Source organism: Stieleria mannarensis (genome assembly GCF_014154935.1).
In the GTDB taxonomy this organism is placed as follows: Bacteria; Planctomycetota; Planctomycetia; order Pirellulales; family Pirellulaceae; genus Stieleria; species Stieleria mannarensis.
In genome coordinates this window covers 1-57671 of the sequence record NZ_JACEHH010000055.1, presented here as the reverse complement: position 1 = coordinate 57671, position 57671 = coordinate 1, and the positions used below count along the sequence as shown (strand labels likewise).

The 57671-nt window shown below is 60.4% G+C and carries 36 protein-coding genes and 1 tRNA gene (1 of these 37 running past the window's edge); 20 read left to right on the top strand and 17 right to left on the bottom strand.

Annotated elements, in window-relative coordinates:
- From H1B37_RS27370 to H1B37_RS27355, 4 genes are all read left to right on the top strand, one after another.
- Positions 1 to 6876, top strand: the 3' portion of a protein-coding gene (locus tag H1B37_RS27370) for a DUF4347 domain-containing protein (RefSeq protein ID WP_182870462.1). Its footprint begins 939 nt before the window's first position; 6876 of the gene's 7815 nt are visible here — the last part of the coding sequence; the start codon falls outside the window, past its left edge; its stop codon occupies positions 6874 to 6876.
- A 243-nt stretch (positions 6877 to 7119) separates the two neighbouring features.
- A complete protein-coding gene (locus H1B37_RS27365) occupies positions 7120 to 17562 on the top strand; it encodes a DUF2341 domain-containing protein (RefSeq protein ID WP_182870461.1) in 10443 nt (3480 codons plus the stop codon).
- A gap of 103 nt (positions 17563 to 17665) precedes the next feature.
- Positions 17666 to 17863, top strand: coding sequence for a hypothetical protein (locus H1B37_RS27360; RefSeq protein WP_182870469.1), 198 nt, complete (start codon positions 17666 to 17668; stop codon positions 17861 to 17863).
- A 30-nt stretch (positions 17864 to 17893) separates the two neighbouring features.
- Positions 17894 to 18865 (top strand): MDR/zinc-dependent alcohol dehydrogenase-like family protein, encoded by a 972-nt coding sequence (locus H1B37_RS27355; protein WP_182870460.1) that lies wholly within the window; start codon positions 17894 to 17896, stop codon positions 18863 to 18865.
- Positions 18866 to 18885: 20 nt separating this feature from the next.
- Here the strand turns inward: H1B37_RS27355 and H1B37_RS27350 are convergent, their stop codons facing one another.
- The gene (locus H1B37_RS27350) at positions 18886 to 19674 is read right to left on the bottom strand and encodes a class I SAM-dependent methyltransferase (RefSeq protein ID WP_182870459.1); all 789 of its coding nucleotides are present in this window, start codon (positions 19672 to 19674) and stop codon (positions 18886 to 18888) included.
- A gap of 186 nt (positions 19675 to 19860) precedes the next feature.
- Here H1B37_RS27350 and yaaA point away from each other — a divergent pair, with 186 nt between their 5' ends.
- Positions 19861 to 20628, top strand: coding sequence for a peroxide stress protein YaaA (gene yaaA / locus H1B37_RS27345; protein ID WP_182870458.1), 768 nt, complete (start codon positions 19861 to 19863; stop codon positions 20626 to 20628).
- Here the strand turns inward: yaaA and H1B37_RS27340 are convergent.
- Positions 20625 to 21146: a GrpB family protein gene (locus H1B37_RS27340; protein ID WP_182870457.1), complete on the bottom strand. Its 522-nt coding sequence runs from the start codon at positions 21144 to 21146 to the stop codon at positions 20625 to 20627. The two genes, yaaA and H1B37_RS27340, sit on opposite strands and share 4 nt — an antisense overlap.
- 104 nt (positions 21147 to 21250) lie before the next feature.
- On the bottom strand, positions 21251 to 21511 hold the full coding sequence (locus tag H1B37_RS34580) for an SHD1 domain-containing protein (protein WP_353620937.1): 261 nt from the start codon (positions 21509 to 21511) through the stop codon (positions 21251 to 21253).
- On the opposite strand from H1B37_RS34580, the gene H1B37_RS34575 reads away from it, so the two are divergent.
- The 4 genes from H1B37_RS34575 to H1B37_RS27320 all read left to right on the top strand — a co-directional run bounded on the left by H1B37_RS34575 (position 21512) and on the right by H1B37_RS27320 (position 26375).
- A complete protein-coding gene (locus tag H1B37_RS34575) occupies positions 21512 to 22816 on the top strand; it encodes a pentapeptide repeat-containing protein (protein WP_353620936.1) in 1305 nt (434 codons plus the stop codon).
- 583 nt (positions 22817 to 23399) lie between these two features.
- Positions 23400 to 25256, top strand: coding sequence for a sensor histidine kinase (locus tag H1B37_RS27330; RefSeq protein WP_182870455.1), 1857 nt, complete (start codon positions 23400 to 23402; stop codon positions 25254 to 25256).
- Between the two features lie 120 nt (positions 25257 to 25376).
- On the top strand, positions 25377 to 25835 hold the full coding sequence (gene rnhA / locus H1B37_RS27325; RefSeq protein ID WP_182870454.1) for a ribonuclease HI: 459 nt from the start codon (positions 25377 to 25379) through the stop codon (positions 25833 to 25835).
- Between the two features lie 9 nt (positions 25836 to 25844).
- Entirely contained in the window at positions 25845 to 26375 is a 531-nt protein-coding gene (locus H1B37_RS27320; protein WP_182870453.1) for a type 1 glutamine amidotransferase domain-containing protein, read from the top strand.
- Between the two features lie 87 nt (positions 26376 to 26462).
- On the opposite strand, the gene H1B37_RS27315 is transcribed toward H1B37_RS27320, so the two are convergent.
- Complete coding sequence (locus tag H1B37_RS27315; protein ID WP_182870452.1) at positions 26463 to 26891, bottom strand: hypothetical protein; 429 nt, start codon at positions 26889 to 26891, stop codon at positions 26463 to 26465.
- Positions 26892 to 27917: 1026 nt separating this feature from the next.
- On the opposite strand from H1B37_RS27315, the gene H1B37_RS27310 reads away from it, so the two are divergent.
- The 4 genes from H1B37_RS27310 to H1B37_RS27295 all read left to right on the top strand — a co-directional run bounded on the left by H1B37_RS27310 (position 27918) and on the right by H1B37_RS27295 (position 32741).
- Positions 27918 to 29465: a sigma-70 family RNA polymerase sigma factor gene (locus H1B37_RS27310; protein WP_286178250.1), complete on the top strand. Its 1548-nt coding sequence runs from the start codon at positions 27918 to 27920 to the stop codon at positions 29463 to 29465.
- Positions 29466 to 29581: 116 nt separating this feature from the next.
- Complete coding sequence (locus H1B37_RS27305; RefSeq protein ID WP_182870450.1) at positions 29582 to 30973, top strand: tetratricopeptide repeat protein; 1392 nt, start codon at positions 29582 to 29584, stop codon at positions 30971 to 30973.
- Between the two features lie 160 nt (positions 30974 to 31133).
- A complete protein-coding gene (locus H1B37_RS27300; RefSeq protein ID WP_182870449.1) occupies positions 31134 to 31673 on the top strand; it encodes a Uma2 family endonuclease in 540 nt (179 codons plus the stop codon).
- Positions 31674 to 31736: 63 nt separating this feature from the next.
- Positions 31737 to 32741, top strand: a complete 1005-nt coding sequence (locus H1B37_RS27295) for a BPSS1187 family protein (protein ID WP_436298922.1) — start codon at positions 31737 to 31739, stop codon at positions 32739 to 32741.
- On the opposite strand, the gene H1B37_RS27290 is transcribed toward H1B37_RS27295, so the two are convergent.
- Together H1B37_RS27290 and H1B37_RS27285 are read right to left on the bottom strand one after the other, a co-directional pair.
- Complete coding sequence (locus tag H1B37_RS27290) at positions 32738 to 34324, bottom strand: sodium:solute symporter family protein (RefSeq protein WP_353620935.1); 1587 nt, start codon at positions 34322 to 34324, stop codon at positions 32738 to 32740. The two genes, H1B37_RS27295 and H1B37_RS27290, sit on opposite strands and share 4 nt — an antisense overlap.
- A complete protein-coding gene (locus H1B37_RS27285; RefSeq protein WP_182870447.1) occupies positions 34321 to 34587 on the bottom strand; it encodes a DUF3311 domain-containing protein in 267 nt (88 codons plus the stop codon). The genes H1B37_RS27290 and H1B37_RS27285 overlap by 4 nt, the downstream gene beginning before the upstream one ends.
- 406 nt (positions 34588 to 34993) lie before the next feature.
- Between H1B37_RS27285 and rlmKL the strand changes: the two genes are divergently transcribed.
- Complete coding sequence (rlmKL, locus tag H1B37_RS27280) at positions 34994 to 37225, top strand: bifunctional 23S rRNA (guanine(2069)-N(7))-methyltransferase RlmK/23S rRNA (guanine(2445)-N(2))-methyltransferase RlmL (RefSeq protein WP_182870446.1); 2232 nt, start codon at positions 34994 to 34996, stop codon at positions 37223 to 37225.
- A 21-nt stretch (positions 37226 to 37246) separates the two neighbouring features.
- Positions 37247 to 37657, top strand: coding sequence for an NAD(P)H-dependent oxidoreductase (locus H1B37_RS27275; RefSeq protein ID WP_286178249.1), 411 nt, complete (start codon positions 37247 to 37249; stop codon positions 37655 to 37657).
- Between the two features lie 22 nt (positions 37658 to 37679).
- Here H1B37_RS27275 and H1B37_RS27270 read toward each other — a convergent pair whose 3' ends face one another.
- Positions 37680 to 38378: a hypothetical protein gene (locus H1B37_RS27270; RefSeq protein WP_182870445.1), complete on the bottom strand. Its 699-nt coding sequence runs from the start codon at positions 38376 to 38378 to the stop codon at positions 37680 to 37682.
- 33 nt (positions 38379 to 38411) lie between these two features.
- Positions 38412 to 39071 (bottom strand): pyridoxamine 5'-phosphate oxidase, encoded by a 660-nt coding sequence (gene pdxH, locus H1B37_RS27265; protein WP_182870444.1) that lies wholly within the window; start codon positions 39069 to 39071, stop codon positions 38412 to 38414.
- A gap of 77 nt (positions 39072 to 39148) precedes the next feature.
- Here pdxH and H1B37_RS27260 point away from each other — a divergent pair, with 77 nt between their 5' ends.
- Together H1B37_RS27260 and H1B37_RS27255 are read left to right on the top strand one after the other, a co-directional pair.
- Positions 39149 to 39955: a YqgE/AlgH family protein gene (locus tag H1B37_RS27260; protein ID WP_182870443.1), complete on the top strand. Its 807-nt coding sequence runs from the start codon at positions 39149 to 39151 to the stop codon at positions 39953 to 39955.
- Positions 39956 to 40089: 134 nt separating this feature from the next.
- Complete coding sequence (locus H1B37_RS27255) at positions 40090 to 40527, top strand: S1 domain-containing protein (RefSeq protein ID WP_182870442.1); 438 nt, start codon at positions 40090 to 40092, stop codon at positions 40525 to 40527.
- 96 nt (positions 40528 to 40623) lie between these two features.
- On the opposite strand, the gene H1B37_RS27250 is transcribed toward H1B37_RS27255, so the two are convergent.
- The 9 genes from H1B37_RS27250 to H1B37_RS27210 all read right to left on the bottom strand — a co-directional run bounded on the left by H1B37_RS27250 (position 40624) and on the right by H1B37_RS27210 (position 53570).
- A complete protein-coding gene (locus H1B37_RS27250; RefSeq protein ID WP_182870441.1) occupies positions 40624 to 42177 on the bottom strand; it encodes a redoxin family protein in 1554 nt (517 codons plus the stop codon).
- A 249-nt stretch (positions 42178 to 42426) separates the two neighbouring features.
- Positions 42427 to 44292: a hypothetical protein gene (locus H1B37_RS27245; RefSeq protein ID WP_286178248.1), complete on the bottom strand. Its 1866-nt coding sequence runs from the start codon at positions 44290 to 44292 to the stop codon at positions 42427 to 42429.
- Positions 44289 to 46643 carry an ABC transporter substrate-binding protein gene (locus H1B37_RS27240; RefSeq protein WP_182870440.1) on the bottom strand — a complete coding sequence of 785 codons (2355 nt, stop codon included), beginning with the start codon at positions 46641 to 46643 and terminating at the stop codon, positions 44289 to 44291. Before H1B37_RS27240 ends, H1B37_RS27245 begins: the two co-directional genes overlap by 4 nt.
- On the bottom strand, positions 46640 to 50014 hold the full coding sequence (locus H1B37_RS27235) for an outer membrane protein assembly factor BamB family protein (protein WP_182870439.1): 3375 nt from the start codon (positions 50012 to 50014) through the stop codon (positions 46640 to 46642). The genes H1B37_RS27240 and H1B37_RS27235 overlap by 4 nt, the downstream gene beginning before the upstream one ends.
- A 165-nt stretch (positions 50015 to 50179) precedes the next feature.
- Positions 50180 to 50977, bottom strand: a complete 798-nt coding sequence (locus H1B37_RS27230; RefSeq protein ID WP_182870438.1) for a biopolymer transporter ExbD — start codon at positions 50975 to 50977, stop codon at positions 50180 to 50182.
- 29 nt (positions 50978 to 51006) lie between these two features.
- Positions 51007 to 51432, bottom strand: coding sequence for an ExbD/TolR family protein (locus tag H1B37_RS27225; protein WP_182870437.1), 426 nt, complete (start codon positions 51430 to 51432; stop codon positions 51007 to 51009).
- Complete coding sequence (locus H1B37_RS27220) at positions 51429 to 51917, bottom strand: ExbD/TolR family protein (protein ID WP_182870436.1); 489 nt, start codon at positions 51915 to 51917, stop codon at positions 51429 to 51431. The genes H1B37_RS27225 and H1B37_RS27220 overlap by 4 nt, the downstream gene beginning before the upstream one ends.
- Before the next feature lie 6 nt (positions 51918 to 51923).
- Positions 51924 to 52574 carry a MotA/TolQ/ExbB proton channel family protein gene (locus tag H1B37_RS27215; RefSeq protein ID WP_182870465.1) on the bottom strand — a complete coding sequence of 217 codons (651 nt, stop codon included), beginning with the start codon at positions 52572 to 52574 and terminating at the stop codon, positions 51924 to 51926.
- Positions 52575 to 52643: 69 nt separating this feature from the next.
- Positions 52644 to 53570: a hypothetical protein gene (locus H1B37_RS27210; RefSeq protein WP_182870435.1), complete on the bottom strand. Its 927-nt coding sequence runs from the start codon at positions 53568 to 53570 to the stop codon at positions 52644 to 52646.
- Positions 53571 to 53899: 329 nt separating this feature from the next.
- Between H1B37_RS27210 and H1B37_RS27205 the strand changes: the two genes are divergently transcribed.
- The 3 genes from H1B37_RS27205 to H1B37_RS27195 all read left to right on the top strand — a co-directional run bounded on the left by H1B37_RS27205 (position 53900) and on the right by H1B37_RS27195 (position 57670).
- Positions 53900 to 53972 (top strand) — tRNA-Phe (locus H1B37_RS27205).
- A 438-nt stretch (positions 53973 to 54410) separates the two neighbouring features.
- Complete coding sequence (locus H1B37_RS27200) at positions 54411 to 56033, top strand: sodium-dependent transporter (protein WP_182870434.1); 1623 nt, start codon at positions 54411 to 54413, stop codon at positions 56031 to 56033.
- A 302-nt stretch (positions 56034 to 56335) separates the two neighbouring features.
- A complete protein-coding gene (locus tag H1B37_RS27195; RefSeq protein WP_286178246.1) occupies positions 56336 to 57670 on the top strand; it encodes an alkaline phosphatase family protein in 1335 nt (444 codons plus the stop codon).
- Position 57671: the final 1 nt, after the last annotated feature.

The window sequence follows — 57671 nt, the reverse complement described above, 5'->3', positions numbered from 1 at the left end:
ATCACCGACGCGGTGATCATCGATGGATATTCACAATCGGGATCCTCGGCCAACACCCTGACCGTCGGCGATGATGCGGCGCTCAACATCCAGCTCGATGGCTCTGGCGCAGGCACCACCTTCGGGATCAATCTGGGCGCCGGAAGCGATGGCAGCACCATCAAGGGGCTGGTCATCAACCAATTCGAACTCGGCGGGATCCGCATCGCCAGCACCGGCAACTCGATCCTGGGCAACTTCATCGGGACCGACGCCAGCGGCACGTCCGACCTGGGCAACTTGACCGACGGGATCGCGGTCGTTGCCAACAACAATACCATCGGCAGTTCCGCCCTGGCCGATCGCAACCTGATCGCGGGCAACGATGACGACGGGATCGACATCGCCACGGGGGTCAGCGGCACGGTGATTCAAGGCAACTTGATCGGTACCGACGCAACCGGAATCGCGGCCTTGGCCAACCAAGACGACGGGATCGTCGTCGCCGGCGACAACAACACGATCGGCGGGACCGGCGCCGGCCAGGGCAACGTCATCGGCTTCAACACCGACGACGGGGTTCACGTCGAAGCCTCGGGAACCGGCAACGCCATCCTTGGCAACTCGATTCATTCCAACGGAGGTCTGGGAATCGATTTGGGTGGGGATGGAGTGACGGCCAACGACGGCGAATTGACTCCGACGCCGGACACGGATTCGGGTGCCAACGATCTGCAAAACTTCGCCACCTTAGACGCGGCCACCCCGGGGGCTTCAACCACCATCGCCGGTTCGCTCGCTTCGACGCCGGGACGCTCGTTCCGCATCGAGTTCTTTGCCAGTGCCAGCGGTGATGCCAGCGGGCACGGCCAAGGCCAACGCTACCTGGGGTTTGTCAACGTCACGGCCGATGGCACGGGCGATGCGTCGTTCAGCACCACGCTGGCGACCGCGGTGTCCGCCGGCGAGGCCGTCTCGGCGACCGCGACCGACTTGACGACCAACGCGACCTCTGAGTTTTCGGCCAACATCACCGCCGGCAACAGCGCTCCGGTGCTGGACAACACCGGCACGATGACACTCAACACGATCAACGAAGACGAATCGTCCAACTCCGGACACTCCGTCGCTTGGATCATTGCCAGCGCCGGCGGTGACCGGATCACCGACCTGGGCGCGGGAGCCCAGGAAGGGATCGCGATCACGGCGACCGCCGATGGCAACGGGCACTGGGAATACTCGACCGACGGCAGCAGCACCTGGCTGGACGTCGGCAGCGTGTCGGACAGTGCCGCGCTGCTGCTGCGCGACACGGACCTGATTCGATTCGTCCCCAACGGCCGCAACGCCACCTCGGCGAGTTTTGATTTCCGGGCCTGGGACCAGACCAGTGGCACGTTCGGAACCAAAGTCGATGCGTCAACCGGTGGCGGCAACTCGGCATTCAGCACTGCGATTGAAACCGCCGACATCAGCGTCACGAGTGTGAACGATGCGCCGGTGCTGAACAGTTCCGCCGACCCGGAATTGGCCCCCGTGCAAGAGAATTCGCCCGCGCCGGTCGGTGCGGTGGGCACGTTGATCACGGCGCTGGTCGATGACGCTACGCCCCCGGGTGAACTCGACAACGTCACCGACGTCGATGGCGGTTCGGTGTTGGGGATCGCGGTGACCGCCGTCGACAGCAGCAACGGTAGCTGGTTCTATTCGCTGGACGATGGGGCCAACTGGATCGCCATGGGATCGGTCAGTGACGCGTCGGCTCGCTTGCTGGCCGCCGACGCCACCACACGCGTCTATTTCCAGCCCAACCCGGGCTTTACGGGCGAAGTCGCCGGCGCCATGACATTCCGCGCCTGGGACCAAACGACGGGTGCCAACGGCGCCTTCGCCGACACGTCAACCAACGGTACCACGACCGCCTTTTCCGCTGCCACCGACACGGCATCTCAATTGGTCAACAACGCACCGGTGCTGGACGATTCCGGAGCGATGACGCTGACGACGATTGATGAAGATCAAATCACAAGCGTGGGCGACACGGTGGCATCGATCATCGCCAGCGCCGGCGGCGACCGGATTACCGATGTGAACCCCGGTGCGGTCGAAGGCATCGCGCTGGTCGCGACGGACAATGGAAACGGAAGCTGGCAATTCTCGCTCGACGGCGGCACGAATTGGTCATCCGTCCCGAGCGTGTCGGACACTTCGGCGCTGTTGCTTCGTGACAGCGACCTGCTCCGCTTCGTCCCCGACACCGAAAACGGCACCACGCCGACAGTCACGTTTCGGGCCTGGGACCAGGCAAGCGGAACCGCCGGGACCACCGTCGACGCGTCCGAGAACGGGGGTGCAACACCGTTCAGCACCGCAACCGAAACCGCATCGATGACGGTCACCGATGTGAACGACGCGCCCGTGTTGGATGTGACCGAAAGCCCGCAATTAGACGGCCAGTACGAAGACGCACCGGCACCGGCCGGAGCCGTGGGCACGTTGATCACCTCACTGGTCGATTTTGCCTCTCCGTCCGGTCAAGTCGACAACGTCACCGACGTCGACATCGGGGCGGTGCTGGGGATCGCGGTGACGGCTGCCGACACGACCAACGGAACATGGTTTTATTCGATTGATAACGGCGCGAATTGGAATGCGCTCGGTGCGGTCAGCGACGGCTCGGCACGGTTGCTAGCCGCCGACACCAACACCCGCCTGTACTTTCAACCGGTCGCGGATTTCAACGGCCAGGTCGCCTCGGCCATCACGTTTCGCGCCTGGGACCAGACCTCCGGAGCCAACGGAGCTTTGGCCGATACGACCGTCAACGGAACCACCACCGCCTTTTCGACCGACAGCGACACGGCATCGCTGCTGGTCAACGATGCCCCGGTGTTGGACAACGCGGGATCGATGACGTTGAGCACGATCAACGAGGACCAGGTCGCCAACACGGGTGATACCGTGGCTTCGATCATCGCCAGTGCCGGTGGCGATCGCATCACCGATGTCAATTTTGGACCGGTCGAAGGCATCGCGGTCACCGCCACCGACGACGGCAACGGCCACTGGGAGTATTCAATCGACGGCGGATCGAGTTGGTCCGACGTCGCGTCGGTGTCGAACACTTCGGCGCTGTTGTTGCGGGAATCCGACCTGCTGCGGTTTGTTCCTGACGCAAAGAACGGCACGGCGCCGACGGTAACGTTCCGGGCTTGGGACCAAGCGACCGGAACCGAGGGCACGTACGTCGACACCTCCGTCAACGGTGCCACCACCCCGTACAGCGTCGCGACCGAGATCGCTTCGATCACGGTGACGGATGTTAACGACGCACCGGTGTTGGACAACAGCGGCACGATGACACTTTCATCGATCACCGAAGACGAAGTCAATAATTCAGGCGACACGATCGCGTCGGTTTTGGCCAGCGCCGGCGGCAACCGCGTCAGCGACGTGGACATCGGGGCCGTCGAAGGCGTCGCGATCACGACGCTCGCCAGCGGCAACGGCTCGTGGGAGTACTCGACCGATGGCGGATCGTCCTGGTCCGGCGTGGGCGCCGTCTCCAACGCATCGGCACTGCTGCTGCGATCGACCGATCTGGTTCGCTTCATCCCCAACGGCGAAACCGGAACGACGGCCAGCTTTGATTTCTACGCTTGGGACCAGTCCAGCGGATCGGAGGGCACCAAAGTCGACGTTTCGACGCGTGGCGGCACCACGGGGCTGAGCATCAATGCTGAAACGGCCAGTGTCACCGTGAGCGATGTCAACGACGCGCCGGTCCTCGGCACCTCCGCCGGCACGACGGCCTTCAGCGAAAACGATGCCGCGACCGTCGTGGATTCGCTACTGACGTTGACCGATGTGGATTCGGTCGATTTTGCCAGCGGACAATTGACCGCCTCGATTTCGGCCAACGGGACCGCCAACGACCGATTGATCATCAAGCCCGGCGGCGCGATCACATTGCAGGGAACGGGCGTCTATCACAGCGGCACACAGGTCGGGACGTTCAGCGGCGGCAGGGGCGCGACGCCACTGGTGATCACGTTCAACAACAACGCCACGCAGTCGATCGCCGAAGAAGTCGGTCGACAGATCAGCTATTTCAATGTCTCGGAAAATCCTTCGACCGCGGTCCGCGTCGTCGACTTTGTCGCGTCCGACGGCGACGGTGGCACCAGCAACACGTCACAGAAGTCGTTGTCGGTGGCTGCCGTCGATGATGTGCCCTTTGCCGTGGACGACCATCACGGATTGAAGTTCGATGGCATCGATGATGCGGTGAACATGGGCAGCAGCGGCACGTTGGAAGTCAGCGACTACCTGACGATGGAGGCGCGGATTCGCCCCGATGTGTATCCCGCGTCGTCCAGCGTGATTCTGAACAAAGAAGGTGAATACGAAATCGGGATCACTTCGACCGGCAACCTGCGTTGGGCGGTCACCAACAGCGATCCCGGCTGGACGTGGTACGACACCGGCTACGTCGTTCCGCTGAACGAGTGGACTCACGTCGCCGTCGTGTACGACAACGGCACGATGAACACTTACGTCAACGGCAACCTGGTCGACACCTACTACGGATCGGGCAGCATCGGCGACGCCCATGCCACGTTGGATGACTTCACCGTCGGCGGACGCCAGAACAACCCGGCCGGACAATACTTCAGCGGAGACATCGACGACGTGCGACTTTGGAACGTCGCCCGCACAGGAAACGAGATTCGCAGCGATTTCGATGCGGCGCTGACCGGATCGGAACCGGGGTTGATCGGTTACTGGAATTTTAATGATGGAACCGGCAGCAGCGCCGCCGACTTGTCGGCCAATGGCAACACGGCATCGCTCGTCGACGGCGGCGGGGGCGCTGCCGGTCCGCAGTGGATCGGCTACCAGACCAACCAGGACGCGACGCTGGTCATCAACGCCGCCGACGGTGTCCTGGATAACGATCTTGACGGCGACGGCGATCCGCTGACCGTCACCGGGGTCAACGGCAGCGGGGCGAACGTCGGTTCGATGTTCACGCTGCCTTCGGGGGCCTTGTTGACCGTCGGCGCGGGCGGCGACTTTCAATACGACCCGAACGGTGTTTTTGATTATCTGGCGCCGGGGCAAACCGCAGTCGACACGTTCACCTACCAGGTCGATGACGGCAACGACGGCACGGACACCGCGACCGTCAACATCACAATCACGGCGCTCAACGATGCCCCGCTGGGGACGAATCTGGCCGCCGCAGAAACTTACGTCGAAGACACCCCATTGGATTTGACGGACATCGTGGTCAGTGACATCGATGACACGGATTTAACGGTCACGCTGACTCTCTCCGATGCCGCTGCGGGAATGCTCAGCACCGCGACGTCCGGGGCGGTCACGTCGTCCTTCGCCGCGGGGGTCTGGTCCGCCAGCGGTGCGGTGGCCGACGTCAATGCGTTGCTGGCCGGCGTCGTGTTTTCACCGACCGCTGATTACGCCAACGACTTCACCATCTATACCAGCGTGGACGATGGGATGGCAACTCCGGTGACGGGTGTCAAAACGATGACCGCCACGCCGGTCAACGATGCCCCGGTTCTGACCACCGGCAGTGTGAACAATCTCACGGTCGCCGAAGACTCTGGATTCACTTCGCTCGGATTGGCTGCGGTCAATTATGGGCCCGGCGGCGGAACGGACGAGTCGTCTCAAACGCTGTCGTACCAGATCACCCAGTTGCCCGACGCATCATTCGGGCAAGTCTACTTGGCCGATGGAGTGACGACCGTGACGGCGTCGACGTACACGTTGACCGAAATTCAAGGAATGCGATTCAAGCCCACTGACGATGCCAACGGCGGGCCGGAGACCTTTTCCTACCAAGTCGTCGATAACGGCGGGGGCAATGACACGCTCTCTCAATCGGTTCAATTGAACATCACACCGGTCAATGATGCCCCGATTGCCCAACCGGATGCTTACACGCTCGGCGCGACGGCGACGTTCGCATCAGACACGCCGGGCGTGATCTTCAACGACATCGACATCGACGGTGACACCCTGTCGACGATCCTGGTCACTCCGCCGAATCACGGAACGTTGTCGCTGCATCCCGGTGGCGCATTGATCTACACGCCCGATTCCGGTTTCTTCGGACAAGATTCGTTTTTCTATTCGGTCACCGACGGTGCCCTGGTCAGCGGAACGGTCGAAGTGACCCTTGAAGTGGTCGCGGTGCCGTCGTCACCGTTGTTTACCGAGGCGGCTTCGGCTTCGGCATCGCAGTCAACGACACCCGAGAGCACCGCACGGGACAGCGATTCGGCGAACAGCGAGGACCCGCTGTCGGAAAGTGATGCGTCGCAGGAGTCGACGACCGGCTCGTCCACCCTCGGCGATGCCGCGGCAACCCGATCGGCACTGGATCCCTCGGGGAATCAGCGAACCGGTGATGCTCAGGTGCTTCGGACGGGAGGCGTTGGCATCGGTTCGGCCGTTCCAGGCGAATTGCACAGCGATTCGACGACGCGACTGTTGAATGTGTACGGCGTCTCGGACAACCCCGTGTCTGCCAGAAGTTCGTCGTCACTCGAAACGACCGAGCTGGAAAGGTTGCTTCAGCAGGACATCCGGCAAGCCATCCTCTGGACGCAGTGGGACGATCTTGAGCAACAGCAGCAAGAAACCCCGATCATGGTGTACGTGGGCGCGGCCGGCGCGGGGATGAGCGTCTTTTCGATCGGCTACGTCTTCTGGGCTCTCCGTGGCGGAGCCTTGATCACCGTTTTTGCGTCCAGTTTACCGGCATGGCGATTCATCGATCCGATCGCGATGCTCTCGGCCTACCGGAATGCCGCAGCGGCTCCTGACGACGGGCTGGATGCGATGATCGGCCCGGGGCAACGATGATCGCTCGGGCAGTAGTCGGCGCATCTCTATCAACGGTCGTGCAGGCATCACAGCCGGACCCTGCGTTAGGATCGATCCACTCCCATCAATCCGCCATGGCGTTTGTCCGACATTGCGGCTCTGCATGTCCCCACGTCGTCGCACGCATTTGCCCGTGGCATAAGTTTGGGCAGTGGACGTCGGCTGCAACGGGGACGGAAAACCGTGTGCGTTGACCCGAGTATGTCACGTGGAATCACGACCTTGCCTGGCTCAACCAACGAACGCGTTTTCGACTTCTATCTGTTGGAAGACCGCATTCTGCTCAGTGCGGACGGGTTCGATGTTGCGCAATCGGAAGGACACGCCGACGTGGAACTCCTCGATGCGTTGCTGGCGCAGTTGCTCGAATCGGGTGCGGGGAGTGCAGCCGACGAATTGTTTGGTGCTCATCCTGACGAGCCGGACGGTGCATCAGATCAAGCCGAATCGAACGACGCGGCGGACATGCCGGCGCCTGATGCATCCCGTCGTTTGGAAGTCGTGTTCGTGGACGCCGGTGTGGAAGATGCGGAAGTCTTGCTGGCCGGGTTGCGAAACGATTCTGCCGAGGAAACCCGGTGGTCGATCGTGCGATTGACGTCGGCGGAAGACGGCATCGCCCAGATCACCCGGACGCTCGACCAGATGTCCGGTGTCAATGCGATCCATTTGCTCAGCCATGGCGATGGCACGGGTGTTCAACTCGGCAGTACGCGATTGGACCTGAACTCGGCGACGGCACATGCCGGTTCGATCGCGCGTTGGGGTCACGCCATGGATGTCGATGCCGATCTGTTGATCTATGGTTGTGATCTCGCCGCCTCCGACTCGGGCCGCGAGCTGATCGAAATGCTGGCGGTGCTCAGTGACAGCGACGTGGCGGCGAGTGATGACTTGACAGGCCATCAGTCACTCGGCGGCGACTGGGACCTTGAACATGCGGTGGGAACGATCGAAACGCAGATCGCGTTTGATTCGGATGCGATTCATTCCTGGCAGCACGCCTTCGCGGCGGCGGTGGATGTAACGTTCCAAGAGGGCGTCAACGGTTACACCGGAACGCAGGACACAGATTTCAACGGCGACTCACCCGATACATCCTATGGCAATAACGCTTCGATCGCCGTCGACGCCGACCACAACAACGGATTTGAAAGTGTCGGTTTGATTCGTTTCGACAGCATCTTCGGTAACGGTCCCGGGCAAATTCCGCTCGGATCGACCATCGTTTCGGCCAGTCTGACGATCAACGGGGTCGGTGCGAGTGATCCCGCAGCAACCCTGTCGCTTCACGAAATCTTGACCTCCTGGAGCGAATCGTCGACCTATAACTCGCTCGGCAGCGGACTGCAGTCGGGCACCGAATACGTCGCCACCGCGGACGGTTCGGTCACCGACCTAAGCAGTTTCGGAACGTACACGATCACGGGGTTGGAGGACGCGTTGCAAACGTGGTCCGACGGAGACACCAACTACGGCTGGGCACTGTTCAACGACAACGCGAACGGGTTTGACTTTGATAGTTCCGAAGAAGCGAATACTTCGCTGCGACCTGAATTATCAATTCAGTACATCGCGCCAAACAGTGCTCCAGTTCTAACCGCATCATCACCCAACGGGCTGTTCACCGAGAACGGTGCTCCGATTTATGATGCGTACGCGACGGTCACGGATTCAGATTCAGCCGACTTTGACGGCGGGGATCTCACGGTCACGATCACGACCAATGCGACCGCCAATGACCGGCTGGAAATTCGCAACGTCGGTACGGGCCCAGGTCAGATCAGCACCTCCGGGTCCAATGTCTACTACGAAGGCAACTTGATCGGAACCTTCAGCGGCGGCGTGGGGACGACCGCGTTGACAGTCAACCTGAATGCCAACGCCGATGTCACCGCCGTCCAGGGGCTGGCCAGGGCGATCGCTTTCAACAATGTTTCGGAAGACCCTTCGACGGCGACACGAATCATCAGCGCCGTACTTTCCGATGGCGACGGCGGAACTAGCGCCGCGTCGAACATCAATATGTACATCTCGGCCGTCAATGATGAACAGGTCCTCGCGACCAACGTCGGCGCCACAGTGCTGGAAGGCTCCGCCGGCAACGTCATCAGCACGGCCATGCTGCAGACCACCGATGTGGACAACCAAGCATCGGAACTGGTTTACGTGGTTGATAGTACCGCTTCCAATGGGACTCTGTATCGAGATGGTGTGGCGCTCGGTGCCACCGACACGTTCACGCAGTCCGATATCGATGCCGGACTGATCACCTATGATCACGACGGAGGGGAAACGACCAGCGACGGTTTCGCCTTTACCGTCGATGATGGCGCGGGTGCAACCAGCTCGTCGAGCTTCAATTGGGTCGTGACCGCAGTCAACGATGCTCCGGTCCTCGATAATTCCGGCGACATGACGTTGACACCGATCTTTGAAAACGATGATCGCAGCAACGGTACGCTGGTCTCGGACATCATCGGCAGCGCGGGCGGCGACCGAATCACCGATGCCGATATCGGCGCCGTCGAAGGCATCGCGATCACCGCGGTCGATGATTCCAATGGTCAATGGCAGTTTTCGATCGACGGCGGAGCGACATGGCAGCCGATCGCCACGGCGGCGGACAATTCGGCCATTTTGCTGACATCAACGGCCAACGACCGGTTGCGTTTTTTGCCGGACCGGAACTTCAGCGGCGTCGCACAGTTCACGTTTCGTGCTTGGGACACCAGCGACGGCAATCTTAGCGGTGCGATCGGGGTGGACGTTTCAACCAATGGCGGGACAACGGCTTACAGTTCGGCCACCGAGACCGCGACGATCCAGATGCTGCCGGTCGATATCAAGATCCTGTTGTCGACCGCGGGCGACGCTTCCAATTCCAGCACCGTCGGGCTCAACGGCTGGCAATCCGAAGACATCGTTTCGATCGGTGACCCTGATTTCAATATCGAACCCGGGACCAGTTCGGGGACATTCGGTCTGGTCACCGACTTTTTGGGGGCCGCCGGGGATGTCGGCTTCAGCCTGAATGCCCTTCACTATGTCGGTCAGAACATCACGCTCGGTCAAGGAGGATTCACGTTTGATCTGTTGGTCGGCGACATTTTGCTTACCGTCGACCGAAACGTGACCTTCACCGGTGACGGCACAAGCATCTCGGTCACCAATGAAGACATTTTCGTCTTTCGCCCCGTTGACCCCGCAAAAAACGACTACCGGACGGGTGACTTCTTTGAACTGTTGCACAATCCCTTCGGCGTCGGCAACGAGATTCTGGGCGTTTCGTTGGTGCAGGCCGACGTCGACGTCGGGGGGACGATTCTGACGTCCGGCAGTTTCATCCTGTCCAGCGCTGATCTGTCTGCCAATAACATTTACCACTTCACGCCCGATCAAGTTGGCGCCGGAGCCGCATCGGCGTCCGGTACCTTGCAGACGTTGATCTATGGTGACGACCTGGGGCTCGGGGGCGCCACCAACGCGGTCCAGTCGTTGGATCTGGTTCAGTCTGAGATCACGATCAACGGACGGCAGTTCTTGGCCGGAGATATCTTTGTCAGCCTGGAAAAGAGCGACAACGACGTCTCGGGGCTCCGCGTCACGAAAGACGATGTCGCATTTTTAAGGCTGACCCAAGCAGGATCCGGCGTCACGACCCAGGGATCGGTTGGTTTGTTCTTCGAGGGCGGCGACACCGGTCTGAATTCGTCTAACGATGAAATCACCACGCTGGGAACCATCATTACCGGAGGGGTCGCCGACCCGGTGATCGGGATCGCCTCCGGTCCGATCGCTTATACCGAAGGCGACGGCCAAGTCGCGATCGACAGCGGCGCGACGCTTACCGATTCGGACTCACTGAACTTTTACAACGGCCAACTGCGTGTCCAAATCACCACCGGTGGAACCGCCGATGACCGTCTCGCCGTGCAGGACCAGGGACTTGGCGTCGGACAGGTGGGCGTCTCTGGTAACCTGATCTCCTACAACGACGGTGGTGGAGCGGTCACGATCGGTACGTTCACCGGCGGCACCAGTGGAACCGACCCCTTGGCGATCACGTTCAACAGCCAGGCGGATCTTGCCGCGGTGCAGGCGGTCATGCAAGCGGTCACCTTCGAAAACGTCTCTGACTCCCCGGACACACAGGACCGCGCCGTGGAAATGGTCTTGTCCGACGGCGACGGTGGCACCAGTAATGTCGCGGGCAGGTCGATCTCGGTGTCCGCGGTAAATGACCCGGTCGTGGCGAGCGACGAAAGCTACAGCATTTCCGAAAGCGGGCAGCTGAGCACCGGGACGGCCTGGTGGGACAACAGTTGGGTGGCACGCCGGTCATTGACGTTCGATAATCTTGGGCGCACCGAAAATTTGACGGACTTCGCCGTCCTGATTCAGCTCGATGCCTCACGCATCGACTACGGCTTGACTCAAAATGCAGGGCAGGATCTTCGCTTTATTGATGCGGACGGAGTCACCGTGCTGGATCATGAAATCGAGCAATGGAACGAGGGAGGCATTTCCTACGTCTGGGTTCGTATTCCACAAATCGACGCCGTCTCGGACAGTGACGGCATTTGGATGTACTACGGCAATGCCGCAGCCGCAGATGGACAGAGCGTTGACGGAACGTGGAACGCGGATTTCGTCGGTGTGTACCATCTGAACGACGACTTCCTCGATTCCAGCGGCACAGGCAATCATGCAAACAACCTCGGATCGACCGATGCCGTCGGTCAGTTTGCGGACGGTCAAGTCTTTGATGGAGTGAGCGACGACATCAATGCCGGCTCCGATGCCTCGTTGGACAACCTGTTCGTCGGCGGCGGCACGTTGTCAGCCTGGATCAATCCGACGGGTTGGGGAGGTGGCAATTATGGCAACATCCTGGATAAGTCCTCTGCCACGAACGCCGACGGAGGCTGGGGCTTTCAAGTCAATGCGGGAAACCAATCCATCGACCTTGAAGTCGGTTTTTCCGGTGGTGGTCGCGGGGTCTGGAGCACGGCGACCGGTTCGGTCACGCTTGGGCAGTGGCAACACGTCGTCGTCGTTTATGACAGCAGTTCGGCCGCGAACATACCGGTCATCTACATCAACGGGGTCGCCCAGGATTTGACTCAGGTCCAAACGCCCACGGGGACCGCAGATGACGACTCCTCCAAAGACTTTCATATCGGAAACTTTGCCGGCGCGACGACGCGGTCCTTTGATGGGACGATTGACGAAGTGCGGGTCGCGCGTATCGTACAGTCGGCCGATTGGACGTCCGCCCAATACGCTTCAATGACGGATCGATTTGTCCGGTTCGCCGACGAAGGAATTTTGACCAATGATCTGGACGCTGACCAAGACACCCTGACCGTCACGGCGATCAATCCGGGAACGGGATCGGCGGTGACCGACACGGTGCAAATCGCAAGCGGTGTGACGCTTCCGTCAGGGGCGATCGTTGCCGTCAGCCCCAACGGCAGGATCAGCTACGATCCCAACGGGCAATTTGAGTACCTGGCTGCCGGTGAGAGCGCGACCGAAACATTCACTTATCAAGTCAGTGATGGCAACGGTTCCACCGACATCGCAACGGTAACGATCACAATCAACGGGGAAAACGACGCCCCCGGTCTCGCAACCAATAGCGGGTTGACCATCAACGAAGGATCGGTCGCCAATGCACTCAATAGTTCAGTGCTGAACGAAGGGGATGTCGACGACGACGGAAACGAATTAACGTACACGATCACGTCGACGGTCGCCGCCGGAAGTTTACGAAATCATGGCACCCTACTCGGAGTCAACGATACGTTTACACAGGCGGATGTCGATGCTGGTTTGATCACCTACGACCATGACGGATCGGAGTCCACGTCGGACAGCTTCGCCTTTTCCCTTGCCGACGGCGGCGAAGACGGCGCGTCCCCAGTGACGGGAACCTTTGTATTTACCGTGAACGCGGTCAACGATATGCCGGTGGAATCGTCGATCGAAGGCTCGACGTTGTCGTACACCGAAAACGACGGCGCGGTGGCGATCACGTCGACGTTGGCACTATCCGACAGCGACGACACGAATCTGGAATCGGCCGTCGTCCAGATTACCGGCAACTACGCAAACGGGCAGGACGTGCTGACCTTCGTCGACCAGAACGGCATCAGCGGCGTCTGGAACTCCGGCAGCGGAACGCTGACATTGACCGGGACCGCGACCGTCGCCCAGTACCAGGCGGCGCTGCGGAGCATCACCTACACCAACACCAGCGACACCCCCTCCACCGCGACACGCACCGTTTCGTTCACGGTCAACGACGGCGACGTGGACTCCAACACGCAAACCCGCGACATCTCGATCGCCGCGACCAACGATGATCCGACCGGCGCCGGACTGCCCACCGACATCGCGGTCACCGAAGACGTCAGTAGCAATGTCGACCTGTCGGCGCTGAACCTGAGCGACGTCGACGAAAACGGCGGTAACCTGACGGTCACGCTGTCCACATCGACCGGAGGCAACCTGTCGGCCAGCACGGGCGGCGGCGTTACTGTGGGTGGCTCTGGCACTGGAACGCTAACCTTGACCGGGACGCTGACCGACTTGAACACGTTCCTGGACACTCCGGCCAACGTCCAGTACCTGCACGGCACGCCGCACACCTTCGGCAACGACGCCGACACGATCCAAGTCGTCGTCAACGACGGCGGCAATACGGGTTCCGGCGGCGGAACCGATCAAACCATCGGCACCGTCAACGTCGACATCACCGCAGTCAACGACGAACAAGTGCTGGCGACCAACGCGGGCGATACGGTTGCCGAAGGATCGACCGGCAACACCGTGACGACCGCGATGCTGGAAACCACCGATGTCGACAACACCGATTCACAGCTGGTGTACACCGTCGACGCGGTCCCGACCAACGGAACGCTGTACCGAAACGGGGTGGCCTTGAACGTCAGTGACACGTTTACCCAAGCCGATATCGACTCGGGATTGATCACCTACGACCACGACGGCAGCAATACGACCAGCGATTCGTTCGACTTCACGGTCGACGACGGTGCGGGAACGACGACCAGCAGCACCTTCAACTGGACCGTGACGGCTGCGAACGATGCCCCGGTCGAAGCATCCATCGAGGGATCGACACTTGCCTACACCGAAAACGATGGTGCCGTGGCGATCACGTCGACGTTGGCCTTGAGCGACAGTGACGACACGAATCTGGAATCGGCCGTCGTTCAGATCACCGGCAACTACGCCAGCGGCCAGGACGTGCTGACGTTCGTCGACCAGAACGGGATCAGCGGCATTTGGAACGCCGGCAGCGGAACGCTGACCTTGACCGGAACCGCAACCGTCGCCCAGTACCAGGCGGCGCTGCGGAGCATCACCTACACCAACACCAGCGACACCCCCTCCACCGCGACACGCACCGTTTCGTTCACGGTCAACGACGGCGACGTGAATTCCAACACGCAAACCCGCGACATCTCGATCGCCGCGACCAACGATGATCCGACCGGCGCCGGACTGCCCACCGACATCGCGGTCACCGAAGACGTCAGCAGCAACGTCGATCTGTCGGCGCTCAACCTGAGTGACGTTGATGAAAACGGCGGCAACTTGACCGTCACGTTGTCCACGTCGACCGGCGGAAACCTGTCGGCATCGTCCGGCGGCGGGGTAACGGTGGGTGGCTCTGGCACAGGCACGCTGACGTTAACCGGGACATTGACCGACTTGAACACGTTCCTGGACACGCCGGCCAACGTCCAGTACCTGCATGGCACACCGCACACGTTCGGCAACGATGCCGACACGATTCAAGTTGTCGTCAACGACGGTGGCAATACGGGCTCCGGCGGCGGAACGGACCAAACCGTCGGCACCGTCAACGTCGACATCACCGCGGTCAACGACGAACAGGTCCTGGCGACTAACACGGGTGATACGGTTGCCGAGGGTTCCACCGGCAACACGGTGACCACGGCGATGCTTGAAACCACCGACGTCGACAACACGGATTCACAACTCGTTTACACCGTCGATGCGGTGCCGACCAACGGAACCCTGTACCGAAACGGTTTCGTTCTAAATGTCAGCGACACGTTCACGCAAGCCGACATCGACGCCGGATTGATCAGCTACGACCGTGACGGCAGCAACACCACCAGCGATTCGTTCGACTTCACCGTCGACGACGAAGCCGGAACAACGACCAGCAGCACCTTCAACTGGACGATCACCAACGTGAACGATGCGCCGGTGGAGGCCTCGATCGAAGGCAGCACGCTGGCCTACACCGAAAACGATGGTGCGGTGGCGATCACGTCGACATTGGCATTGAGCGACAGCGACGACACGAATCTGGAATCGGCCGTCGTCCAGATTACCGGCAACTACGCAAACGGGCAGGACGTGCTGACCTTCGTCGACCAGAACGGCATCAGCGGCGTCTGGAACTCCGGCAGCGGAACGCTGACATTGACCGGGACCGCGACCGTCGCCCAGTACCAGGCGGCGCTGCGGAGCATCACCTACACCAACACCAGCGACACCCCCTCCACCGCGACACGCACCGTTTCGTTCACGGTCAACGACGGCGACGTGGACTCCAACACGCAAACCCGCGACATCTCGATCGCCGCGACCAACGATGATCCGACCGGCGCCGGACTGCCCACCGACATCGCGGTCACCGAAGACGTCAGTAGCAATGTCGACCTGTCGGCGCTGAACCTGAGCGACGTCGACGCGAACGGCGGTAACTTGACCGTTACGTTGTCGACGTCGACCGGCGGGGATCTTTCGGCCAGTTCCGGCGGCGGGATCACCGTGGGCGGATCAGGCACTGGCACGTTGACGTTGACGGGCTCGCTAGCCGATTTAAACACCTTCCTGGACACGCCGGCCAACATCCAATACCTGCACGGCACGCCGCACACCTTCGGCAACGACGCCGACACGATCCAGGTCGTCGTCAACGACGGCGGCAATACCGGATTGGGCGGCGGAACGGATCAAACCATCGGCACCGTCAACGTCGACATCACGGCGGTCAACGATTCACCGACATTGCCGACCAACACTGGTGTGACGGTGGCGGAAGGATCGACGGGCACGGTGATCACTTCGGCGATGCTTGGCGGTTTGGACGTGGATGACAGCGGTGCGGGATTGGCCTACACGATCACCGATGCGACCGACAACGGGACGCTGTCGTTGGCCGGTTTCGGCGCGTTGGGACTGGGCGACACGTTCACGCAAGCGGACTTGGATAACGGCGACGTGATGTACAGCCATGACGACAGCGAGACGACCGGCGACGCCTTGGGTTTCTCGCTGGCCGATGGTGGTGAAGACGGGTCGTCCGCGGTCACCGCGACGTTCAACATCTCCGTCACCCCCGTCAATGACAACTCGATTTCGGCACTGAGCGATTCCGATGCGACGGCAGACGCTGTCGCAGAAAACGCGGTGATCGGAACCAGCGTTGGCATCACGGGTTTTGCCCAAGACGCGGACTCCGGTGACATCGTCACGTATTCCCTGGACGATGATGCCGGCGGGAAATTCACGATCGATGCCCGAACAGGGGTCGTTCGTGTCGCCGCGGCACTGGACTATGAAACGTCGGCCATGGAGTCGATCACCGTTCGCGGAACAAGCAGCGACGGATCGACGGCAACGATGGTCAGCGCGGTCAATGTCACCAATGTCAATGAAGCTCCGACGGCGACCGGAGAATCGTTCACGGTGACCATCGGTGAAACCTTGTCCGTCGGCGTGTCGGGTGTGATCTTCAACGACACCGATATCGATGGGGATTCACTGGCGATCGTGTTGGTCACGGCACCGTCGAACGGTTCATTCACCTTGAATCCAGGCGGCAATTTCACTTACACGCCCAACCCGGGCTTCTTCGGCCAAGATTCGTTCTTTTATCAGGTGACCGACGGCACGTTGTCGAGCAATGTCGCGGAGGTGGTGCTGGAGGTACCTCTTGCCCTGCTGGCGACGAGTGGGGCCACGGAAGCGTCGTCTGAGCCCGAAACAGAAGATTACACCGAGCCGGGTAGTGATCCGCCATCGGAAGTCGAGTCGCAGGCCGATGAATCGACCGAACCAGCCGACGCGTCGGAAACGACCAGCCCCGCGGGCGACGTCGTGCCGGCGGCCGTGAGGGACGATTCCGACGCCAAACCCAGTGGGGACGCGAATCGGAGTCAGGATGCAGGCAACAGCGGAGACGCCGCCGGATTGCGGGACGAAGTGATGGCCCTTGAACTCGAGCGACAGTTGTTCGGCATCTATGCGGCGTCGAAAGAAGCATCGAGTCTGACGATGGGTTACTCCCCCGAACTGCAGCAGCTTGAGCGTCTGCTGAGACAGGATTTGCAACAAGCGATCGTTTGGACGCAGTGGGACGAGGCGCCCCAGGACGATGAAAATCAGATGACGGTGATGGTCGGCGCCGCGGGCGCGGGCATGAGCGTCTTTTCAATCGGTTACGTTTTTTGGGCCTTGCGTGGCGGCACGTTGATGACCGTATTTGCATCGAGCTTGCCGGCATGGCGATTCATCGATCCGATCGCGATGCTGTCCGCCTATCGAAGTTCCAAGCCCGGGCTCGACGAGGGACTCGACGGGCTGCTCAAGTAGCGTTCCCGATCCCCGCTGACCGTTGAACACGCTCTACCCTAGCGGATAGACTGCAAGCTGCTTGTTAGATCCACGACTCGAACGCGCGAAGGATACCGCATTGATGGACGTTCCGAACACCACTCCATTGGCCCCGACAGACGATGCGTTGCCAAGAACATGCGAAGTCACCCGTGGCGCCAGCGGCCACGGGGTTTGTCCGGTCTGTCGCGGCAAGACGCTGATCGAAATCCGTGGCAAACTGCAATGTTCACGCTGCCATTCGATCTGTGAAACCTGTTGCGAAGGCGGCCGCGGATAGTCGCGAATTTAGAAACACGGAAACGGTCCCATGAAAGCGATCACCCTGGATGCCGGCGGGCTTCACTTCCAACCTTCGCATGCCGATCCGACACCGGCCGACGGTGAAGTGCTGGTCCAGGTTCTCAAGGCCGGCATCTGCGAAACCGATCTGCAACTCGCCCGTGGTTACATGGGATTCCACGGTATTCTGGGCCATGAGTTTGTCGGCGTCGCACAATCCGGTGCCCATGCCGGTCGGCGTGTGGTCGGCGAGATCAATTGCAATTGCCGAACGTGCCCGACCTGCTTGGCCGGTCGACCGACGCATTGCCCCAACCGGACGGTCATCGGGATCGACCGGCACGACGGCGCGTTTGCAGACAGTGTCGCGATTCCGGAACACAACCTCCACGTGGTTCCCGACAACGTCAGCGATGACCAAGCGTTATTCACCGAACCCCTGGCCGCCGCCTTTGAAATTCTGGAACAGGTCGCGATCGGAGCCGACGACCAGATCGCGATTTTGGGCGACGGCCGATTGGGCTACCTGACGGCTCAAGTGCTTTCTCTGGTCACCAATCGGATCACCGTGTTTGGCAAACACGGCGTCAAACTGTTGCGGTTCGGGCACCGCGGGTACGAAACGGTCCAGGTCCCCTCGGCCGATCCCGCCGAGCTTCCCCAACACAAATTCGACGTGGTGGTCGATTGCAGCGGATCGACAACGGGATTGCCGATGGCGATTCACATGGTTCGGCCGCGCGGGACGGTGGTCCTGAAGACAACGGTGGCCGCCCCGCATGAACTCTCGCTCGCCGCGATCGTGATCGATGAAGTCAGTGTGGTCGGATCGCGTTGCGGGCCGTTTGCGAAAGCGCTCGATGCGTTGGCCGAAGCCAGAATCGACGTGACCGGGCTGATCACCGACCGTTACTCGCTGGACCAGTTCGGTCGCGCATTCGAATCGGCCGCCAGCCCGAATTCATTCAAGGTCGTGTTTGAGATCGGTTCGGCACCCTAACGGCCGGTCCGATCGACCGCCTATTTCGATCGGCGGCGACGAAGCACATAGACCACGTCTTCGCTGCTGGGATTGACGACGATCGGATCGGCAAGGTCATATCCGAAGTCGAACGTTTCGACGATCTCCCAGCGGCCGCTGTGATCGATCAACGCCTTCATCTGACGCATCGTGTAACTGCGGAGCACCAACTCGTCGACGATCCGCACCGATCCGGACGGACGGTGGATGTCGAATCGGATGCCGAATTTTTCGACGCGACGTTTGGGGTCACGCGAGTTGGTCCACATGTGCGTGTTGACCGTCAGATGCCCGCGTCGGGCGGACCAGGACTCCCCTTCGCTCGGCGTCGCATCGGTCGGAGTCAGGTGGACGCCCAGCAGATACAGCCCGCCGACGCGGACGGCATCGGCCATCGAATCAAAGTGCCCACGGGCGGCCGCTTCAGTCGACAGGTGACGAAAACTGTTGATCGTATTGAACGCGACGTCCGCCTTTTTTCGCAGCCGAAAGTCCGACATGTCGGCCACGAACGCACGGTACGGCATCTCGTGACGCTCGAATCGAGCGTTGCAGAACTCGATCGCCTTGGGATTTAAATCCAATCCATCGACGTCGTGACCGTGTCGAGCGAGTGAATACAGCAACCGCCCGGTGCCGCACGCCGGTTCGAAAAAGCGTTTCGCCGGACGGCTTGAGTACCGCTCCGCACAGCCCAGAATGAACTTGGTTTCCGCGGCACAGTCCGCCCCGAATACCAGGTCATAGTATTTCGGGTGGTCGTAGATGGATTCGTTGAGTTCTTGCACAGTTCTGATTGGCGAAGGGGGCTGATTGGCGATCGGGGCGAAGCAGACCAGCAGGCATCGGTCATTGGCAAGGCTTTTAACCGTTCTACAATACCCCGTCTACCACCGCGCTGGAGCACGTCCCCCACCGCACTTGATCACGACACCACGATTCCACCCGTCCAACCCGCTCCCCCAATCGACATCATGCTGATCGTCCTCTCGCCGGCCAAAACGCTCGATTATGAATCCGAACCGAAGATCGCGTCGCAAACCACGCCGGAGTGGATCGCCGAAAGCGAGACGCTGGTCGGGGGGCTGAAAAAGAAGACGCTCAAACAGATCCAGGCCTTGATGGGGGTGAGCGACAAATTGGCCGAATTGAATTATCAGCGTTACCAGGACTGGCAGCTGCCGATGCCGCCGGAAGCCACGCGGCCGGCGGTTTTGGCCTTCAAAGGCGACGTCTACCTGGGGCTGCAGGCGGACCGGATGACCGAAAAACAACTGTTGTTTGCCCAAGACCATCTGCGGATTCTCTCGGGGCTTTACGGAGTGCTGCGACCGCTCGACGCCATGCTGCCCTACCGGCTTGAAATGGGCACCGCGCTGAAGACACGTCGGGGAAAAGATCTGTACGCGTTTTGGGGATCACGAATCACACAATCGATCAACGAACAACTCGCCGCGACCGACTGCGGGTTCCTGGTGAACCTGGCATCCAACGAGTATTTCCGCAGCATCCAGAAGAAGGACGTCCAGGCACAAATTATCGCGCCGGTGTTCAAGGACCAGAGCAACGGCAAGTACCGCGTGATCAGTTACTTTGCCAAAAAGGCTCGCGGCACGATGGCGTCGTGGGTGATTCGAAACAAAGTCAAAACGATCGGCAAGCTGGTTAAGTTTGCCGAAGACGGGTACCGATACGACCCGGAATCGTCGACCGAATCGGCACCGGTGTTCTTGCGTGGTTAGCCCCCATGGTGTTCGATCAGGTGCGCAAAGAACACGGATTTGTCATCGGCGTATCGCTGCGGCTGGCCTGCCCCCTGGCGCCATCGCGCGACCTTGGTTTCCTCGAACCGCAACGACAGTTCTCGATCCCGTCGCAGCGCATCGCGGACGGCGATCGAGCTGCGATAGAACGGGCTGTCCAGATAGGTCAAAAAAACCCGATGGGTCGGTTCTCCGCTGCGAGGTTTGCAAAGTACGATCGCCTCGGCAGCCCACATCGGCGTGGCGACGCGGCGAAAATTCAGCCCCTCGATCATGTCGATTGATTCGGCGATCGCCTGTTGAGCATCATCGTCGTCGCGAACCGCCGCGACCACGTCCAGCACGGGACGGGAGATCATGCCGCCGATCGCGGTGCTGCCGATGTGCTGCACATCGATCACCCACCCGAGACAACTGTGCAGAATCCCGCTCCGAGTCTGCTCGAACTCCTGCGGCCAGCGCGGGTCGTAGTGCATCAGTCGAACGGTGTCGGCCATGGTTGGATTGAAACCTGTGGCGGGGCGGCCATCGATAAAAAAAACGAGCCTATCGCAGCTGCGATAGGCTCGCCGTATCGTTTCACCCTGTCAAGCTTTGGACGCTACTTGCTGCTCAACAACGGCAGTCGCGATTGCTTGACCGCATCGCGGATCGATTCGACGTACGAGGCATCCGCCGGGCACAGCCGCTGGAAGGGAACGGTGCAGGTTCGACCGTTGGACTTGAACAGCCGAACGTTGTCGCGGTTGATCTCGATCAAGCGACCTTCGACCTGGTACTTGCCCGTGTTGTCGATCCAAGTTCGGATGTGGGTCTCGTCCAGCGGGTTGATCGCCGGAGCTGCGGGAGCGACGGTGACCACATGAACGTTGACGGTGTCGTCGGCAGCGGGGGCTTGGCCGAACAAGTCATCCAGATTGTCCGTCGCCTCTTCGGCCGGTGCGGCATCGGTGGCCGGAGCGTCGTCGGCCGGATCGCCGAACAGATCGTCCAACGCATCGGTTGCGGGGGCCTCGCCAGAAGCATCGTCGGCCGGTTCGCTCGGGTCGCCGAACAGGTCATCCAGTCCGCCGTCGGCAGGTGCCGCATCGGCAGGGGCAGCGTCGGCAGGTGCCGGATCGCCGAACAGGTCATCCATCGCGTCGTCAGCCGGTGCAGCGTCGGCGGGGGCAGCTTCGGCGGGTGCCGGGTCGCCGAACAGATCATCCATGGCGTCATCGGCCGCTGCGGCTTCTGCGGGGGCTGCTTCAGCGGGGGCATCACCGAACAAGTCGTCCAGGCCACCGTCGGCGGGTGCAGCGTCAGCCGGTGCAGCGTCAGCCGGTGCAGCGTCGGCGGGGGCAGCATCGGCAGGGGCCGGATCGCCGAACAGGTCGTCCATCGCGTCATCAGCCGGTGCGGCTTCAGCGGGAGCGGCTTCGGCCGGTGCATCGCCGAACAGATCGTCCAGGCCGCCGTCGGCGGGTGCAGCATCGGCGGGTGCCGCGTCGGCCGGTGCAGCATCGGCAGGGGCCGGATCGCCGAACAGGTCGTCCATCGCGTCATCAGCCGGTGCGGCTTCAGCGGGAGCAGCTTCGGCCGGTGCATCGCCGAACAAATCGTCCTGGCCGCCGTCAGCAGGTGCCGCGTCAGCAGGTGCCGCGTCAGCGGGTTCGGGATCACCGAACAGGTCGTCCATTGCGTCATCGGTCGGTGCGGCTTCAGCGGGTGCGGCTTCAGCGGGTGCGTCGCCGAACAGATCGTCAGCAGGGGCCGGTTCAGCGGGCGCTGGCTCAGCAGGAGCCGGTTCAGCGGGAGCCGGTTCAGCGGGAGCCGGTTCAGCGGGAGCCGGTTCAGCAGGGGCCGGTTCAGCGGGAGCCGGTTCAGCGGGGGCCGGTTCGGCAGTCTTGTCAAACGGATTCGGTTCGGCGGCGGCCGGTTCGCTTTCGACCGGCGGCTTGGCCGCCTCGGTGGTTTCCGCTTCGGTAGTCTCGGGGGCTTCGGCGACGGGCGGTTCCGGCTCGCTGGCGGCCGGCTGTGGCGGAGCGGGCTCAGATTCGGCCGGTGTCTCAGATTCGGCCGGTGTTTCGGGGGCGGGGGGGGCCGCGTCGGTCGATTCCGGCGTCTGCGGTGCGGCATCGGCGGCCGGAGCTTCGGAGGCGACGTCGCTGCTACAGCAATCGACTGAAACGACCGGCGGGCAGGGGATGACTTCGCAGGCCGGGGCGGGATCGCAGCAAACCGGCGCGGGGTCACAAACCGGCACCGGGTCACAGCAGATGACCACCGGCGCGGGGCAGACGGGCTGGGAAACGCAAACGGGTTCCGGGCAACAGACGTCTGCGCAGGAATCAGACGAGTTACCACGGAGACGGTTTAGCAGCCCGCCGGCTGACGCGGGGCCGATGCCCAGCATCACGGTCAAGCAGACAACCAGGGTCCACTGAAAAGCGTTTCGGACCTTTCGATTCATGGTTTTAGGCTCCTGAGCGGCCGATCTGCCGCACGATACACGCGGTTAAGGGGGGAGATTCGGAAAGCGGCGAATGTTAGAACCGACTATGCTAATTCGCCCAAAATCGGGTCACAAGCAGATAAACTGGGCAAATTGGTCTTGTTCTCCGCCGGCCAGAACCCCGGAATCACTCTGTCACCGGCGGCGGTCAACGCGATAAAACCAACGCTGCGTCGATTGCGGATCGACACCGTCGCAGCGTTTCATCACCACCAGTTTACCAGACTCGTCCTCTCCCTACGGTTCAATCAGCCTCATGTTTCGCGTGGTTCAAGGACTGTTTTCGTCGATGAGCCTGGAGCGAAAGTGCCTGCTTTTCTTCGGGTCGGCGTTCACGCTGCTAATGTGCGGCGCGTTTTTGGTGGTGCAAACGCTCGGCAACCGTCTGGTTCAGCGGACCACGCAGCAACGCGCCCAGGATTTGGCCGATGCCCAGCTGATGCTGCTGCACAGTGACGCCAAGTGGGCCCAGACCAGCAGCCCTGAAGCGATTGCGGCCAACCAGCCGATCCTGGCCGGTTTGCGGGCCGAGATGTTGGCCAAGGACATCGAGTTCGAAATCCTGGGGCTGGAAGACGAGGTGACGTACACCAATTTGCCGCCGCTCGCGCCGCCCAAGGATCCCGCCGAGCGGCAGCGGCTGAAAAAGCTGGAACCCCAATTCCGCACCCAATTGGCCCGCCGAATCGCCCAACAACAACCCGACATCTCCGAGTCGATCGACTTGGGGGAAAACGAATCGATGAGCATGATCGGGCTCGGCACGATGCCGGTTCATCAACAACTCGGGCCGGTCGACGGTCGCTACATCTACTACCGCCCCGTCTTTCCCAAACTGACGTGCATCACCTGTCACGCACCCGAAGGCGACAAGGCGACGTTGGCCACGTCGGGCACGCCGATCGAGCAAGCCAGTTTGGCGCCGTTCCGTGTCATCCGTGTCAGCATGCCGTACAAAGACACGGAGAACCAAACCACTTGGATCAGTTCGATCGTCGTCGCGTTGGCATTGTTCATCGTCGCAGCCACGCTGTACATGTTGCACGCGTTGATCCGCTACCTGGTGCTCGAGCCGTTGTATCACTTACGCGACGTCAGTGACTCGATCACCCACGGTGACGTGACGCAGCGTGCGGAGATCGAATCGGAGGACGAGTTTCGCGAGCTGGCCGATGCCTTCAACCGGATGTTGCGCGGGATGCTGGAAAGCCAGGAGAAGGAGCGGATCATCAACGCCGAACTCGACGGCCGGGTCGACCAGTTGGCCCAGCTGAACTGGCAACTCTACGAAGCCAACCGCGTCAAAAGCGATTTCATGGCCAACATGAGCCACGAGTTGCGGACGCCGCTGAACAGCATCATCGGGTTTTCCGATGTGTTGCAAGGCATCGACTCGCTGACCGACAAACAACGGCGTTACGCCCAGAACATTCAAAAGAGCGGTCGTCTGTTGCTGGAAATGATCAACGACATCTTGGACCTGGCCAAAGTCGAAGCGGGAAAGATGGAAGTCCGCCGCAATGAATTCGACCTCGGACGCCTGGTCACCGCGCAGTGCGACATGATCGGTTCGCTGTCCGAGGAGAAAGACATTTCGTTGACCGTCGACGTGCCCGACGATCTGCCGACGGCCTATCAAGACCCCAACAAGCTCGGCCAGATCGTCAACAACCTGCTCTCCAACGCGATCAAGTTCACGCCCGAAGGCGGCATGGTGACGGTGCGGGTGATCGATCTGTCTGGTGGTCTCTCGACCGGCCGGTTCCGGTTGCTGATCATCGACACCGGCGTGGGGATTGCCGAAGAAGACCAATCGGTGATCTTTCAAAAGTTTCGCCAGAGCCGCAAAGTGCTCGACGGCGAGGGGCTGACGCGTGAATTCGCCGGCACCGGTTTGGGGCTTTCGATCGTCAAGGAACTGGCCAAACTGCTCGGCGGCGAAGTCGGTTTCGAAAGCGAACTCGGACGCGGCAGCACGTTTTGGGTGGAGTTGCCGTGGCGATTGAGCGATGAAACATTGCAATCGGCCACCGAGTTGTCTCAGCCGCGCGGATTACCCACCCCGACCAATGGAACCGTCGGGGACGTGCCCGGTGACATGGTCGCCAAGTGAGCGCCCCCCCTGGCCGGTTGCCCCCCCCGGGGTTCACCGAAAGACTCGCCGCCGATTCCACCCGATGCCGATCATCGACACATCACTCCGCCCGACCAAGTCACCCAACCCGCCCAGGCGATGAAACCAGTTCAACTTTTTACCGACGGCGCGTGCAGCGGAAACCCCGGCCCGGGAGGCTGGGCGTTTATCCTCCGCTGCGGCAAAACCGCCAAGGAACTCGAACGCTCCGCCGGTGATCCCCAGACGACCAACAACAAGATGGAACTGCAGGCGGTGATCGAAGGCTTGAAAGCCCTCAAGGAGCCCTGCGAGGTCACGTTGTATGCCGACAGCAGCTACGTGTTGCAAGGCATGCAAAGCTGGATGAAGGGCTGGAAGAGCCGTGGTTGGAAACGCAAAGACGGCTCGAAACTGGTGCCCGTCAAGAACGTCGAACTGTGGAAAGAGTTGGACCGGCTGATGCAAACGCACCAAATCAAATTCGAACATGTCAAAGGCCATAGCGGCCACTTGGAAAACGAACGCTGCGACCAGTTGGCCGTCGCCGCATACCAACGCTACCTGGTCAAGAAATAGGAACCCACAATGAACGAGACCCCGCTGACGGGAAAACGCGTGCTGATCCTGGTCGGAGACATCTACGAGGACCTGGAACTGTGGTACCCGAAACTGCGTTTGATCGAAGCCGGTGCGGCGGTCACCGTGGCCGGCCCCGAAGCGGAACGGTGCTATGCAGGAAAAAACGGCTACCCCTGCGTCTCCGATGCGCGGATCGACGCGATGGATGAAGCGTCCTTTGACGCGCTGGTGGTCCCCGGCGGATTCATGCCAGACAAACTGCGGCGCGACCCGGTCGTGCTGCGATTGGTCCAGGCCTTCAATGAAGCCGGCAAACCGATCGCCGCGATTTGTCATGGCGGTTGGATCCCGATCTCCGCGGGCGTCTATCGGGGCATCAACGTCACCGGATCACCGGGGATCAAAGACGACCTGATCAACGCCGGGGCCACCTACCAGGACGCCGCCGTTGTGGTCGACCGCAACCACGTGACCAGTCGCCGGCCGGATGACCTGCCGGATTTCTGTCGCGAGCTGATCAAGCTCTGTTGCGATTGAGAATCAACGAACGGTTGGCCCGTTCCTTTTGCACGACTTAAGATCGGACACCGCCACCCAAGTGTCCTTGTGGCCGGGCGCGATTGATCAATCCTTGCGCCCCAACGACGCAGCGCCGAATGCCGCGATGCCGCAACCGAGCGCCAAGCCGGCAGTGATCACCGCATTCCAGCCCCACCGCGCCTTCTCGGTGACAACCGCGTGGTAGGTGTAGGGCGACACCAGATCCAGTGAGCGGACCTCCATGTCCTCGAAATCCAGCACGACCGACGCCGGTTCCACCTGCGCGTAACTCTCCTCAACTTCCTGCAAATGCGACTCGGTTGTGGTCGTGGTTTCGATCATTGCCCAACGAACAGCGTTGTATCCGGCCCCCAAGAGCAGCGCGACGGCGATCAAGGCGAGCGCGACAAAGGCGATCGCCCCGCCCCCGGTCGTCGCCGCCGGTGCCGCCTCGCTGGGGGCCGTTTCGACTTGTGGCAATTTTTTCAGCTCACCCAGTTTCGGGATCGCCACGTCGCCTTGGCACTGGGGGCATGGCGTGGTGTCACCCGCCTGAGCAGGGGTGACCGAAAGTTCAGCGTGACAATTTGGGCAAGATAGCAGGTACATCGGCGAAAATATGAAGAAGATTTGAAGTTGTTGCGGGTGGACCCGACTGACGACGGGACTAAAATCTTACCCGTACTCGATCACGCCACGATACACGCCGCTCCCACACCGGACTGACCGCCCCATCGACGCCAGAAACGTTCCGTCTCTCGGCTCGCTGCGGTGCGATCACGACGCCTGTCGGACATCCCCGATGACCCGCGGCTTAATAACGAACTAGTTTGTTCGTACGAGCGATCCGGTGGAAACGGATCTGCGACTCATTTTGGTGGCGTGAACACGTCGGGAACGGCATGGATGGCGAAAGTCGAAGTCCAACACCAGCGATGGTTGCGTGGATGGCAGGAACGAATTTCCATCGACCGATAGAGACCTTCGCGTCCAACTCCCCAGCCTTGATCAAGTGGAACCATTCCGGTTGGTCGGGTTCAGGTGTTACGCGGAAATCAACTCGAAGGTTCATTTTCGTTTGCTGTCATCGATCGCCTAACCGTCGCGAAGTGAAGGCGGGAAGCGAAGACGGGGGTCATGCTTGGGGAAAGTTTGCACGGGAGAATGACGGGCAGCAGCGCTACTGCGCTTTCTCGCTCCCGGTAAAGTCAACCAATCAAGGTCAACTGGGACAACTGGAAAGTTTTTCCAATTGGCCGCGGACACCAGGGAGACGCTAGGGGGGTGGTAGAGTTTTCTCAGCGAATTTCAATCAGACACCGTTGGATAGCTCGCCATGGTACCCGGCGATGCGGTTTGATCACTGACACGTCACCCCTCACTGACACGTCAACCACTGACAACCCGCCGACTGAACTGGAGTAATGGTTTGGTGATTTTCACCAAAACACCCCTACGCCGAACCGACACACTGATCATCATTCATTACAGATACCCTGCACTGTTCCTCTTGGAGTTTTAGTTTTGTTCGATACCCTCTTGGACGAATTTGAAGACGTCGCCGCACAATCCGCCGAAGCGGTGACCGGTGGCTTTCGCAAACTTCCCATTGATGAGAACGAGGAAGATGGTGGCGTGGGTTCGCCTTCGCAGGTGGCCGAGGGCGAGGTTCAACTGGACAGTCCAGACGAATTATTGGCCGTCGAGGAAGCGGAAACCTGGTCCGACGACCCGGTCCGCATGTACCTGACGCAGATGGGTGAAATCCCCTTGCTGACCCGTCGCCAAGAAATCGAATTGGCCAAACGCATTGAAGAGACGCGTCGACGGTTCCGAACCAAACTGCTCGAGAACCATTACGTCTTGGTCGAAGCCTACAAGACGTTGAAGAAGGTCTACCGCGGCCAGCTGCCGTTCGACCGCACCGTCCAGGTCTCGGTGACCGACCGTCTGGAAAAAGAACAGATCATCGGCCGACTGCCGCACAACCTGCTGACCCTGCAAACGCTGCTCAAGCGAAACAAGCACGATTGGAAGGTCGCACTCAGCAAAAGCGCTTCCAAACGCCGCCGCGCCGAAGCCTGGCGGGCCCTGGCACGCCGCCGACGTCGCGCCGTCCGTCTGATCGAAGAGTTGGGACTGCGGACCCAGCGGATCGAAACCCGCATCGAATTGCTGGACAAGTTCAGCCGCCGGATCGCCGAAATCGATTCGCTGATCCGCGACCAACGACGCACCAAGCACGGCCGCGAAACCCGCGACGCCCTGCTTCACGAGCGACGCCAAATCCTGACCGCGTGCCAGGAAACCCCGACCTCGCTCCGCAACCGCGTCCGGATGCTGAAAATGGTCTACGCCGAGTACCAACAGGCCAAGCGAGAACTCAGCGAAGGAAACCTGCGACTGGTCGTCTCGATCGCCAAGAAGTACCGCAACCGCGGACTGTCATTCCTGGACCTGATCCAGGAAGGCAACGCCGGCCTGATGCGTGCGGTCGACAAGTTCGAATACCGCCGCGGATTCAAGTTCTGCACCTACGCGACCTGGTGGATTCGCCAAGCGATCACCCGCGCCGTGGCCGACCAAAGCCGGACCATTCGGATCCCCGTGCACATGGTCGAAACGATGAGCCGCGTTCGCAACGTCGCGCGTCAATTGCTGCAAGAACTCGGACGCGAACCCACGATCGAAGAAACCGCGCGCCGAGCCGATGTGACCGTCGAAGAGGCGCGTCGTGTGCTCACCATGAGCCGCTTCCCGATCTCGCTGGACCGCCCGGTCGGCAACAGCGAAGACAGCCAGTTCGGCGACCTGCTGCCCGACGGCACCGCCGAAAGCCCTCAAATCGGCGCGACGCAAGAAATGCTCCGCGACCGAATCACCAACGTGCTCAAGTCGCTCTCCTATCGCGAACGCGAAATCATCAAGCTCCGCTACGGACTCGGTGACGGTTACAGCTACACGCTGGAAGAGGTCGGGCACATCTTTAAAGTCACACGTGAGCGGATTCGACAGATCGAAGCCAAGGCGGTTCGCAAGTTGCAACAACCCAGCCGCAGCCAAGACTTGGTCGGATTCCTGGATTAGCAGCGACGACCCCATTCGGCTGTTCACCCCATGACGCATCAAGGGCGACGATTGAAAAATCGCCGCCCTTGTTTTTTAAACTCTGATTTAGCAGGCGTAAAAGCCAGCTCACCGCAATGCCGTCCGTCGCCGATGTCCTCTCGCAAGGCTGGAAAGTTCACCAAGCCGGCAAGATCGAGGACGCCCTGCGCGTGTACCAGCACGTCATCAAGCAGGCCCCACGCAACCCTGAAGCGCACGTTTATCTGGGCATCGCGCTATTTGACCAGCGCCGCTACGACGAATCGATCAATGCCTATCGAACCGCGCTGCAACTGAAGGACCAGTTCCCGATCGCCTGGAACAACCTCGGCAATTCGCTGCGGATGACCGGCGCTGTCGAAGAAAGTGACGCCTGCTTCGAAAAAGCCCATGCGTTGGATCCGAACTATTTGTCGGTCTACAAAAACCGCGGCACGCTGTGGATCTGGTCCGGCGAAATCGAACGCGGTCTGGCGTGGTATGAAAAAGGGCTAAAGATCGCGCCTGATGATCCCGAACTGCACCGCAACCTTGGTGTGATCTACCTGCTGCTGGGCGACTTCGAGCGCGGCTGGGCGGAGTATCGTTGGCGTTGGAAAATGGGCGGGCTGCGACGGCCGCAAACGCATGCCCCGCTTTGGAAAGGGGAGCCGATTTCCGGCCGTTCGATCTTGCTGTATCCCGAACAAGGCCGTGGCGATGAAATGCACTTCATTCGCATCGCCAGCGTGCTGGCGGCCGAGGGTGCCCGCGTGGTCGTGCAGACCGCCCCCCAGATGATCCCGCTGTTCACGTCCGTCCACGGCGTGCAGACGCTGCTGCCGGTGGGCAGCCAACTGCCGCCGGTGGACTACCACGCGTCGTTCCTGGATGCCGTCGACGGATGGTTTCAAGCCAACGGCAAACTGCCCTACGGCGCGGACAGCTTCTTTCAACGCGGGAACCATTGCGGCTACCTGAACGTTTCCGATCCGCTGGTCAACTACTGGCATCACTGGATGGAAAAGAACGCGATGGGCAAAGACCATCGAAAACGGATCGGAATCGCCTGGCAGGGCAACCCCAAGCACCATGCCGATGTGTATCGCAGCATCGCGTTGGAGGAACTTCGACCGCTGGCCGAAGACGAATCCTTGCATTTGGTCAGCTTGCAATTCGGATTCGGCAGCGAGCAACTGGACCAAGCTGACTTTGGAGACTCGATCAGCCGACTGCCCGACGACACCGACACCAGCGGCGGCGCCTTTACCGACACCGCTGCGGTGATGAAAAACCTGGACCATGTGGTCACCACCGACACTTCGGTCGCGCACCTGGCCGGCGCGCTCGGTGTTCCGACCACCGTCATGCTCGGTCGGGTCCCCGATTGGCGTTGGTTACGCGAGGGGGACCAAACGCCTTGGTACCCCAGCATGCGATTGGTCCGCCAACGCGAAATGGGCCACTGGAGCGACGCCGTCCAGGCCGCGCATCAAACGTTGAATTAGTGTGGGATAGGCTTCCAGCCTGTCGATGCCTCCGAGAGAGCCTGACTAGCTGGACAGCACGCGTTCCCGACCGTCCACAACTGACTTCCACTACAATGGTCCGAACTGGGAGACTCATGCACTCCCAGCCCACCAAACCGACTGCGATATATCCGAATTCATGTCCGCGGCTCAAAGATACATTCCCAACTATACGGTCGAAGACTATCTCGGTTGGGAGGGTGACTGGGAGCTATGGTCTGGGATTCCGGTCTCGATGAGCCCCAGCCCCTTCGGCAGACACCAAGCGATTGCGGCGCGTGTCGTCTATGAATTGCACCGTGCAATCCTGGAATCCGGTTGTCACGCGGAAGTGCTTCACGAGATCGACTGGATCGTCAGCGACGAGACCGTGGTACGACCTGATGTGCTCGTGTCCTGCGACGGAGTCCCGGATCGGCATGTGCAGAACCCTCCCGGGTTGGTCGTTGAGGTGCTTTCAGAAACCACGCGAGAAAGAGACCTCACCTTCAAGCAGACTCTCTACCGCGATTTCCGGGTGGGAACCTATTTGATTGTGGACCCCGATGACAACAGCATCGTGATGTGGACACGCGACCCAAACGACAATTGGCACCAGACCCAACCGGCAGGACAGATCGAACTGCGCCCCTGTGGTGATTGCGTTTTGACCGTTGATTGCAACCGCTTTTTCCCCTGAACCCCTCGATCATTGAACATCTTGATGAAACACCAAAGACTTCTCGAAACCGTCGCGATTGCGATGCTCCTGATCACCACGACGGGGGCAACCGTTGCAATCGGCGGCCCGACACGACTGGAAGCCCGAGCCAGTGAAATCGATCCACGCTGCAAAGCGCATCCCGAAATCGGCTTTTTGATCGAAGACGCCAAAGGCCGACCGGCCGACGTTCAACACGCCTCGGTCGACACCAGTGTCCCCGCCAAAGGCAAGTTGGTGATCTGGTTGATGGGCAACAACACGGCCCTGTTCGATCGCTTGAACAGCTATGGCCTGCACGTGATCCGTCCGCACTACGCGAACCGCTGGTTTTCGATTTGTTGCCGCCAGAAGCCGGTCGGCGAGCACTGTCGCGGCAACATTCGCCTGGAGGCGGCAACCGGAGAAGACTTTAGCGACGAAGTCGACATCCCCAAGCCCGACGGCATGATGGAACGGTCGCTTCAGTTTGTCCGTTGGCTTAGCGAAACGCATCCCGAGGGCAACTGGGACCAATTCTTGACCGCGGACGGATTACAACTTCGCTGGGACGATGTGATCGTTTCGGGCAGCTCGCACGGATCGACCACCGCAGCCCGGTTCGCCAAACATGTGAAAGTCAGCCGCGTGGTGGCGTTGTGCGGCCCGCGGGATCAGCACCAGGTCTGGCAGGCCCTGCCCTCGGCGACGCCCGAGAATCGCTACTTCGGGTTTTCACACGTCTTGGACGGCGGTTGGACGGGCGACCATTATTGCCGCAGTTGGGAATTGCTGGGGATGCACAAGTTCGGCCCGATCGTCAACGTCGACCAGGCCCAGCCGCCGTACTCCAACACCCGCCGGCTGATCACGGATTTCGACGTCGGTGGCGACGCCGGCCGCGCCCACAGCAGCGTCCAACCGGGCAGCCGGGCCTACAAAAATCCGACCGACGGATCCTTCATGCACGAACCCGTCTGGCGTTACCTCTACACGCACCCGGTCGACCAAGTCGGTGATGCAACACCGCTGGACGAGAGCTGTGACAAGCAACAGCGGCAGGATTAAAAGAACCGTGCCAGCGTCTGTTCGCTCGGTTTGGGCGTGACCAACGACACCACGATCATCGTGACCAGCGAGCTGGCCAACATCACGACAACCGGCATGATCTCGTATTCCTCGCCGCCCAGGGGCAACTTCAGCACGAACGTCCGCAACGCGTCTTGCTCGAGCGCCTGATAGAACAAAACGCTCCAGCTGACAATCGCCGCAAAGATTCCGCTGATCGCGCCGGCCGCAGTGAGACCGCGCCAGTAAAGTGCCGCAAACACGATCGGGAACAGGGCACTGAACCCGCTAAAGCACCACACGCCCATCGCGAACACGCTTTTGACGTTCCCCAGGCTCAGCAGATAGGTGATCGCGACGATCCCGATGATGAACAACCGCGTGTACAGGACTTGTTGTGCGTCGGAGACGTTTTCCTTGCCCTTGTAATGCGTCAACACATCGTTGGTGAAGATCGTGCCGATGCACAGGAACTGACTGTCCAAGCTGCTCATGATCGCCGCCAGAATCCCCGCGGCCAACAAACCGCCGAGCACCTTGCCGGTTTGCGTCTTGACCAGGAACGGCAGGATTGTATTCGGATTGCTCGGCAATGGCGGTTTGGGAGGAATCAAATCGCCCGTCGCCCAGATGCCGACCAGCACGCACGGCACCCACACGATCATGATGAACAACGGGTGACAGATCACCGGCACCTTGAACGTGTTGGCGCTTTTGGCGGTCATCCAGTGCTGGAACAGGTGCGGAAACATGCCGACCGACAACGGAATCAACAAGTACGTAAAGAACTTCGTCTTGCTCATCTCCATCCGAGTGATCTTTTCTTCGGGGACGGATTCGGCCAGCGCTTGCAAGTTCGCCATCAGCCCGTCTTGGCCACCCAGGCGAGAGGCGATGACATAGAACGTGACGATGCCCAGGATCATGAACACGATCGTCTGCAGCGTGTTGGCCCAGGTCGTCCCCCGCATGCCGCCGAAGAACACGTAGACCAGCACCACCACGCAGATCACCAGCGACCCCAACCAGGGCGGGACGCCGCCGTTGAGCGCCACGATCGGGTTGCCGTCCGGAGTGAGCGCCTGAAACATTTCCACATTCGGAGCCAATCCGGCGGTCAACGACTGGATCACCGTCCCGCTGCTGATCACGCCGATCAACAGGTAGGGCACCACCAGGCCGACCAGGATGGGGAACAGCAACAATCCGATGAAGTCGCTTTCCAACCGGTCGCGAAAGAACTCGATTTGAGTCGTGTACTTGTGTCGTCGGGCGAATTTCCAAACCTTCACACCGATCACAAAGAAACACAGCGAGTGGATGATCCCGCTGCTGCTGGCCAGCATCCCGTAGACGCCGATGCCTTCTTTAAAGGCCTCGCCGCTGCTGCCGACCAACGCGAACGCCGTCATCGTCGTCCCGAACAGACTCATCAACAACAGGAACGGACCGATCGAGTGGCTCGCGACCTGGTAGTCTTCTTTGGTGCCTTTGAACAGCCGGCTTGATGACAACCCGAGCAGCAGCAGCAAGCCCAGATAGCACAGGATGATGATTAATTGGGGCAGTCCTGGATGATTCACGACGTCGCCTCCTCGCTGGAGGTGCCTTCGAGTTGCTCAACCACTTCGTCATCCAGCGGCCACGCGATCACCGTCGCCAAGGCCCAGGTCAAACTGGCACCGATGGAAATACAGGCATGCCAGAACAGGCCGATCGGAATGAAGCCGAACACCAGCGTGTCGTCGGTCCAAAACCAATTGTCCTGGTGCAGAATCAGCAGCAGCACCACCAACGCGGCGATGATCCACATGCCGTTGGATTTGGGAGTCGTGGAACTCGTCATTGAAAATCCGATCGAAAGTCGTTTTCTAAAGGCGGGAAACCGGGCGGGAGAGTCCAAGAGTGTACCCCGTCAGCCGACCGCGCTGGTAGCCGGGTCGGAAAGGTTGGTGTTTAGCCTGAAGGCGGCGCGTATCTGCTCGAGGATCGACTAAAACCCGCCTGGACATCGGTTTGATGTAGCTACGCTCGCCAGAGCGTGGACAACGCCGGGGATCCACCTTCTGGCGAAGGTAGCTACCTCCGCACGGCGATTCACCGTCTTTCGTATTCAAAGTGGCGCTGCCCAGTTGGACACCAACCATTGTGGGATAGGCATTTAACGCGGCATCCCGCCAAATCGAGCACCTATCCCGCTTCGGCAGGTCTGTTATCCTCGGGTGTTGCCTTTCAACCCACTAAAAATCCCCGTGTCATCAACCCACGACCTTATCGCCACCTGCGCCTTCGGACTCGAAGCGATCGTCCGCCGCGAGCTGGAAACGCTGGGCATCGAAGCCACGATCGGCGAATCCGGGCGAGTCCACTTTCGCGGCGACCTGGAAACGATCGCGCTGGCGAATTTACAGCTGCGCTGTGCCGACCGTGTACTGATTCGCGTCGCCGAATTCCCCGCGGCAGACTTTGACGCCTTGTTTGAAACGGTACGGGCGATCCCGTGGGGGGACCTGTTGCCCATCGACGCCGAATTCCCGGTCACCGGACGATCGATCAAATCACAACTTTCCAGCGTCCCGGCCTGTCAACGAACCGTCAAACGCGCAATCGTCGACGCGATGCTCCGCGATCACCGGGCCACCACACTGGATGAAACCGGCCCCCTGTTCAAGATCGACGTCGCGCTACTGAAAGACACCGCGACGCTGACGATCGACACGACCGGGCGCAGCCTGCATCGCCGCGGCTACCGAACCGACATCTCCCAGGCTCCACTGAAGGAAACCCTGGCAGCGGCCATGGTCCTGCTCAGCTTTTGGAAACCCGATCGGCCGCTACTGGATCCGTTCTGCGGCAGCGGCACCATCCCGATCGAAGCGGCCCGCATCGGCCGCAACATCGCCCCGGGGATCGACCGCGACTTCACCTTCGAATCTTGGCCCACGGTTGCAACGACCCTGCTGCCGGATTTGCGCAGTCGGGCGATCGCCGCCCAAGTCGACTCGATCGAGGAACGGATTCTCGGCAGCGATCTCGATGGCCGCGTTCTACGCGCGGCACGCGACAATGCGGAACGCGCCGGCGTAGCCGATTCGATTCACTTTCAACCCGGCGACGCACTCAGGCTGACCAGCCGGCGCCGTTTCGGATGCCTGATCACCAACCCGCCCTACGGCAGACGCATCGGCGAGGATCGAGAACTCGATGCGCTCTATCACGCCTTGCCGGACGTGCTGCGTGGGTTGCCGACCTGGTCGCACTATTTTCTGACCGCCTATCCGAATTTCGAACACGCCGTGGGACGCCAGGCCGACCGGCGACGAAAACTGTACAACGGTCGAATCGAATGCACCTACTATCAGTTCCACGGCCCCAAACGCGTCGTCGGCGATCGGGGCGAAGCGGCCGAAGTGGCATCCAGCGATGCCGCTGCGAAACCGCACGACGCACCGGGTGACCACACCGCGCCGCCGGAAAAACCGTACACGCACGCCGCCGGCCCGGCCGCGTTCGGACACTTGGATGCCAAGGCGACGCATCAGGCGGAATTGTTCGCCACCCGGCTGCGCAAACGCGCCAAGCATTTGCGACGCTGGCCGACGAAACGCAACATCACCTGTTTTCGACTCTACGAACGCGACATCCCCGAGATCCCGCTGATCGTTGACCGCTACGAAGACCACTTGCACATCACCGAATACGAGCGTCCTCACGATCGTGACCCCGCCCAGCACGCCAACTGGTTGGACCTGATGGCGCGGACCGCCGGCGAGACGTTGGAGGTGCCCGCATCCAACGTGCACTTCAAACGTCGCGGTCGCCAGAAAGGCAACACCCAGCACGAGAAAGTCGACCACACGGGCAACCGATTCGTGGTTCACGAAGGCGGCCTGAAATTTCTCGTTAACCTGGACGACTATGTCGACACGGGACTGTTTCTCGATCACCGCGTCGCCCGCTCGATGGTCCGCGATCTCGCCAAAGACAAGTGGGTGCTGAACCTGTTCTGCTACACCGGCGCGTTCACCGTCTATGCCGCCGCCGGCGGCGCGCGGAAAACGACCAGCGTCGACCTGTCGAACACCTACCTTTCGTGGACGAAGGAGAACCTCCGGATCAACGGCCTGATCGACGCGAAACGCCAAGACGGGCATTCATTCATCGCCAGCGATGTCGAGCAATTCATTGCCGATCATCCCGCCGGCGAACGCTACGATCTGGTCGTGTTCGATCCGCCGACCTATTCACGCAGCAAGAAGACCGAGAAAGATTGGAACGTGCAAACCGATGCGATCCCGATGCTGCAGACCCTGTTACCGTTGGTCCGCAAAGGCGGTGTGATTCTGTTTTCGACCAACTTTCGACGCTTCAAATTCGATCCGGATGCGCTCGACGTAGCGGAGTGCCACGAAATTTCCAAACAGACCGTGCCGGAAGACTTTCGCAACCGCCGCATCCACCGCTGCTGGCGGATCGTCCGCTAACACTGGAACAGGCGTCTAGGATTGTCATCGATTGTGGGTCGACGCCCCGATCGACGCTTCGGGCTCGCATTCTATAACTTCGGCATGCCGAGCGGGTTCAAGGCCTATGTCGATCAAATCGTTCGCGTCGGCCGAACGTTCGATTTTCACCCCGATCGCCACGATTCCGCGTACACGCCACTGGTCCACGGGAAACGTTTGATCGCGGTGATCTCGCGAGGCGACGGAGGTTACGGTCCCGGTGGACGCAACGAAACGCTGAATCACCTCGATCCACACTTGCGAACGGTGTTTTCGTTCATCGGTGTGACGGAGGTTGAAATCGTCGCGATCGAGAATGATGAACATGGCGGGTCCGCATTGGCGGATTCCTTGGACTCGGCTCGCCGCCAGCTTTTGAAGCTTGCCGGAGAATACGCAGCGATGGCATGAAACGCCTATCGAGGAGGCTGGATCACGGTGGGCTGGCTTGGTCGATTTCCTTCGGGGCTTCGAGCATCGATTGCAGCATCGGCATGACGACGCTTTGATACACGCCGCGGGCCATCGGATAGCGTTTCATCAATTCGAAGGTGTCATACAATTGCTGGCCGCTGGCGGCATCGGTCGGCACACGCATCTGACGTCCTTGAGCGTCGACCATCACAGTTTCGTATTGCCAGGCTCCCGATTCATCACGGGTCCGCACGACATCCGATAGCTGCGCCGTGTCGATGTCGAACTCGCCTTCACCAGGCGGCTCTTTGGTGGCGTACTGGTCGACGTCCAACCCGAGCGACCGGGCGATGGTCGACGAAACCTGTTGGACCGATTGTTCACTGGCGACCGACTCCAGCCGCTTGAGATTCCGTTCCAGCTCCGTCAGTTTCTGCTGATCGGAAAGTTTTTCGGTCGCCTTGATTTGCGAGTCGACCGAACGCTGAATCTGATCCGGCGGAACGTCCGGCTGCGGAAGATCGACTTGCGGAAGATCGACTTGTTCAGCGACGATCGGGGAGGCCGGCGACGGGGGTGGCGATTCATCGGCCGTGTTTGTGGTGACCATCGGGGGCGAGGCGACATCGCCGCGGGGGACGTACCACACCAGCAACACGGCCAGCAAGCAGGCGTGAAAGGCGAGTGAGATGACGATTGCTTTTCGATTGCGCGTCATGGCGATGTGGAAACGGTTGGCCGGTCGCAGGCTCTAAGGGCAAAGCCTTTCGACGATCCACTGTGAACCTTGCTGGCGATAACAGAGTCGATCGTGCAGACGACTGTCACGGCCTTGCCAGAATTCAAAACGGCTGGGGCTGACACGGTATCCGCCCCAATCATCCGGGCAAGGGATCTCTTTATCCGCATACCGATTCTTCAACTCCTCCAAACGTTTCTCTAACACGCCACGGGAGTCGACGACGGTCGATTGCTGGCTGACCAAGGCACCGAGTTGGCTGTCACGCGGCCGGCTTCGAAAGTAGCGGACCGATTGCTCGCGTGACGCCTGGGCCGCGGTGCCTTCGATCCGCACCTGGCGCTGGACGTGGGGCCATAAAAAGCACAGTGAGACGTTCGGGTTGGAACGAATCTGCCCGGCCTTGTGGGATTGGTAGTTGGTGTAGAACCAAAACTGGTCGTCCTCGAGCCCCTTGAGCAAGACGATGCGGCTGGACACCCGGCCTTGCCCGTCGCTGGTCGACAGCGTCATCGCGTTGGCTTCCACCCAATCGGGTAGTGGCCCCTGCGCCGGTGACCCCTGGATTGCCTCGGCCAGCCATGTGCGGAACTGAACCAGCGGGTCCGCGGCGATGTCTTTCTCTTCCAGGCGGCCGAGCTTGTAGCTTTGCCGCATTTCGTCAAGGCTCATGGTCGTCTTTTTTCGAGGCGATGGAGTTGGCACGCGCGGTGCGTTATTGAGAGTCGGCGAATCAGCGAGCTGCCAAATTGGCAGCTCGGGTTGTCTTGTTTATAGGTGAAGTCATGCAGGAATTGAATCCTCCCCAACCGTCAGAATCCATGATCGGAAAGCTGCTCGTTGCATCGACGTCTGTGCAAGACCCGGTGTTGAGTCGATCCGTTTCGCTGATCGTGCATCAGGATAGCGACAACGTGTTTGCGGTGCTGCTCAATCGCCCCATGACCGCTCCGCCGGGATTGGCGAAGCTGCTCGGATCGTCGGCCGGCCAGGCCGCGCCGGGGGATGCGAACCAACCGGGCGCGTCGCACGACAGGCTCGGGGCTTCGGATTCCCCCTCGGGCCCGCCGTCGTTTCCGACCAATTTGCCGGGGGCGGGATCGGACACTGCAGGGCCGCCCGCGTCGCTCCCCGTCGCTGGCAACAAGCATGTGGTGGCCGCCGAGGCAGCCGCCGAGGCATCGAAGTCGCTGGGCACGATTCATTTCGGCGGGCCGCTTTCTGGGCCGGTCGTCGCCGTCCACAGTTCCAGCGAGCATGCCGAAGCCCAGGCCGGCAAGGGGATTTATGTGGCCGCCCAGCGAGACATGCTGGAGACGTTGGTCCGGCAAAAACCGGGACCGTTCCGCTTGATCGTCGGGCACCTGGGTTGGACCAACGACCAGCTTCGTGCCGAGCGTGACGCGGGTTTCTGGCACATGATCGATGCCACCGACGAAGACGTCTTTGCAGGTGATCATGAACTGTGGCCGACGGTCATTCGCCGGGCAACCACACGCTCGCTGACCAACTGGTTGGGGATCCCCGACACACCGTATGCCGCCGAGGTGAATTGATCGGCGCGCCGGGCGTCGAAGCGGTTGAGCAACGCCCGCGGATTTCGGCTATCGCCGTTCGGCTTTCTTGGTACCTTTGAAGCACGCGCCCGATCGGCCGTTTTCCCCTTTCATCCCTGTGCCGCCCGCTTGCCGTGACCGACGATCACTCCCAACCGACCGAAGACGAACGCCTCAAAAAATTCCGCATCACGCGCAAGCGTCTCGGGACGATCCGGTTCATCGACCCCAAGGGTGATTATGGCTTCATCGAGGCGGAGGACTTTCGCGACGACGTGTTCTTTCACCACACCGTTTGGCAATTCGGAGGCGCGGAGGCGGAAGGGGCAGGTGAACTGCGTCAAAACAATTCGGATCAACCGAGAAAGCTGGTCCCCGAGGAGTTGGTGACAAAGTTCGTCGAGTTCGAGATCGATGACGAGATCTTTGAATCGGAACAGCGTCTGCGTGCCAAGGCGGTTCGATTGACCAAACGTCCCAAGGGGCGAAAACTGTCCGGCCGTGACGCGACGTTCAACGTCGTCACCCATCATCCCAAGGCACGTCGCAAACGTCCCGATTGGCGGAATTGAAACGCCGGGAAAGGCTTGCCACCCCGGCGTCGCCGCCACCGAATCAGGCGACCGGTAGCAGCAGGATGCCGTTGATCAGCGTAAGGATTTGGAAATTCATTCCGACTCAGGATCTGCCTCGCTTTCTTCGGGTTCTGCTTCGGTGTCAACATTCTCCTTTGGCCCGATCAATTCCTTCAAGAGCGCGGGCAATGTTTCGCCACGAGCTTCCAGCGAAACGATCTTTCCATCTTGATCGACCAGGATGGCCGTCGGGATTTCGGTGATGTCATAGCGTTTGGCCATCGATTCTCCCTCGGCATCGGGGTCATAGATGGAAGGCCAGGGGATCTCGGCCGAATCGATGTACTCCTCGGCCTTGTCTCGTTCGCGGTCCAAACACACGCCGACGACTTCGAAGCCGCGGTCATGGTAAGCTTCGTACTGTTCCTTGATGTTGGGGATTTCGCGTCGGCAGGGGCCGCACCACGACGCCCAAAAATCGACCAGGACGACTTTGCCTTGATAGTCTGCCCAGTCGATCGGCTCTCCGCTGATCAGCACTCCGTCGACAACGATCGGCTTTCCGATCAGGTCCAGTTTCGTTTGGAGCTTGTCGGCCGAGCGTTTTAAACTTGCGATCGCGGTTCGGATTTCAGGATCATCTTCGCCATGCTGCTGAAGCATTTCTGCGAACTCTCGGTAGACTCGGATCGCGGAACGTGGCTTTCCGGCCCGGCGAAATGAGCTTGCCAGCCCATGAGCGATGCCCGGCCCCAGCGGTTGCGGCAAACCTTCGGCGTCTTCACCGGCCAGTGCTTTCGCGTCTTCAATCAACTGGGCGATTTCTTCATCGGTCATCTCGCCAACATTTTTCGAACGCGCCTGCAGCTGATTGATTCGAGGCAATAATTTCATCAAAGCGGAATTGGGCAACCTTGGCAGAGCAACGCTCTGGGCGGCGGGTGAAAGGTCGATTTCGGAACTGTCGGAGGCTTCGACATTTTGGTTGCGTTGGACGCGGAAGTCGGCGAAGGTGACGTTGACTTCATCGGGAATCGTCTTGACCCCCGAAATGCCCGCAAGAAAGGTTTGACCGGGGGGGATTTTCGCGGTGCCCATTTCGTGCCACTCCTCACCGGCATGGCGGACGAGTCCCCGAACGGTCGATCCACTGATTTCCAACCGCAATTCGACGTTCCGGGCCGGGTCGAGCGGAAAATCGGCGAACCGGCCCATCCGTGTCCGCTTGGCATCAATCCGTTGCTCAAAGTTGGTGTAGAAGGATTTCTTGCCGTTGCGAATGAAGCTGGCGCGTTCCAGCCGGATGTAACTCCGTGAATCCTGCATCAGCACCAAACCGCCGCTGACGTAGGCGTAGGCCAGCTCCGGTAGCGGCAGATTGCCTTGGACGATGACCGAGATGGAATGATCACCGCTGATCGAACGCAGGACGCGGGGCGCATTCATGCGATTGCTTTCCGCGTCCAAACCATGTGGACCTGGACCGAAGGTGACCGCGACGCTGTTCTTTCCCACCTGGAAACGGCAATCGCCATTCGGATCGACCATCTGTCCCCAGCCGTCGATCGTCCCATAAACGTGATCGGCCGAGTGGGCCGACGGAATCAGTAGACAAATCAACAGGGTCGCATTCATCAGACGTTTCATCGTGGCCCTCGCCGCCGGCGGTTGGAAAAGTGTCTCCTCTTAATAGAAACAGATTTGCGGCGGGAACATGGCGGCGAAAGTCGGAAAAAACGCTGAAAATCCTTTTCAGCACGTCGCCATCGCATCGATCAGAAACATCGTGAATCGCCGGTCAAACGTAGCTACCTTCGCCAGAAGGTGGGACCCCGGGGGGTTCCACGCTCTGGCGAGCGTAGCTACGTCGAAGTTGTGCAAGATCGCACCGACCGCTTAAGTGTTTTCGTCTTCGGCCGGTTCGTCGGGCAGTTTGCCACCGTTGTCTTTGGCGCGCTGCACGTCGGATTCTAAATCGCGGATGACGGTGGGGTTGATTTGCTTGCCCAACATCTCGCGGGTTTCCTTGAACATGATGTCCACCTTGCGACGCTGGTTGGGATTCCGGTTGCCGATCTCTTTCAAGAAATCTCCTTGCTTCTTTCCCATGTCGTCGGCCAGTTGCTCGTTGGTCGGTTGTTCGCGAAGTGCGGTGAGCAATTCTTCGGCCTCCTCCATCTGCCCTTTCTTCAACCTCATGCGAATCCGAGCGGCCAGCAGTTTGCGGATGGCGACCAGGTCGATGATGGCGTTTTGCACGCCGCGGATATACGCTTCGGCCTGCAACCGCATGTCGTCGCCGGTCAGGTCCGCGACCTCCTTGGGCGTCAGCCCCGGCACCATGGGCAATCGTGCCAACACCGCGCCGCCGTTTTTGACGTACAGCAAACGCAGCGGGTCCTCCGTCTTTTCGATCGCCAGTCGTCCGTTCCAGTCGGTCCGTCCGACGAAGGACATGGACTTGCTTTTGAGTTCGCGTTCGTAGAGTTCGTAGCCGATCAAGGGCAGGTCTTCGCGGCCTTTGACGTGCAGCCGCAGCATCGTTTCCTCACGAAGCGGTTTGAGCAGCATGGCCATTTTGAAGGTCCGTGAATTCTTTCGGCCTTGCAGACCACCGGCCATGCCGGAGTAGTAGTCCATGTTGACGTTGGGGCCTTCGCGTTCGGTCGCGATCAGATACGCCCACTCGATCCGCCCGATCGCGATCGGTTTGCCGTTGCGATCGTTCTTGCGGATCATCGGTTGCAGGGCGCTTCCCACGGGGACGTTGGCAGGGGATTCGGGATCCAGGATCAGGTTGCCGGCGCGGATCATCCCGGTTGCCGTTTTCTGGCCGGCATCGTCGATCCGCACCATCGGCGAAAACGCCCGGGTGACGGAGTGACCGACGACGTTGGGCAGGTCATAGGCCGACAGGAAGGGTGCCTGGACGACGGCGCCGAAGGATCGCATCAAGGTTTCCATTTCGATCGCCGCGACCGTGGACCCGTTGGCATCCTGCCGGATTCGGACGATGAACACTTTGTCGTAACGCTGGACGGTCGAGGCGACCAATCCGGTCACGGGCAAGGGGACGATCTTCGCCCCGGGTTTGGAAAACGTCGTCGCTTGCCCGCGGGTGACCAACAAGGCTTCGGTCGACGCATCGTTCCACAATTCCGCCAACGCGATCGCGTCGCCGTCGATCGGTTGCAACTTGGCCGAGGTGCCGCCCATGGTTGCATCGCCGTACTCGCTCGCGCGACGCAACACATTGGCCTGCATGCCTTTGGTGGTGGGCACGGCGCTGACGTATTGTGGCAAGCTGCGTACCGACTGAATGCGAATCGCGTCTTCGTGATCGCGTTTGACGGCGATCACCGGGTCCGACGCGGCAATCCGGTCGTACGACAAATCACCCATCGAACGAAACGCCGCGGTGGCCACCGACGCCGGCGCGTCCTCGATGGTGGTCCGCCAGAGTGCGTTGAAATCACGATCCAAGTAGTCCGCCAAAGGTTCGCGAAGCGTTTCGGCGGTAAACCGGGGGTCGCGTGATGCGACCCAGATCAACACGCGATAGGGCGAATAGTCCCAGGGCTCATCGGCTCGTCGATCCGGTTCGCGGGTTGCCGCGTCGGTTTCGGAATCGACCTCCGATGATGCCGCGGCCGGGGCGTCGGCGGTCTGTGCCGACAATGAAGGCGCCGCCGTCGAAAACAGCAACGCAACGACAGCAATGGCGAAGATGAACTTGGTCGGGATGATGGTGAGGCGTTTCAAAATTCCAATCTCCAATTCCCGGCATTCTGATAAAGCGACACGATGTTGCTGCCCATCCCAATAAGGTTGTTCCGGTACGCGAACGAATCGACCATTTGCCACAGCGGCAAGACCGGTAATTCGTGGTGCGAAATCGAATGCAAGACCAACAAACGGTCGCGAACTTCTTTCCAGTTTCGCGCTTCTTCCAGGCGACGCAAACCGAGCCCGATCAATTGATCTTCGCTGCGGGCCAATCCTCGCGGTCCGAGCAATCGACGCGCGTCAATGATGGGCTCCCAGATCGCACAGGAAACATACACCAAGTCCGCGGTATCGGGGTCCGGATAGGTGCGTCCGATCGGAAGCTCGACCAATTCGACATCCAGCCCGATCAATTCCCATTGGCTGCGGATCGCTTCACAGGCGACGCGTGAGAGGTTGTCGGCGGGGAACGCCAGTCGAACGGCGCGGAGTTTGGGTTCCGGCTCATCCTTTCGCTTCGCTTCGGCGGCCTTCAAATTTTTGCTCAACGCGACCAGCAACTGGGCCAGGCTGGGTTCGAACCGTCGCGGCAGGATCGACGTGTCATAGGCATAACCGAGCGGATCGTCCTGGCTGAGCCCGGCGGGGAACGGCCCCGAGAGGACTTGGCATCCCGGCGACGCATGGTTTTCCAACAATTCGCCATGAAGAATGTCTTCGCGGTTGATGCCATACAGCAGCGCCCGGCGGAAATTTTTGTCGGCGACGAACTGGTGGTCCGAACAGGGGACCAACATGTGGATCGTCGGCAACGGGTACTCGACGACTTTGACGTCCCGTCGCTCTTTCAATTTGATCGCATCGGCGGGGAACAGTTGGTCCAACACGTCGATCTCGCCGCTGAGCAGCTTGGAGACCGATTCGCTGCCGGTCGCACATCGGACCTCGACGATTTCGCGGGGTTTTCCGCTGTCGCCGCTGGCCCGCCGCGCGTCCTCGGTCAGCATGAAGCGTGTTTGGCCCTCGTCGACAACGTCGACGAAATAATCCCCGGTCGGTCCGCCTTTTTCGCCCCCGAACCAGCTGGCGTCGACGTTGATTTGAAGCAAGCAGGTCGGCAGCACGTGGGGACGGCGGAGGATACATTCGATGCGTTGCGGGCCATCGATTCCGATTCCCGTGACCGATGCCGCCCAGGGGGAAAAGTAGGTTTCTGATTCGGGCGTCGCGCGCAGTGCCAACTGATCGGCCAGGAAATCGACTTCGATTTGGTTCAGCGGATTGGGCAGTTTTGCGGTTTCCAGGGACAATTCCAACACCTGCCGGTCGGGTGTCGTTTCGGCCGATCCGAACAGGAAATCGTATTCACCGCCTTCGGGTGCGGCGCCTTGGATCTCGAACAGGTTGCGGTAGAGCAAGCGTCCGGCACGTCGGGCGGCCCAATTGTCCATCCGCACAGGATCGTAAACCCGCGCCGCTTGCAACACGCCGACCGAAACCAGCGGGTAGGCTTCGTCGATCTTTTGGACCAGCTCACGCCCGCCGTCGATGTCCGGTTTCAGGTACAGACTTTCGCGGGCCAGCTTGCGGGCCGAACGAAAGTCCTTTTGTTTGACCGCTTCGATCGCCTCGTTTCGTTTCTCGGTCGCCATCCGCAAAAATTCGCCTTCCCACTTCGCAATCGCCGGCAGGTCAAATCGCCCGTAGTCTTCTTTCAGCCGGGCCAGCAATTGCTGGGCGTTGTCCAAGTCCCCCGTGTCGACCAGAGACTGCATCACCGATCCGGTGGTCAAACTGATCGCTTTGATCACCTGGGCTTGGTTGTATTGGGGGTCGTAGCGATGCAGTTCCTCCAGCATCGCCAGGGATTCGGCGCGTTGGCTACCCGAGGCACGTTGGATCGCATTGCGCCACAGAAACTCCGCACGCAGGGTCTTCAGCCCCGGACGCCGCGGATAATCGCGGATCAAGATCGACAGGAACGGGTAGGCGCCGACGAAGTCCCCGCTGGCGATTCGCGATGCGGTTTCTCGCTCGAGTCGCTTTTCCCAGAAATCGATGCGCCGGATATCGGACCATTTGGCGACGAACTTGTCGTCTTCGATGCCCACGATTGAAAACTGCAACGAACCGCGAGGCGTGGTCGGCATGTTGCGGATGGGCAACAGCAGAACCTTCGCCCAGCCGCCCCCGGAGGCTTCGGTGAAGTAGATGATGTCGTGGGGTTCTTCCTGCAGCAGCCCCAATCCGGAATCCTCGGGTTCCCCGGATTCGGCATAGGTCAACAGTTGCGCCCACGCCGGGGCGTCACATGACACACCGACTAGGCAGATCAGGGCCAGCGCAAGAACGAACTTGGTTGGGTTGAATTGAAAAGGAAACATCATTGACCACTCACCCCACTGGGAATCTTGACGACGTAAACGACACCCTCTTCACCGGGCACCAGCAAACGATCTTGCAGGACCAGGGGAGTTGCCGAGAACGGTTCGCCGATCTCGGTCAGGCCGACCGGATCATCGGAGGTCGGGTCGATCACGACGATCCAGCCGGTATCGGAAACGATGATGATGTTGTCCTGGTGGACGACGGCATCGCCGACCGGCAAACCGCGCGGGACGGCGACGGCAAAGGTGGGCCGGCCGTCGGGCGTGATGCCGCGTAGGATTTGATCGTCGGTCAACACGACCGCCTGGTCGCCGGCGCTGACCGGTCCCCAGATGACCCGCCCGTCCATCTGGGTTTGGAACTTTTCTTTCAACGTCGCAAGATCACGTCCGATGACCACATCGGCGGCCGGTCCGCTGGTGGCGGCCACCAGCGTCATTCCCACGCCCGCGATGGTCCCCAAGGTCGGCGCGGGCAGCTTGGTTTCGGCCAGCGGCGTGGTCCGCTCACCGACACGCAAGCGATACAGCCCGCTGCGGCTGTCGGCGACGACGACTTGGCCCGGGTCATCGGGCAGCGCGACGGCGTTGGTCCAGCTGATCTTTTCGACGGGGCTGCTGATCGGCTGGAAGGGGTTGCCCATCTGCGACCCGGTTTGGAAATTCATCACGACGGCACGGCCGTTGTCGAGCGTCAGGAACAATCCGCCCCCGGCAACCAGACCGCGGCCGGACGGTTTGCCCGAGAGCACATTCAAACTGACCAACCGCAATTTTTCAGTCTTACGGGTCGGATCGTAGACCGCCACCTGTTGGCCGCCTTCCCCGCCGGCTTTGTTGAGCAACACGGCGCGTTGGTCGTCGACCTTCAACGGGTCCTCGAACCGCATGATCACGCCCACACTGCCCCGATTTTCGATCGGCGCCCGTGTCGCTCCGCTGCCCAGGGCGGACCGATCCAATTCGAACAGGGCCGCTTGGGTGGTCAATGCATGCACGCCCGCCTCGGCGCGGCGGAGCATGGCGACGGGGGCGCCGATATCGTTTCGCCACAATTCTTCGCCCGACTTGGGATCGACCGCGGAGACACGGATGCCGGAGGTCCCGCGGAGCTGACGGGCGTGCACGAGCGCGTCGCCGATCGCCAGCGGTTGTCCGACAAATCGGTCGCCTTCGTGTTTGAACCAATCCGGGACGACGCGACCACGATTGACTTGCAATTCGTAACGTCCGATTCGCGATCCGGTCGTCCACATCTGGCTGCGGCCGACGGCCATTTGCGTCAACGTCGGTGTGCCGTAGGAGGCGAGTTGATTGGCGACCACGGAAACCTTGTCGGTCTCGCTGGTCACTTCGACGTCGAACACCGAGATCTCGCCCAGATCGGTCAGCACGACCAGGCGACGCTGTTGGGCAACGATCGGCGAAACCACCACGTTACCGCTCATCCGCACCGGGTCCTGAACCTTTTTCACGTTCTTGCCCGATTGGTCGACCCCCAGGATGTGAACCAGGCAGTACTCGGGGCCTTTGTTTTCGACCACGAACAGGTGTTCCAACAGCGGCGTGGGCGGAACCGCGATCGTGCCCGCCTTGTGCCCCATGTAATAGCTTTGCAGGCTGTCGCCGTTGTTGCTATTGAGCACATACAGGTTGCTATGGTCGCCGGGGATGTAGGCGATCGAGGCGCGGTCGTCGACGCCCGGGCCGACTTCCAAGGACTGTGGAATCTGTTGCGCCCACTTGGCATCGCCGGTGGTCGCGTCCAGGGTGATCAAGCGTCCCGATTTGGTGGAAATGTAGATTTCGTTGTCGTTGACGACCGGTTGGTTGAACGGTTCGCCGATCTCGACACGCCAATCGATGTCTCCGCTGCGACCGTCGCAGCGCTCGACCGTCAGCTTGGCCGACCCGGTCAACAGCACGGCGGTGCCGCCGTCCAATCGGATCGGGCTGTGGGCCAGGGAGTTGCCCACATAACGACGCCACAGCAGCGTGCCGTCTTCGCCGTTGAAGGCCAACACGCTGCCTTTGGTGCGGATGAAGATCACTTCGTCACGCAAATCGGGAACGCGATCACCCGACCGTGCTGTCAACACGATCGGGCGGAGATCGGTTTCCGGTTCGGCTTCGATCCGCTGGGGCAGCGACGCGGTGGTTTCGACCAATTGCTGTTGAATTTCGCTGGCCTTGGCGATCAACGTGACCAGACGTTCGTTGTCGCCGAGCTCGGGAAAGGACTGCAGCAATTCATAACGCACGTCGTACGCCGCTTTGGTGTTCTTGTCTGCCAGCAGGGCGGTCATTTTTTCGACCGCAGCGTCCAGCTGTTCGTTGCGATTGATTTCACGCTCGACCCGACCTCGAGCCTCGTCGATCTCCTTCAGCCGCCCCGACAGCGTCGTCCGCATCGCGCCGGTCATGTACAGCGGGTTGTTGGTCAGTTCGATCTGCTCGTTCAGCTTGTCGAGCAACTGTCGCTTGGCGGTGGTTTCCGATTTTTCGTTGGCTTCGGCGACGATGTTTTCGGCGATCTTGACCAGCAGCGCGGCCAGATTACCACGTTCTTCGTTAAGCCCTTCTTCGTCTTCGATCGTGGGCAGTTTTTCTTGCGCCAGTTCGGTCGCATAGGTCGGATCGGACATCCCTTCGGCACGATACAGTTCGGTCATGATGACCCGCGTTCGCGCCAGGGAGCTGTGCTCATTGGAGTTGCCGAAGGAGTCAAGGAACTCCAAGTACTTCTCTTGGGCCGGGGTGTAGTTCTGGTTGTCATAAAGTTCGTGGGCGATCTTGATGCGATCATCGGCGTTGCCGCGTGCGAGGATCCAGTAGAGACCACCGCCGGAGAGCAGCAGGAAACCGATGATGCCCAGAAAGCCGTAGATTTTGAACGAATCCCATTGGTTTTCCTTGGGATCCGGCTTGGTGCGTCTGGCCCGCGGCCGCTCCCGCTGGGGGGTGTCGGAGTCCAAGTCGTCGACCGGGACGGCTTCCACGGGGACGGCTTCGACGGGCACGGCTTCGGCCTGGGCGAATTCATCGAACGCGTCGGCGGTCGCATCCACCGGAATAGCCTCGACGGCCTCGACTTCGACCGCATCGTCCTCGTCGATCGCCACCAAATCCTCTTCGACGATCTCGGCAGCGGCCATGGTGGAATCGTCGGCATATTCGCCGCTGCGTAGTTCGCCGATCAACTTGGTCGCCTGAAAACGGGTCAGTTGTCCGTTGTCGACCAACAACTTTGCCACGGCTTCGGGCGTCACCCGCGCGCCGCCCTGGTCGAGTTGTTCGCGAAGAGCCTCGATGATCTCCTGGTCCAACAGACCGCGTCGCTCCAGTTGATCGATCAGTTCGTTAGCAAGCATCGTGTTCAAGAAAGTGGTGGTGAGAAGTGATTTTTTGATCGTCCCGCGGTGCCGCCGCCGAGCGTCACGCAACGCGTCAAGAAATTCGGCAGGGGATCAAGTGCGGAACGCGCCAGGCGTCGTGTTGTCGGGTGTCGGTTCTTTGCCGTCTCGATCGGGTCGGGGCTAGTCAAACTCCTCGACCTGCGTGACCTGTGTTTCGGTGAACCCGGCGATGGTTCCGGCGTCCATCGCGTCGACCAAGTATTGCAGCTTGCAGAGCTCGTGGACTTTGATCACCAGTCGCGCCGGGTTGCCGGATTCGTTGGCACGTTTAAGGGTGGTGATCAGGTTTTGCTTGCCGGGTGTTTCTTCTTGCCAATCGGTCGCCAGGACCAGGAAGGCCCCGAATTCGTCGACTTGGACCTCGACCATTTCCAGGTCTTCCTCTTCCTCCTCGACGACGGTCGTGCTCGGGGCATCGGTTTGTTGCCGCGGCATTTCGATCGATTTTTGCAGGCTGAACGCCGCAGTGACCATGAAGAAGATCAACAGCAGGAAGGTGACGTCGACCATCGGCGTCATGTCGAGCTCTTCTTCCTCGCGTTTCGATTTTTGGAAAATCGGCTCGTCATCATCGTCGTCCTCGGGCACGGCACCGGATGGCGGAGGACTGCTGGGAAACGCCGGCGGGGCAGTGCCAGCCGGCGGGGCAGTGCCAGCCGGCGGGGCAGTGCCAGCCGGCGGACCTGCGACGGGGGCCGCCGCGGCGGGTTCGGCCGTGGGGGCATTGGCCGTCTCGGTGTCCGCAGCCGCGGATTCGACCGGCACGTCGCTGGGCAGCGGCGGCGGAGCCGCGCTCTCGTCCCACTCGGGGACATGCACCGCGGTGTCGCACTGGGGGCAGCGGACACGACGACCGGCCAACGAATCGTTGACCTTGTTGCTCGCGCCACACTGGGGACAGGTAACTGGGATCGACATGCGTTAGGAAAAGCGGAAGAGTGGTGTGTCTAAATGTATTCGGAATCGGTTTCAGTCAGTTGGTAGCGGTCAAATCCGGCGATCGTCGCCGCATCCACCGCATCGACCAAGGCCTGCAAACGGGCGGCGGATTCGATTTCGATCCACAATCCCATCGGTTCGGATTTCCCCCCCTTGGCCGCGGCCAGTTGGGTCACCAATTCCTGCTTGCCGACAATTTCCGTTTGGCCGTCGGTTGTCATCAACAAAAAACAGCCGTGGCGGTCGACCTGCAATCGGATCGGATCACGTTGCTCGGCAACGAGGTCGCCGCTGGCTTGATCGCTCTGGGGATTCGGCGTTTCGATCGCACGCTGCAATGAAAAAGACGCGGTGACCATGAAAAAGATCAGGACTAAAAAAGTGACGTCGATCATCGGCGTCAGGTCGAGTTCTTGTTCTTTGCGGCGCGTCATAACTCTTTGACCGCGATGTAGGTGGAATTGATATCCTCGAACGCATCGCCGATGATTTTCTGCACCCGGGTGACTTCGCCGACCGCGATTTCTCCGTCGCCCATGATCATCACGTGGTTTTTTTCTTCCCCGCGGGTCGTTTTCAGTTCCTCGGTGATGTATTCGATCAGCTCGGTGGTTTGCGTTTCCTCATCGGTGCTGAATTCGGTGCCGTCGATTCGTTTCAGAACGACTTTGTCTTTGCCGGCCGGCTCGATGAAGACGACCGCGGATTCTTTAGCGCTGACGGCGATTCCGTTTTGTGCCTCGGGGATCTTTCCCATTTGGGTCGGATCCATTTTGGAGCAGACGACGAAAAAGATCAGCAACAGAAAGGTGATGTCGATCATGGGGGTGATATCCATTTCGTCATCGTCTCGCTTGCTGCGAGGCATTTGGAAATCATCTTCTTCCTCCAGAACGTCGTCTTCGATCACGCTGCTCATGATGAATTAGCGTCCCCCGCTGCGGGCGAGCCCGGCTTTGAAGGCGTCCATGAATCGGCTGAGCCCCGAGCCGACCAGATCTTCCATTTTGGCAATCTTGATGTTGACGTTGGCGACCAAGATCATCAGCGGAATGGCGATCGCCAGCCCGCTGGCGGTGGTGACCAGGGCGACGCGGATGTCACCGGCCAGCTTGCTCGGTTCGACCGATTCGGCGGTGGCCAGGGTTTGGAACGCCCCCATCATTCCGAAGACGGTGCCGAACAACCCGATCATCGGGGCGGCCTTGATGACGGTACTGACCCAGCTGAGCCGGTAATCCAAGTCGCTCATCACGTCGCGTTGGAAGCGATCCATCATGAACTTGCGGGCCCGGTTGTAGCCCAGGTTGCGGTGGCTGACGGTCAGTTCGATGATCTGGGGCAGTGCCCGCGCGTCGCCGTCGCAGTAGTCGATCGTGCCTTCGAAATCACCGGACTGGATCATCTGTTCGATGTCATCCAAGAACTGGTCCTGTTCGTCTTCGGACTTGAACCGTTTTTGCCCGACGCGATTCCAGACGACGACGATGCAGTACAACCCCCAAAGTGCCACCGCCGCGAGTGCCAGATAGGTCGCATCGGCGATCATGTTGAAAAGCGAGTACGCAAGGAGCATTGACATTCGTGTCTTTCCCGTTGATGGATAAGTTGAGGGTGTTGGGTTGAAAAGCGCGAGCGCTGGTACCTAGTAGCCGTTCCGATAGCGCTGGCTGACGATGCTGAAGGTGTATCCGCTGCCGTTGGCGGTGCTTTCGAACACGGTTTTGGCGATCGAATGCGGAAATTTCTTCCCCTTGCCTTCGGCGTATTCCTTTTCCATGTTGGCGAGCCGGTTTTCAAGATCTTTGGGGACAAACCGGATCACATTTCGGCCGTCGATTCGAATCCCGGCCTCGGTGAGCAGCTGACGGTCGAATTGCAGCAGGGGGTTGGACAGTTTCCAGGAAAAGTACAGTCGTTCTTCCGTCTTGGGTTGGGTGTTGACGCGTTTGGTCGGCGACCCGGACAGATTGTTGGCCATTTCGATCACGTTGGGGCCGCCGCCGCCGAACGCGGCCAATTCGATGTTGTAGAAATCCAGCTGTTTGGCGTAGTCCTTTTTGCCTTTGGCGTTGAACGTCAACTCCCAGCGTTCCCAGCGACCGATGATGTCATCCCCCTCGCCCATGGGGCCCGGCGGCCGACTGTCGCCCTGGCCGGTGCCTTGGGTCGAGGCGGTGGCGTTGGTGTCGGCGGTCGTCAGCGAGGCGGCCACGCTGCTGACCGCGTCGGTGACCGCTTCGATCGTGTCGGCCAGGGTCGGTTCCATCAGGTCCTCGACCTCTTCGGCCCCCGGAGGCTCGAAATCGCGTTCAAATCCCTCGGGGTTCTCTCCCCGGCCCGGAGGGTTTTCGATGATCGGTGCAAGCGCGATCGGTTTAGGCTCACCGCTGAGCAGCCAGACGACGAACATCATGAACACAAAGGCGCCCAGAAACAGGATCAGCGCCAGGAACAGCGACGTCACCGAGTCGAAGCGGCTGAGTTTCAGTTTTTCGCGTTCGTGTTCGCGTTCCTGCCGCGCCGCTTCCAGTTGATCCGTTCTTTTTTCTTGATCAATGATCGATGACATCTTTAGATACCTCCGCCCATGCCGGCGTGGCCGGAATCCTTGATTCGTGTTTCGACCCGAAACGTTCGCTGGGCTGACGACCGTTTAGTGTGATCGGAAAACCCATCGGCCGCGAGTGCAGGCAGATAATTGGTCTGAAAAGTTGGCGAAGGGATCACCGAGGTGACGAAACCGCCGTTTGGGAAGATAATTCGAGCTATCATACGGTGTCGCAAGCATCTGCCAAACGTCGCTGCCGAAATCAAAGATGTCTCTATCGAAGGTGAACCAATTGACGAACCATGGCATCATAGCCTAGGATCCCCACAGATCGAATGAATCTTCCAGCTGGTCAGGTAGCTCAGTTGGTAGAGCACGGCCCTGAAAAGGCCGGTGTCGCCGGTTCGAGCCCGGCCCTGACCACTTCTCTTGGACGCGTCCGCAGCCTCGACTTTGCAGCCTCGACTTCGCGGCCTCGGCCCAGCCGGACGCGTCTCGCCGCAGCAATTGCCACACGCGGTGCCGCCCGTCCCGGCCATCGCCCCATTCGCGGCCCCCTGCGGCGGCGGCTGAATCATCGTCTGTCGCACCGGACCTCCATCGGTGGCTCTCCATTGGCGGCCAATGACTGACAGCCAATGACTGACAGCCAATGGTCGTCCGCATCAAGGGGCGACGGTTGACGGACCGGGCGAACAAAAGTTTTCGCAGATTTTCGTCCGCGGGTTTTCGTCCACGAATTTCAGGGCCGGCAACGTTCCCTTGCGCCAGAATTCTCGGCTGCCGTCGCCAAAAATTGACATTGCCGGGTAAACTGACCGCTCGCCTGTCCGCCTGTCCCGATCCAAAGACTGGAAAGACGTGGAAAATTCATCCGAAAATCAACCGGCATCAAATCACGGCAGCAACGAACAGCACCACGGCAGCAACGAACAGTGGGGGACTCGAATCGGCGTGATCTTGGCGGTCGCCGGTTCCGCGGTCGGCCTGGGGAATTTTCTGAGGTTCCCCGGTCAAGCGGCCCAGAACGGTGGCGGGGCGTTCTTGTTACCGTACTTCATCTCGCTGCTGGTGCTGGGCATCCCGTTGTGCTGGGCCGAATGGACGATGGGGCGGTACGGCGGCCACCACGGATTCAATTCCTCGCCGGGCATCTTTAGCGTCGTCTGTCGCAGTGCCAAGGCGCGGTATTTGGCGGTTCCGGCCTTGCTGATCCCGCTGGTGATTTACATGTACTACGTCGTCATCGAGGCCTGGTGTCTGGCGTATGCGTTTTCGTACCTCAACGGATCGCTGATGCTCGGCGAAGACGCGGCGGCGTACAAATCGTTTTTCGGCAGTTTCGTCGGCAGCGGCGAGGGGCAGAACGGGGCGGCGTTCCGCGGCGAGTCGTCGTTGCTGTACTTCGTCATCGTCACCTTCGTCATCAACTTCATTTTTATCTACCGCGGTGTCGCCAAAGGGATCGAGACGTTCTGTCGCTATGCCATCCCGATGATGGTCGTGTGTGCCCTGTGTGTTCTGGTCCGGGTGTTGACCTTGCCCGCCGATCAGGTGAACTCTGGATTGGGATTCATGTGGAATCCCGATTTTTCGGCACTGTTGGATTCCAAGACCTGGCTGGCCGCATCGGGCCAGATTTTCTTTTCCCTGTCGGTCGGGTTCGGCGTCATCGTCAACTACGCCAGCTACCTGAAAAAGAAGGACGACGTGGTGCTGAGCGGATTGACCGCGTGCAGCATGAATGAGTTTTTCGAAGTCTGCCTGGGCGGGCTGATCACGCTGCCGGCGGCATTCATCTTTCTCGGCGCAACGGTCGGCCAGCAGGGCACGTTCGGACTGGGGTTCACGGCGCTGCCGAACGTGTTCGCGCAGATGCCCGCCGGTCAATTCTTCGGGTTCCTGTGGTTCTTTATGTTGTTCTTGGCGGCGATCACCAGCAGCCTGTCGATGCTGCAACCGGTGATCGCGTTCTTCGAGGAAGGCTTTGGGATGCAGCGTGGCGCGTCGGTGTCGCTGCTGGGAATCATCTCGCTCTCGGGCAGCGGTTTCGTGATGTACTTTTCGGCGGGCCTGAAAGCGCTCGACACGTTTGATTTCTGGGTCGGCACGTTCTTGATCTTCGTGCTGGCGATGGTCCAGGCGGTGATGTACGGCTGGGTGTTTGGGATCGAACGTGGGGCGGAAGAGTCCAACCATGGATCACACCTGAAAATACCCACCGCCGTGCAATACATGCTCAAGTACGTCGTCCCGGTCTACCTGGGTGCGATCTTCATCGCGTTCGCTTGGGAAAACGTGTTGGACAAAACTGACCCGGAAACGGGCACCGTCACGCAGGGATACCTGTCAAAGATCGCCGGCGACGAAGTCATCTTGATGTCGCTGCTGTTCATCGGAGGCACAATCGCGTTCTTGGCGGTGATGGTGCACGTGGCCGGACTCCGCTGGCGACAGCAAGGCCGATTCGACAATTTGAATTGAGCTGGGGGCTGGGGGCTGGGGGCTGGGAGCTGGGGAAGTAGAGACAAGAAAATGGGTGACAAGAAAAAATCGCACGGTTCTGAAACCTGAAACCTGAAACCTGAAACCTGAAACCTGAAACCTGAAACCTGAAACCTGAAACCTGAAACCTGAAACCTGAAACCTGAAACCTGGACTTTGAATTTAATGAATGCTTATGGTTGGATCGTGATGACGGCCTCGGTCGGCTCGGTGGTAACCTTGTTGACGTATTGCCTGTACCGCGTGTTGACCCTTCCGCCGGTTCCGGATGACGATCCGGAATGATGGATCGGGTTTGTGTGATCAACGTGGTCGGATTGACCGCTCGGCTGCTGGCCGACGCGCCGGCCCTTCGTTCGCTCGCCGGCAATCCGCCGCCAGATGCGCTCGCCGGTGGCGGCAAGAACTTCATGCCCTGGACCAGCCCGCTGCCGGCGGTCACGTGCACGTCTCAGGCGACGATGCTGACCGGTTTGGCGCCGCGCGATCACGGCGTGGTCGGCAACGGTTGGTACTATCGCGAGACGCAGGAGATTCGGTTCTGGCAACAAGCCCGCTCGCTGGTCCAGGGGCCGGCGTTCTATGACGACTTTGAAACCGCAAAGATGTTTTGGTGGTTCAATCAGTCGTCGACGGCGCGGTACAGCTGCACGCCCAAGCCGCATTACGGATGCGACGGCAGCAAGGTCTTTGACGTCCTGGACCACACCGAGTGTGACTTGACCGCGCGGCACGGCCCGTTTCCCTTTTTCACGTTCTGGGGCCCCGGCGCCGGGCTGCCGTGCAGCCGCTGGATCGCCGAAGCGACGGCGACGGTGATGCGCGAAAAGCAGCCGCAGATCACGCTCGCCTATCTGCCGCATCTGGATTACGACTTCCAACGGTTCCCCGACCACGACCCGGCTCGTGTCGCCGAGGTCGACCAGTGCGTGCAAACCATTTTGACGGCCGCCGATGAGATCAACGCACAGGTGGTGATTGTTTCCGAATATGGATTGGTTCCCGCCGACCGCCCGATTCACATCAACCGGATCCTTCGCCAAGCCGGCTGGTTGTCAGTGCGGAACGGGCCGTTCGGCGAAGTGCTGATGCCGGGGGAATCGAAAGCGTTTGCGGTCGCCGACCATCAATTGGCGCACGTCTACGTCAACAATCCGGGGTTCGTCGCGGCGGTGCGAAAGGAGTTGGAAGCGGTCCCGGGGATCGGCGGAGTGTTCGAACCCGGCGAACTTGAACTGGATCATCCACGCAGCGGCGAACTGATCGCGCTGGCCGACAACGATGCCTGGTTCACGTATTACTACTGGAACGACGACGCGCTCGCGCCCGACTTTGCCCGCACGGTGGATATCCATCGCAAGCCGGGCTACGACCCGTGCGAGTTGTTCATGACCAGCAAGGTTCGGATGGCCGGGCGGTTGCTGCAAAAGAAACTCGGCATGCGCTACAAGATGGACGTGATTCCGCTGGATCCGACGCTGGTCCGCGGCAGCCACGGATTGCACCCCGACCCGATCGACGGCCCGATCATCATCGGCCCCTCGGACACTCATCCATTGCCGGCCGACATGCGGGGCTTCGCCGGCTACATCCGCGCGCTGCTGGGCGGCGGTTGAT

Excerpts from the sequence above, each read along its gene's own strand:
- H1B37_RS27295 (WP_436298922.1), top strand. The coding sequence starts at position 31,737 with ATGCTCCTGATCACCACGACGGGGGCAACCGTTGCAATCGGCGGCCCG.
- H1B37_RS27220 (WP_182870436.1), bottom strand. The coding sequence starts at position 51,917 with ATGAGCAGCGTGATCGAAGACGACGTTCTGGAGGAAGAAGATGATTTC.
- H1B37_RS27320 (WP_182870453.1), top strand. The coding sequence starts at position 25,845 with ATGAACGAGACCCCGCTGACGGGAAAACGCGTGCTGATCCTGGTCGGA.
- H1B37_RS27230 (WP_182870438.1), bottom strand. The coding sequence starts at position 50,977 with ATGTCGATCCCAGTTACCTGTCCCCAGTGTGGCGCGAGCAACAAGGTC.
- yaaA (WP_182870458.1), top strand. The coding sequence starts at position 19,861 with ATGCTGATCGTCCTCTCGCCGGCCAAAACGCTCGATTATGAATCCGAA.
- H1B37_RS27240 (WP_182870440.1), bottom strand. The coding sequence starts at position 46,643 with ATGATGTTTCCTTTTCAATTCAACCCAACCAAGTTCGTTCTTGCGCTG.
- H1B37_RS27215 (WP_182870465.1), bottom strand. The coding sequence starts at position 52,574 with ATGCTCCTTGCGTACTCGCTTTTCAACATGATCGCCGATGCGACCTAT.
- H1B37_RS27285 (WP_182870447.1), bottom strand. The coding sequence starts at position 34,587 with ATGACGAGTTCCACGACTCCCAAATCCAACGGCATGTGGATCATCGCC.
- pdxH (WP_182870444.1), bottom strand. The coding sequence starts at position 39,071 with ATGAGCCTTGACGAAATGCGGCAAAGCTACAAGCTCGGCCGCCTGGAA.
- H1B37_RS27270 (WP_182870445.1), bottom strand. The coding sequence starts at position 38,378 with ATGACGCGCAATCGAAAAGCAATCGTCATCTCACTCGCCTTTCACGCC.
- H1B37_RS34575 (WP_353620936.1), top strand. The coding sequence starts at position 21,512 with ATGAACGTTGACGGTGTCGTCGGCAGCGGGGGCTTGGCCGAACAAGTC.
- H1B37_RS27195 (WP_286178246.1), top strand. The coding sequence starts at position 56,336 with ATGATGGATCGGGTTTGTGTGATCAACGTGGTCGGATTGACCGCTCGG.
- H1B37_RS27250 (WP_182870441.1), bottom strand. The coding sequence starts at position 42,177 with ATGAAACGTCTGATGAATGCGACCCTGTTGATTTGTCTACTGATTCCG.
- H1B37_RS27300 (WP_182870449.1), top strand. The coding sequence starts at position 31,134 with ATGTCCGCGGCTCAAAGATACATTCCCAACTATACGGTCGAAGACTAT.
- H1B37_RS27210 (WP_182870435.1), bottom strand. The coding sequence starts at position 53,570 with ATGTCATCGATCATTGATCAAGAAAAAAGAACGGATCAACTGGAAGCG.
- H1B37_RS27340 (WP_182870457.1), bottom strand. The coding sequence starts at position 21,146 with ATGGCCGACACCGTTCGACTGATGCACTACGACCCGCGCTGGCCGCAG.
- H1B37_RS27225 (WP_182870437.1), bottom strand. The coding sequence starts at position 51,432 with ATGACGCGCCGCAAAGAACAAGAACTCGACCTGACGCCGATGATCGAC.
- H1B37_RS27360 (WP_182870469.1), top strand. The coding sequence starts at position 17,666 with ATGGACGTTCCGAACACCACTCCATTGGCCCCGACAGACGATGCGTTG.
- H1B37_RS27330 (WP_182870455.1), top strand. The coding sequence starts at position 23,400 with ATGTTTCGCGTGGTTCAAGGACTGTTTTCGTCGATGAGCCTGGAGCGA.
- H1B37_RS27235 (WP_182870439.1), bottom strand. The coding sequence starts at position 50,014 with ATGCTTGCTAACGAACTGATCGATCAACTGGAGCGACGCGGTCTGTTG.
- rnhA (WP_182870454.1), top strand. The coding sequence starts at position 25,377 with ATGAAACCAGTTCAACTTTTTACCGACGGCGCGTGCAGCGGAAACCCC.
- H1B37_RS27305 (WP_182870450.1), top strand. The coding sequence starts at position 29,582 with ATGCCGTCCGTCGCCGATGTCCTCTCGCAAGGCTGGAAAGTTCACCAA.
- H1B37_RS27355 (WP_182870460.1), top strand. The coding sequence starts at position 17,894 with ATGAAAGCGATCACCCTGGATGCCGGCGGGCTTCACTTCCAACCTTCG.